Below are 57,671 nucleotides of genomic sequence, written 5' to 3'. Positions count from 1 at the left end.
TTAGATGAGGAAAAGACTGACGACAAGGTAGGCAGTATTTCTGGTTTATCTAAAAATAGAAAAAAATCGATATCAGGAGATTGTGCAATTACCCTGGAAAATAATTCTAATACATGCGTACGTGAGCCCTGAAATTTACCATCAAGGACATGAAAATCAATGCCAATTCGGGGTCTCATAAAGGTGACCCGCTCAAGACATGCGCGTTAATCTGGGCCGTGGGATTTACTTGCCGGCGAAACAGACCACGAACCATACCTGCAGTATAAAATTGCAAGTGAATAAATCCCACGCATGCTAAACCAAATGATTTTCTTTTAAACGTCAAACGTAAAAGGAGAACACTGTGCGCCGCTATTGTCAGGGCCAAAGGGAACCAAAAACTCGGAGAAATCGCAAGCGAAATAGTGAGTGCGATCCATCCAAAAAATATTACCCATAACTGCTTAAACTTCACTGCTACAGAAAAGAAGTTTGGCGTTTTCCATACCGTCCGCATCCACTCCCCAGGCCCATCGACGTGCTGCGTTTTCCAACGGCGAACCAACAAACGTAACGACTCGTCAGTTTTTCCAAAGTGCCTTATCGCCGGATCTGCAATCCGCTCTAAGGTATAACCTGCCTGCAATAGACGCTGGCCCAGTTCTTTTTCCTCATAAGAATGAAGGTTTCTGTTGGTCAGATAGCCAATTTTCTTAATCGCTTCTACCCGATAAAGCCCCCCCATATCGAGTGACTCCTGGCTACCAATTAGCCGACCATCTTGTTCCGCTTTACGGACGTCAAATTCGTAGTTTCCACCACCTAATTCCTCAACCATGCCGCTAACGCCCGCGAGACCAGAACTGTGTTCCAAAATATCAACGGCGCGCTTCAAAAAATCACTATTTAACTCCATGTCTCCATCCAAGATGTAGACATAATCAGCGTTCACGAATTGGTATCCCAACTGCGCTCCAATACCACAGCATCGTTCAGATATGTCCAAGAGCTGAACGATTTTTATAGGATAACGTTTCGCAATTTCGATCGTTGCATCAGCGGAGCCACTATCAGCAAGAATAACCTCACCAGAATAGGTGGAGATCGCTGCAATCGCGGACTCGATTGAGCGTGCAATATTTCGCTCCTCGTTCAACGCTTTTATAACAACGGCTACACGGATACCCATACTATTTCCTTTGATTTTCTATGCGACTGTCTGCCAAAACATCACTAGATTTCCAGCTTAAAATAACTGCGGCTATCATTCTTATGACGTGGACAATTGCTTCCGGGCGATAGCACTCAGGCAGGCGGCTTTGGGCAGTTTGATCGTGGTTATTTTCAAGAGCTTTTAAAATAGCGGAGGCGAAGATTGATGGCGAATCTGCCAGTTGAAATAAAGCCTTATGTGCAATTGGTAATCCTTTTACGCCCTGAGATGTAGAAATTACAGGTTTCCCTGTGTCCAGAAGTTCCAATGCCTTCATATTGACGCCACTACCCACGAGCACAGGATTCACCATCACAAGGGCGGCATCGTAAACATCCGAAACAACTTCCACATTCGACACAAGTTCCACATTAGGTGACTTCGCACAAGCCTGTATGATTTCGTCAGCCGGATTAGAACCCGCTACGCGCAGGGTAGCGCCTGCTGCCTTCTGCAGCACCAATGGCCACACAGATTCAAGCAACCAACGCACCCCCTGAACATTATTCGGCATAAAGAGGTTCCCAAGAAAAGCGACATCTCTCTTTTTAAACTGGCGAACACTCCTAGGCAAGGGATCACAAAATGGCGGCAACCAGACCAGGTTATCGAAATCTTGGAACTTCCAATATGTCATGTCCTCAATCGAAATATCAAAAACAAGAGCAGATTGGGCAATAATTCTTCGCTCAAACGATTCAATATTCCGACTCGCAAGCCAATGCACAATTTTCCCCCTAAGACTTTTTGCTACCTGACTCTGTTGTTGCAGGTACAAATGCTCAATATTATGGGAGCGATAAAACAGTGGAACACCGAGTCGTTTAGCAAGCGCGAGCGCCAACTGTCCGCCAAATAAGCCATCCAGAAAAACAGCATTCACATTGGCAATCTGTGCAGCTTTGAACAAACGATCTAACTGGCTCGCGGTTACTTCTCTGGTTACCACATAGAGCGAATTAAGCAGTAATCGCGGTAGTCGCTTTAACCTTGATAGCCAACCTCTTGATATCTCAAAGATCGTGAATTCATCCACAACAGTGCCAAGATTTTCTGATAGAGCCAGGTGTTGATTTGCTACATCAACATCCTTACCCCATGTGATCAATTGAGAAATCTTGACCCCTTGATTGTGAAATGCCCGTAACCGCCGCATCACATCTACGCGTCCTCCGTGAATTGGCGGATAAGGGGATTCGTTACAAATCACAGCTACGCGAATCATGGAGTTCTTTTGGTAAAAGAACAGGCGGTAATTAACGAGCAAAAAATAATTTTTGCAGCCTCAAAATCACACCTTTTTAAATATACCGCTGCTTCGTATCCAACTGAGCGCCATACACTCCAGTAATGTTCAGGAGTATGACGATGAGCAAAACGCAGACGATTCCGATAGAGATAGAACAATGAAGTAGTCGAAGGACGGGAACGATGACTAGAGCCAATCGTGCCACCCTCTTTATGCAAAACGACACTTTCCGGAGCCCACGCCAGAATAAATTTCCCCTTTGCCCGCATAGCCCAATCTATCTCCTCGAAATAGAGAAAATAATCTTCGCACATCAATCCTACGTCTTTGAGAAACGCGCGCGAAACCATCATCGAAGCACCAACCACATAGTCCAGCGATTGTTCGATCAACTTCTGATTACGAGGCACCGAGAGTTCTTCACCTAAGCCGAGATGAGCGCCTATACCACGCTTGAAATCAAAACGTGAACCGCCCAACGCCTGCACCGTATCTGGCGCATCGAAATACGCCAGAGTAGACCCACATATGCCAATTTTTGAATCAGCCAGCATGCGTGACAATAATGCGACGAGCGATGATGCATTGACGACCGTATCATTATTCAATAGCCAGATGAAGTCGTAATCGTGAGCCAAAGCGTATCGAATACCGACGTTATTACCTCCGGCAAAACCTAAATTCCCCCCCGTATTGATCAACACCAATGAAGGATCATCTGTGTTACCACCCTCTTCCGCCCGATCTCTGTCGTACTCAGCCCAACGTAGCGGGCGCACAGCATGCGTGGTAACAAAAGCGGGCTGCGTCAGATTCTTATCCGCACCATTGGCCCAATCACGAATATGGGCCATAGAATCATCTTGCGACCCGTTGTCGCACACTATGACACGCGACCCACTTGGCAACGTCGGAAAGAGACTGTCAAGACATGCGATGGTGTCGCGCCAGCCATTCCAATTTAGGAGAACGACAGCTACCTTAGAATGCGAAATAGCTTTCGTAAACATATTAAGAGAAAGGCTTACCATTTCCGTTGCCCTCTTCGGCTCGAATCTGACGAAGTTTCAAGCTTGTAACGCAATGGGATGCGAATCCGCAAGGCAATAGGAATTAAGACTGCAAGCGCTGCCATAGCAGAAGGCGAAAAAAGTTCGGGCTGTGTGAATGACAATAAAAGTACCGCTACCAACAAACCGATAGCAGCCAATCTCGGAGCGGTACCGGACTCTCGGAATTCACGACCTCGGGCAACGGAGCACACAAGTAATACATGATTGAAAAGTACGACTAAAAGACCGATTACCCCCATCTTCAATAAGATGTATAAGTATGCATTATGAATATATCTAGTCTGCTCAGTAAATAAAGCGTTAGGTATTAGGCGAGGCTTGTATTCACCACCAAAACCTATGCCCAATACTGGGTTTGCACTGATCTTGGCCCATGCAAACTGATTTTCAGTGAGTCGCCACCCAAAAGATGTATTGATTCCTCCTTCACTTCTAATACTTGTCACGCGATAAACAAGAGCGCTTAACACCTCAGGCTTAAGCACAGCCAAAACCGAAATCAAAAGTATCCCAGCGGATACGCAAACTAAAAAAAGTCGGATAGTAGAGCGCCATCCCATTAGCATAGCTACTATAAAACTTCCGACAAAAGTCACTGCCCACAAACCCCGTCCGAAATTAACAAATAAAGCAGACATGCTGATCAGCAGAACAAATACCCATAACCAAGTTCGCCCTTCGCGACGCAGAATAGCCACAAGAGCACAATAAAATGCAAACAAAATGATCAAAGTACCTGGAACGATGCTTCTGGCAAGACCTGTTATTCCGCCACTAGCTGCATCAAGGCCCTCAAGACGTGAGCCTTTTGAAAAATTGAGGTTAACCCCTAAAACACTCTGCGCAACAGCTAAAGCTGCGAATAGTACGGCGAGGCCTACGACTGCCCGAAATATTTCATTTGCTGAATCAATCCTTACTACCAGTAATGCTGTCGCAGGGAATAGCATCCAATACATAAGCACCATCGTCTCGTTGTAGACATAAGGCCTAAAATTTGCGTTATAAAAATATCCGTATATTGCAGAAAATAGTACACACACCACCAAAATCATCAGAGACAATAATTGTCTTTTGTGATCCCGAATCATTTGGCCAACATCACTCCAACGCCGCATAAATATAAAAATGCAATACATAAGAGTGGCGAGGTCAGTCAGCTTCTGATTTGGTGATGGAATAATTCCAAAAATCATCATTAATAAAAAGACTAGTCCGGCAGATGGCCAAACCCATACAACAACCGTCACAACAGGTACTAAACCCAATCCTACCGGTAGCCACCAAGGTAGAAATGGCAATAAAAGTCCAAGCACGCCCGCAGTCAGCGGAGCGCCAAGGATAATCAAATACTTGAAGAAAGTGAGTTGCTTCATCTAGCGATGCCTAACATGATGCGAAATATGTTCTTGATCCAAATCCCTGATCGAAAATCGTTTTGCCACCTCGGTCAATGACACTAATTTTGTAAAGCTGCATCAAAACGTGAAACCGCAACATCCCAAGTAAATTCGGCGATATAGCGCTGCGCCTTCTTGCTCTGCTCAATGCGAGCATTGCTATCGTTGAGCAAATGCAAAAGTGGTGGAACCAGTGAGTCAGGGGTACGTGCCCGACCAAACCGTGTCGTCTCCCCGTTAACGCCATATTCTCGATGTCCGCCAATATCGGTTAACACGGTGGCGGCACTACAAAGCATTGCTTCAGCGGGCGGTAAAGGCCACCCTTCTGCCCAGGATGGCGAGAGAAATATCGCGGCGCGGTTATATAGGCTGCGCAGTAAGTCCTGCGATGGCAACTGGTGATACTCAAACCATGGCTCCAGACCTGCTGGCTCCTGAGGGACGCCAAAAAGAATAACCTTCAGATCAGGTACGCTGACCTTGGCGGTACGCAAAGCGGTCAGACCATCGACAGATCCTTTCCAATCAAAGTTGTGATAAAGCATGATGACGGTATGGGGATCTCGGGATGCTGCCGGAATATCTGTACCGAAGGCAACAAAGTCAACGCCATTAGGAATGTAATGCGCGGTATGCCCCTCACCGATGGCTATTTGTCGCAACCAATCTGCTATCACTATCTTTTGTAACGGTAACCGCCAAGTGGCAAGAACGCGATCACGGTCACCGCTCCACTCCTCAAAGTGCTGAATGAAGTAGAATTTTTTTCCACAACTGACTGGCAGCTTTACGGCGATTTCGGCTGTTTCCCATGCTGTTGCGATGAGTGCATCAGCCTTGCCGAGTGAGGACGGAGTCATACTCAGGACCATGCGCATCTTCACACGAGGGTCAACCTTAAACCAATCAGTGGGAAGCCAGTCGCCTTTTAAGCGCGACTTGGCATAACGCGCCCATTGTCTAAGTGCTGTTGCATCAGGCACCATGATCATCTGGTGGGTCACAGTGACATCATGACCCCGCGCGACCAAGCCGTTCGCATACTCATAGACAACCTTATACCCACCAACAGGATGGTGTCCCGGTGTAGGAAGAAGAAAATTTATTTTCACGAAGCGAGCCCCTTTAGTTTTTCGATCAAGACTCTTGGAGTCAACAGCGCCCGATCGCGGATAGGTGGTACTGCCTTTTCCAAATGGGCTTTAATTTCTTTACGCGATGCAAAGACGCGCTCGACCATGGGTATCAAATTGCCTTCAATATCTTCGATATTCACGACGTTTTCATCTTGACCCAACATACTCATGATGCCGTTGGTCTTGCGTTCATAGGCAATCGCAACAATCGGCGTCCCAGTGCACATGGTCAGAATATTGGCGTGCATCCGAGTTCCAATAAGCATCTCAAATCGACTGTAGAGCACTTGCAAAGCAAGCGGAGAAAGATCTTCATCAAGAACGCATACGCGATTTATATTCCGCATTCTTTTTACTACCTCACGCGACACCTCAACATCCCTGCCACCAGAAAGAATGCATTGCGGGACGAAAAAAGCGGTACCGTTGGTAAGCTCTATCATTCGGTCTGTCGCTTGTGCGACCTCAACTAAATATTTTTCCATCCAAACTTCGGGATGGGCCTTGCTTGGAAAGTTATGTTCGCGCACCGATACGCCTACCCATGGTTGTGGGTACTGATTTAACGACTCCGCAACTGATGCAAATTCGCTGGTACCGCGCCCATCATCTGCTAATCCAAATGCTGCATCTGGCACCAATACGACTCGGTCCATTGCGACACCATATTCTTTCAGTCGCTTCAACGAAAATTCCTCGCGCACAGAAATAACATCCATTTTTTTTAGTATTTCTTCAGCCCACTTCCTATGCACTCCCTCAAATGGCCCAAGTGATTGTGCATAAATTACAACTGGCTTACCCGCAGCTTTTGCCATGCTGAGCGTTAACCAATGAAATAACCAGTAATCCTCACCCAAGGTCGTCGCTTGCAAATATCCCCCTGGAAGGGAAACAACCAAATCACATTCCAAAATTTCACGCGCTGTGGGCGCAATGCAACCAAGAAGACGATATCCAAATTGCTTTGGTAGGCAAATACGAATCAGGAGCCATGCCCGAAATACCAAAACTACCATTCCCAGCACCAATCGCAATAACGTTGGCGACCAGGTTCCCGACTTATGAATACATTTTGACACCCGCCCTGAAGGGTCTAATGGCATGGCAACGACGCGCTCTTTGTAGCGCTGTGCATCCAGAACGTGAGTGAACGATGTGAACGAAAGTTCAACATCAGGAACAAACTGACGCAGCGCCTGTGCCGTCGCAATTAATAATGCTGCATCGCCTTTGTTATTCCATGTGAAGCTACCAGCTACAAAAATTCGTTTCATTTTTACTCTGTAATGTTGAAAAATTATGTGACGGAAACAAATTTCTTCTTTAGGACGATGAAGACACCCTGAACATCTTTTTTATCGGGAAATATCTGTGGCATCGGTACTTGTAACCCTTTCGGAAACGCCAAAAGCGTTACCACCAATCTGACGAGCGCACCAGTGAGCATCGCCAATACCACACCCCACACACCAATACGGGGAACAAGAAAATATGCAACCATCACCATGCATAGCAGTCCAGAAATTTGCCGCGTCACGATCAAGTGAGGTTTACCCAATGAATTAAATGCTTGTGCCAATACCCAGGACGATGTTCCTAAAATGCATTCCAATACCAACAACGGAAACATCCATCCACTAGCAACAAAGTCTGGACCAAATATGAGGGGGAACAATGGGATAGCCAATAGTGAGGCCGGGATCGCAACCACCAATGTCGCCCAGAAAGTAAGCCGAAAAACTTTCGCGGTACTGGAGACGACCTCTTCTTTAGGTTTTCCTATATTGCGCGGAAATAAAATGGTCGCTGCTGAATTCTGGATATTTGCAACAACTCTGGACATGCCAAATGCTAAGCTGTACACGCCAAGCTCACGTAAAGAAAGCGCCCCGCTAATCCATATTTTGTCTATCTGTTGGGTGGCGACACCCAATACTTCGACCGCCCATACGCTCGCTCCATATCCACAGAGCATTAATATATGTATACGTGTTTGTTTCAAAGAAAAGCCCAAAATTTTGGTCGCTTCACGAGTAGACCAACTCAAAGCAAGCAACTGCGTCACAGCAGTGCCGATAGCCAGACGCTCCGGAGTAATCCCAATCGAGAGATATAACGAAATGATGGCGATCACCTGAAACGCTATTGGTACTATTTTTAGCGCATTGAAAAGCCGCAAATTCTCTATTAATTGCGCACAACCTCCGATATAAATTGAGGCCGATATAACTGGCAGCATGAAGGCTAGATAAATTTTTGCGAAGTGAAGTTGTGGTGCTGATAGAAATGGAAGTGCATGTGATAAAAGACGCCAACCAACAACGGCGGAAACGATCGATACTAGAAATGTTGCCCATAAACCGGCCGCAAAAAATTGTGCGCAGCGCGAACGATCTTGGCGCGCATAGTAAACGAACGCGGTCTGTAATCCAACGGTCATTGATCCTGCCAAGACTGTCGGCCAAAGCTGAATTGCAGCAAGTATTCCCCGACCATCGGCACCTAACAATCTTGCCGATAGCACAGAATAGACTATCGTCATCAATAACGCCGCAATGCTTGAGCCAATGGTGCGTATAAATAATGAGAAAAATGAATGTGAACTCACGCTTGTGAACCTCTACGAACTATATTCTGCAAAATGCCGATTCCAATATTTTTGACTCTGGAAGAAAGAAGGATTGCCATAACGACAAATACACCGCCTCCAGCGAGGATCGACGAAAAGTGCAGGATCAATGGATTAACATCGGCTCTCTCTCCAATAGCGAGGATGAGAAAGCTAACTCCTACCATTCCAGCTAATGCAAGGAACATTGGTGCGAGACTAAGTAGATAATCCCGCAATCGCATATCAAGCATATTTTTCAAAAAATACATCTGGATTGGTATGCCTATCGCAGACCGCATAGCCCAAAGAATTGCCGCAAAAATGACTCCGTATGCAGGCAATAAAAGTAGCGACCCCGACCACAACAATGCGCTAAATAGTGCGACCCCTAAATTGACCGATGTTCTCCCGGACGCAGCGAACGCGACTGTATGGATAAAAGTGAATGCCTGGACGACCCCCATACCAAAAATGATATGCACGTATGGACCAGCACCCACCCATTGCGGGCCAAACACTAATCCCAGCAGAGAGGAGGTATTAAGTGCAGCAAGCATAAAAATAGGGGGGGCCGTCAGGGAGACGATATGCAGCAGATCAAGAAAGTGCCGCCGAAATTCAACAGTTACTGCCTGATAACGTGCAAGGTATGGCAACATCACCGAAGCAACAGGCATGCATACGAGTTGAAATAAAATATCATAGAGTCTTACCGCTAGAGAGTACATTCCTAGCGCAGATGCGCCAAAGAAAGCACCGACGGCGATTTGGTCCAGCCGGCTCATTCCCGCTTCAAGTACTCTGGTTAAAAAAGTATTTGCAGCGATGCGGCTGACTGACTTCAAACTGGATTGTGAAAAGACCAAAGAGGGTCTCCATGCAGCGCTGTAGATTGCCACCAATGTTCCGGTAACGGCGTTAATAACGTGAAGCGCAAGCACAGCTAATAAAGCATATCCATTCCATGCCATATATATGCCAACCACACCACCTACAAATGTGGCCGACACATTACGTATGGCTATAGCTCGGTATTCAAGTCCCCGACGCAACCAGGAAATAGACGACAAACCAACAGCTGTTGCAAAACTGGCGATTGCGACAGCGCGCAACGCAAAAATGAGTCCCGGTTCGTGAAGTACCCGCGCCAACAGCGGCGCAAACATTGCGACAATGATCCCAACGATCCCTGCCACACTGACTTGCGCCCAGAACACGGTGCTAAAGAAACGTTGGTCTTTTGCATCCTGATGACGGACGAATTGATCACTCAGTCCCAAATCAATCACTGCATCAAGAAATACCCCGACCGCTAAAGCCAGTGCCATCACGCCCAGTGGACCAGGACCAAGCTTGCGCGTAAGAGGTATAAAAAATGCGAACGAAAGACCTCTAGTAGCGAAGGAGTTAATGAAAGACCAAAAAGATGCTGACTTTATAGAGTTATCCATCGCGTTACTCCTTCACCTGCCAATGAAGATACGATATGGTCATGTCGATTACGCAAAATCATACTTGCGGTCCTCCGATAAGAATGCGTCTACGAGAGGTGGAGACCGCCGCCATTACAGCATTCACGAATTTTTCCTGGTATTCGAAGGCCGTTACCGCATTATCATCAATACTAGACACGCGAAATAGCAGGCCGTCCGCTATACGTCCGCTGAGACCATACGCTGCACGGGCCAAGCCCTGTTCAATATTGCCACGTACGATCTTGTCGCCTATCCGCACCCAATAGGTCACCGGCTCAACCCGCGTTCCTAGACGGGTCTCCAATCGCATCGCAGGCACTTCATGGCCGTCAACTAGCAAACCAACTTTTTCTACACCACTGATACTAAAGCCCTGCGATGAATAACAGACTTCAGGGCGGTGTATTTGGAGATCACGTTTTTGATCACCACCATAAGCGATGGCAAGCATGATGCGATACCCATCGCTATTGATGTAAGTGCGCAAGAATGTTTGGTTATAAATTTTATCGATTATTTCTTTCTGAACGGCATCAACCACCAAAACAGTTGGTTGTGACTCTTCTCGCCAGTCACCGAATGCCTTAGGAATCATGGTCTGCAGATCGAAAGTCGGGGCCAAGGCAGCTAACTTATGCGTCGGACGTAAAAAAATTGAAAGCCCAAAAGCAGTCAGCATTAGTACAAGAAGAACCCAGGATCTGAATGAGGGCTTTATCACGTCGCACGCTCCGCAATATGAATACTTCTTCTACGACGGACTTTGTCGACAGCTTGAAGGGCGGAGTCAACACCCATTATCAATAGAAGTGCACTGGTAAACAACACCATTCCTGCAAAACCATGCAAAAATCCTTGTCCCGCACCGTCTCCAAAGTAGAAGGTAATGAGTGTCAACACCATCACTCTGATCACGTTGGAAATAAACGAAATCGGTATAATTAAGGCGGCGAGCGAAATATTCCGGAATAGAGACTCATTCCGTACTAAATTGAGATAGAGCAAACCCAACGATTCAAGCGCAAAGAGTGTGTGCAAACCAGCACAAGCATCTGCCACCAACAGTTGATATTGACCAATCTGCAGGATCACTCCACTGCGGGCGATTGGATAATTCATCCAATACAAAACATGCTCAACGACGTAGGAAACAGCCATTTTCATCGGCATGGTCATCACATCGACCACAGTGCCTGGCAATGGCATCATAAAGAGCATGAAAAAAAATGGAAACCATTGGACTTTCAGCGCTGAATAACCGCGTAAAAGGAGGACACTGGCTAATAAAATACAAATAAATGAACCGGTTTCAAGGATCGCAATTTCTTGCGAACGCCCTATGATGTAAATCAGCAAACCAAATAATAAAATCGGCCATCCTGCTTTCGAAGTCGGTTTTTTTCCACTGGCCTTTAACATTTTCGGCCACTGCCGATATATCAACCAAATAGAGAGAGCAAGGATAAGTGGACCGTGCGCCTGTTCTTCACTACTCCACAGTCCTGTTGCGAGACCGTAGAAAGTCGGAACAAACAAGACCGATAACCCAACCAAAACAGGCCACCAGTTGGCGAGTAGGCCTCGCCATTCTGCTGGCTGGATGGCGAAGTGATCAGCCAGGTTCGTTGACATTAATAATCGACCAATACAGAGCCAACTATTTCTGCCCCAACTCGTGTTAGTTGTTGGGCCATCGCGTTAATATCAGCAAGACGCGTCGTATTCTTACGTGCGATTAAAAGCACACCCGTCGCGCGCGCAGCAATTGCCAGTGCATCCGCACCAGCGGAAAAAGCCGATACGTCATAAATGACAATCTCAAATAACTTAGATATATTGAGCGTCAACGCGCTAAAGGATCTGCGGCTAATTAGTTCTTGTGGATTAGGTGGCAATGTCCCTGCTTGCAAAACAGACAGGTTATCGAAGTACTCTACTTCTGCGATCACATCTAAATCTGCGCGTCCGCCAAGAATGTCTGATAGCCCTTGCTTACCAGACAAATTAAATATCTCATGTTGCCGTGGATTACGGAGATTGGCATCGACTAGCAATGTTTGCTCACCAAGCTGCGAAAATACGACAGCCAGATTAGCGGCAAACAAACTGGCTCCCTCGCCGGGATTGACACTGACGATGGCCAGTGTCTTATGACCATTGGCGAACCAACGCAACATTAGCTGACTGCGAATTGTCCGTAATACTTCTGCCTGTTCACCGAAAGGTTCATAGACGGTAACCAGTTCCTGTGCGAAGTTGCCTAGACCTGGCTCTAAGTAAGAATAGTCAAACTGACGAGCGAGGACCTGTTGAATATCAGCCTCGGTAATCAATCCCAGACTTTGTGCGGCTTCACCAAACCGCATATCTTTTGCTTTTTGCTGGCGCAGGATCTCCTCAGCATCTTCGAGAGTAATCTTGCCCATGTCAACCAGCAGGCGTCCTATACTGGATTCACGCACTGGATTGAGGGGCAGCACGGAAGTAGTAGGGTTAAGTTGGTTCATCTGACGTTCCATGGCTCAATTCGCCTTCGTATTGAGTCGCAAAAATCGGTTAAAAAATCTGATACGCTCACGTGTAGGTGGTTTCCACTGCAACACACCAAGAACAGGTGCTTGAAGCACTTCGAGCATATCTTCAGTGGATCTGACGCGCCGATCCATCAACTCTGCCATTAAGCCAAAACCGAGGCCTAGCATAGTGCCTAAAAAGATAGCTACGAGCGTATTGAGAATGACTCGTGGATTAGAGGGCAAAATCGGGGCGATCGCCGGATTCAAGATGGCGATGTCGGTTTGATTCGACTGTCCTTCGATATTAGTCTGGCTATAACGAAGCGCGGCGCCTTCGTACGCCCGTTGTGCATTCTCCATCTCAGTAGTTAAGACCTTCAGCTCGTCGCGCGCGCTATTAAGTACCATTACTTTATTTGTTTGAACTGCCAAAGCAGAACGGATTTCGGCTTCGCGCTGCTGGAAAATATGCGCGTTTCCAGCGACGCCACTGGTAGCTAATTTAATTTGTTCATCCAGATTTGAGCGCAGCTTGTCAAGTTCAGACTTGGCTGACAAATATTGTGGATGGTTTTTTGCAACGTGCTGTGACGTATCAGCAAACTTTGCTTCTGCAATTGATAGACTAGCTTTCAGATTTTGGATCAGAGAGTTGGCCAGGACGTCCGGTGAAGCACCTGCACTACCTTGTGCCTGACGCTGACGAGAATTAGCTTCCATAGACAGACCTTGTGCCTGCACTAATTGAGTCGACAAATCATTGAGTCTTGCTGACTCGACGTCTAGGCGGTTATCGGCGTTTACGATACCGTGCGCTTGCTGGTACACAGACAATTTATTCTGGGTCTGTTCAAGTTTTTCCCGTAACTGTTTAAGTTGATTATTGAAGTATCCAGAGGCTTTTTGCGATGGTTCAATTTTAAGCTGAGTACTAACTTGCAAATAAGCCGAAGCGAAAGCGTTTGCTACAACCGCGGTAAATTGTGGATCCGCCCCCTTAAAACTAATGTCAATGACACTGCTTTCGCGGGAAGGTACTACGTCCATTTTTTTGAGTAAAAGATCAGCCAGCCAGTCTCGAATTGTGCCGTCACCTTCGGTGGCGGTGATGAATTGTGCCTTGACAACAGGACCTTCAGCCAATTTAAGATCATCGACTACTCTTAACGCGACACTGCGGCTACTAATAATATCCACCTGGGTAGCCATATATCCCGGCATGAGCACTGCTGGCAATACAATCCCAGTGACCGGATCAATACCCTTGTAATTAACGACTAAAGAAGTTGTCGCCTTGTAACTTTTTGGCAATATTAAACTCACTACCAGCGTAGTGACAACAGTGGCAAGAAGCGTGATTAAAATGATTTTGTAACGGGCGCGCAGGATAAGCAGAAACTGGGTGAAATTCATTTTTTACTCTCGAAACATGACTAGTGCGCTCAGGCGGATATAAGACTTACAGCAACATCGAAATGTTTGAAAAATGCGTGACTTCTGATCACCGCCAATAAGACTTGCAGTTAAAAACGATGGTGGATTTAATTAGATATTGTGTCGTTGAGCGAAAAGCCACCTCAAAACCTTCATGGAGACGGTTTCGCTATGACTACTTCTCGGAACAACTTAATTATAGGAAATAAAAATATCAGGAACTCTACCAAATCCTACATTTCCTGATATTTATGATCGACAGCGTCGATAAATTTTTACACGCTGTGATTGTTGGCACTCAGTCGTGGACGCTCCTCACATTGAGGTCCGTTTGAATGAGGATCGGTTTTGTGGCTCTGCTTAGATGTTGCAGAAAAAAAATCAAAACAGACTTTCCCGCACGTACAACACATCATCCGAGCTAACCAGGTCATCATGCTTGGCAACAATTTCTTGTAGGACACCTTTTTCGTCGCGACGCTTTAAACGTACGTTGCGCGCTGTTCCTCTTTGGCTCAAACCACCGCCGACTGACAAAGCCTGTAACACGGTCATATTACGTTCGAGGCGATAGGTCCCCGGGCGCTGAACTTCGCCATAAATATAAAAGCGCGGTGCACGCTCTACATAAATAACGTCTCCACCTATCAACCCCTGATTCTGTTTCATATCGCCGGTACGGACCATTTCAATCAGGTCGATGACCTCTTTTTCGGTCTTGCCATTACGGGTACGGATCAACGTAACGGTGTCACCCGCATCCGCATTGCCACCGCCCGCCAGCGCGAGGATATCGGTCAAGCTGCGTTGACCGTCAATCGGATAGCGCCCTGGACGATTGACCTGCCCTAGCACGGATACCTGCTGGCTTTGCATCAGCGTGACGATCACATTTACCTGCGCGTTGTGAATGAAGCTGCCAGCCTCTAACAAGCTGGCAATTTTCTTCTCAACGACCGATGACGAGACGCCACCGACCTGGACCTCACCAATCAATGGAAAGGAGATGCTGCCTGCTTCGCTGACGCGGGTTTCAAGCAACAGATCTGGATGATCGTAGACAGATATTCTGATCACATCACCAGCGCCGAGTTGCACGTCTGCGGCAAAGGCGGCACTCATTAATGGGTTACTGAAGGTGCCGCTTAATGCACCAATTACTAGCGCTAATATTACCAACCAATATTTTTTCATTTTGACCAATTCTATTTTTACTTTAAATACGTTAATGGCAAATTTTGTTCTGAATCGAGCAAAAATTTACTATCGATACCGCGCATTACCACGTAGAGAGTTTTACTTTAGTCCGGCGACACCGCGATCAATATGATTTGCGGCCTCTGTTTTGTCTTCTACCGGCTTGGCGACGGGATCTGACGCTGCAGCTTCCTTATTGACCAACCCATCATTGAGGTATTCGATCTTGGCTGTTGTGTGTAAGCGTGCAACTTCTGTGGCTTCTGCTTCTTTATTTTTTTGGATTATCAGGAATCGCTCAATTTGCGGTGATGCGGCCTGCGCATTGATCGAAGCTTCCTTCATATCCTGCATGGCAATCAAAAGAGTGCGAGGGCCCTCTTTAATGGTAAAGAGCTGTCCCTTGGACATGGTTTTCATGGCCTTTAAAATATCGGGCGATAGATCCACACTAGTACGTGTGACATGTGTTGGGAGGAATTCAATCTTTTTACCATCCAACCAGGTTGCCACCTCATCTAGCGATTTTGCGGAGTTCATCACCGCAACCAGTTCCGGACTAAGGTTTCTGGTATCAACGATCAATTCCTTCAACTCAAATTGTTTGCGTTGTAAAAATAAATCTGGATTTTTTTGATAAAAATTATCTATATCCGATGTAGAAGGTTTACTGATATTTATAATTTTTTTCTGCAAATATGCCTGGGCTAAAATCTGTACTTTAGAGCGCTCAATTGCCTGCATTATCAAAGGATCGCGATCAAGCTTGTCATCCTGCGCTGCTTTAACTAGTAGTTGTCGATCAATCAGTCCATCTAATATTTGTTTGTTGGTGAACTTCTGCTGATCGCCGGTCCGCTGCAATTCATCGTTCAATTGAAGCACCGTAATATCTTGTCCATTGACGCGCGCCAGGGATTGACCGGGCGCCTTTTCTTTGTCACCGCATGCTGACAACGTTGCAGCCAAAAACAAAAGTAATGCAGCACCGGCGATACGTCTGGTTGGCGTCATCGTCATGATTACGTGGCGTAATGAAATGGTGGCATTCATGGAAACTTCACTCCTTCAGCGATCTGCTTAAATGGGGGACTTACAAATATATCGACCACTTTATGGGTCACGTAGAGAGCAAAGATAAATTTCTTAGTACATGTTAAAACCAAAAATTTTTGTCTGATCATCGTGCAAATTTAAAACTCATAGTGCGCACTCACATGCGCGCCATTGGCCTTAAATCCCAATTGCGTGATCGTAGAACTCAAGGTTTCATGAAATATTGCTGCACTTACTTGCAGGTGTGAATAGGGAAGGTAAGTTACCGCTACCGATGCTCTGCGATCGCTATCGCTACGCGTGGACGGCGTGACTCCGCGTATAACAGCCACGCCGTTATAATCGCGCTGCTCCAGGTTGTAAGAGCTATCAATACGAACTTTGGATGCAACGTCCCAACCAGCAGTTAGATTTACACCACGGACCAAAGCGTAATTGGCAGTGAGATCGGCCACTGCACTAATCTCGCGCCAGACATTTAAGGTAAGGCCGATCTTGCCAGTTGCTGCCAGATTTCCGACAAACCGGGCGTTCGCACCATTAAAGTTTTCTGTTGAGAAAGTATCGTAGGTTCGCTGCACCCAACCACCGAGAAACTGTATCCGTGATTTTCCGGTCACCTGCCAATCTACTTTGCCTTTAAATTCATTTTGAATATAGTTGGCACCCAGAACCGACCCATGGCAATCGCTATCGGGGCAACCGCCACGAAGATGGCGTAATTGAACGCCGATGGTGCTGCTGCTAGGAGCCAGATAATCAAGGCCAAGTTCGGTGGTATTCTGCGTTTGATCGCTACCGCGCAATGCAGTAAGATCGTACGATAACTGGTAACGACTAACCGCCCCGCGCACTCGCCAGTCTGCACCGAGCCGCCATGCGGCATCCAGAGAATTAGTCCACTGCCGCCGCACGTTTCCCTGAAGCTGTACGTTGTTTTGACTAGTACGGAAACTGTCAAACGGGGTCAGCGACGCTGAATAGTTTGTGGAGGCATTTCCCTCAAGGTTGTTGCCCAAATGCCAGTTCCAGTTGGCGAGCAAATCCTCGCCAGTGTTATCAAACTGTCTGAAATGGTCAAAGCTGGAACGATTAAGGCTAATGTCGGCGGTAAAGTGTTGCAGACTTATTTGCTTGTCAAACCGAAATCCACCGGCGGCACGTCTCACTGTATCCGACATTTGATTAGAGCCTTGCGTGGCCTTAGCAGCCGCGCTATCGTAGAAACGCAACAGATTATCCTCATAAAACAAAGTGTAATTTGCATAAGGAGTCACAATATTGGGAATACTACCATCGCCCATAGCAGCAAATGCTGACACGGAGAAGAGTGCACTTGAAATGATTGATAACGCGCACAGGGAGCGCGCGGTGTAGCTGCGGTTTTTTTGAAGCGGATGCATATGAAATGTGTGTTTCAGTCAAACTGAAAATACCGCTATTCGACTTTTAGATTGGCTATTAATTTTCTGTAACTTAATTCTGCGATTTACCTCAATGAGGCGTTTTAGTGCTGCCGGCAAATTTTATCAACTGTTTAACCATGGACCATTTTTTAGCCTACCGAGAACCGGTAAGGCAGTTACTTTTTCTAACCGATAAGAACAATGGCGAATCGTCACACGATAGTCAATTATTTGTTCCCTTATGTAGCAGCCAACAGAGGTTTCCCAAAAAAATATAGCGACACCTCGTATTAGTGGCTCTCTTTAAATTTCTGTTTTGGCCAAAATAAACGTATTTTTTAAGCCAATATTTCAAAAAATTGAAATTAAACGCATCACTTATACATCTGTTTTTTTAGATGATTTACGGCGTGCTTTAAAAGTGATGAAACCAAGGCCTAAAAACATCATTGCGTAGCTTGATGGTTCTGGAACTGCCGATACAGGAAAAACGTGAGAGGTGACGAGCGGTGCTGGAGTAGTACTAAAAGTGCCCACACCATTTGCGCCAAAGTCTGCCAAATAGTCTGACGGTGAAGTCAATGCGGTGCTCAATGCACTAAACGACAGGCTCATACTTGAGTAAGCTGGATTGATGCTTGCAAAATTTAAGAAGTCAGATGTGTATGTAATATTTTGAGTATTACCGGAGGCGTTGATCGACGCGCTAAAGCCATTGTTAATACCCAAAAGCGTCGTAGGAAGCGTTTTTGTAGTGATGACCGCGGTTAACAAATTACTTAGCCCGATAATAGGAACATCGCGCGTGATCTTAATCGTCATCGTACTATCTAGCGGTTGTGCATCGTAACCTATCGCTACTATATTTTGCTCTGCAGTCGAAGTCGATGATGTCATCGTAAGATGAGCAGCTTGATTGCCTGTCAAACTCGCATTAAGTCCGCCAAGGCCAGCGTTACTAAAAAAGAAGTTTACAGGATCGTTGACTGCACCGAACGTAGCCGTATTGTTAGAGATGATATTTTTGAACGTAAAATAATCGTTATTCGTTGAGTCAGCAAAGGTAGCGAACGTTAAACCATTGTTAGGAGCAGTAACATTTGCGGCGGTTGCAGGCATTGGACTAGCGAAAGCCATGAATGCAGTCAGCATCAACGGCGCAGTTGCTGTCAAGAGTAAGATTTTTTTCAGCATCGGTTTCATAATTAATCTCTTTTTTTGTTAAGAATTTTTACCAGAATTGCTGGTTTTCCCCATCTGCGCCAAGACACTAATCCCGTTATCGTCGATTCATTCAAGAAATTTTTATGACTTCATAAAATTTATCTCAAATTACTAAACTATAAAACTCGTGTCGCCATTCAAATATTATATTGAACCTACATACAAGTATTCTTACCAAATTCGACAATTACTGACATTCAATCCAAATAACTCTTGGATTACTAACTCTCGCCTCTTTTAATCCTTGCAATCAGAATCCCTTTTGTACCTGAACCCATAATCTGGCCGAGGCCGTGGTGCCTACCAACTTTGGCGTCGCGCCAATCGGCGCTGCTAGTCCGGTGGTAACACTCCATCCTTGCAAACCAAACCAACTTAAACCAACACCAGCGCCGGAGATGGTTGCGGCATTGGGGCCACTGACAAACACTGTCTTCTCCACTTGTACCCGACCGCTATCGACAAAGGCAACTGCTTGCCATAATCCCTGAGTCGGCAAAGCCAGGTTATGACGTAACTCAAGCGTCACTAGAACCCCTTGTGCGCCTGCCATTGCGCTGACGTCATAAGCCCTTACGCTATTTGGTCCGCCAAGAATAAATTGCTCGGATGAATCCAGATTATTGTTAGCCATCTGGCCCGTAACAGCGACGTATAAGGCATTGGATGAGGATAACTGTTGCAATCGCGCAATAGAAAAATTGACTTTTAGATAGCCGCCCTGGGTACGCGCTCCAGCGACATCGCCAACCTGTGCTGCGGCGTTGTCAAAGGTGAGGTTGCCAAACGCGGTGCTCAGGTTGAAGTTGGTTATCCCACTGCTGTCTCTGTGATCCCCGGCAAGGATTGCCATCAACGCATTGGTGTGCCGATCGGTCTGCGTGTTATTTATATCGACGTGATCGCGCAACTGCTTGTGGTCGAACTCTAACTGGCCGTATAGGTTGCCGTTTACGCTTCGAATAAAAGGATGAGAAAGCTGTAACGTTTGAACCTCTGCAGTACCGTGCGCACCCAGATTAGAGAGTCCATTTGAAAGACGGTAATTTAAAGCCGAGACTGCCGCGCCTAATCGCGTGCCCTGTCCATCCAGCAAAAATTGGTATCCCAGACGCCCATAGTTCAATCCCTTGCCAGAGGTAAGACCGTTCAGGGTCAGCGAATCGCCCTGGTGAAATGGACTATTTACGTTGAGACCAGCGCTTAATCGAGCGCGACCGGTGTAGCGGCTACCAGTATTATCAAGGCCTAAGCTGCTGCTATAAGGCGCTCCGGGCGTAATGTCTACCAGCAAATCTGAGGTTCCCAATACTGCTCCTGGACGCAAGGTAGAGTTAACAATTACCCCAGGAATATCGGCAAGCAATAACAGACTACGATCCAGAGAATCCTGGGCAACCGGCGCGCCACTTTTCAGCGGGCTAAGCGTGGCCTTCAGTGGACTGTCTGAAACGCCACTGGTATTTTGAAGATTGATAGCGCCATATCTGGCTTCAAGCACGGCAATCTGTACAGTTCCGCTGTTAAGTGTCTGAGCCGGAATATAGGCTTGTGCCAACAGGTAACCGTGTGCGTGGTAGTACTGGGTAATACGGGCCGCTAACGCGTTCAGATCCCCTAGAGTGAGCGACTTACCTTCACCCGACACGACCAGAACATGTAAGTCTGCCGTTGGTAGCAAAGTATTGCCGATGATGTCGATACGACTAACCAGAAATGCCGCAGATGGCGGAACCTGACTAATTGCGGGCTGTTCAATAGTCAATTCTGGACGTAAGGTTGGTAGCGGTGCTGAAGGTGGTTGAACCTCTTGCAGGATCTGTCCTCCCCCAAACGGCGCCGCCGCGAGTGCGACACCAAATGGATAAACCAGCGCCAGGAACAGCGCCAAACTAAGTGCATGAGGAATGTGAACGCGGTCTGAGCGCGAGCGTGAGCGATGTGGCAAGGTCATGTGATCGATAGCATTAGATGTGGAAAACCTTTGGTGGCGTGAGGTCTGTTTCCGAAAATATTGGATGATCAAGGCGAGACGCCATTTGGCAAGCGCACGCCGGCGTCCTGCACATTGAGATCAAGACCCGGTTGGAAATCTGAAACACTTCCGCTAGCTTCAATCGGGTTGTAACGTGTTTTTTTGTGGTTGCCGGTAAAGTTTGCAATCGCGCTTGAAGAGGCAATACCGTAAGGAGTTGGGATAGCACTATCAGTATTGAGAAACGATTGAATGAAGGCCATCGACATGATCGGCTCTGATGCCGAAATAAGGTTGGCGCTATCAACTCCTCCGATTAAGGTGTAATTGCTCGCCAGACCCGTGCCATCGTTCAGCGCCAGGTTGCCGAGAGAAACGACCGGTTGAATGCCGATATTTTTGCTGGCAAGTGTGCCGCTACCTGTTAACGCCAGTGTTTCACCATTGGATCCGGAAACCGTACCGCTGGTACCGAAAATTCCGGCACTGGCATTAGTCGACCCATCAATCAAACGCGAGCCGTTGAGATTGACGATAGCCGGTGTGATGCTAGCGGTGGTCGCGGCAGCGCTGCTGAATACATAATTGCCTGCATCAATACCGCTGTCAGCGATACCTGTAACGCTTACGATTTTTTGCTGACCGACATTTTTGTCAGTGAAATTGGCAGCGGCATTGGTAAAGGCCACTTTATCTGTGCCCAATACACCGGCACTAGTCAATGTCACGGTATCAATCGCGTTGCCGTTATAGACCTTGTCGGTTCCAACAGCATTAACCGTGATAGCCAACGGTGTGATGTTGGCAGTCGTCGTTGCGACGGTGTTGATGCTGTAGTTACCGGCGTCAATACCGGTCTTGATGATGCCTGTGACGTTCACTGTTTTAGTTTGACCAACGTTCTTGTCGGTAAAGTTAGCGGCGCTATTGGCAAAGATCACCGTATCCAGATTTAATACGCCAGTGCTAGCTAATGTGACGGTATCGATAGTATTGGCGTTATACTTTTTGTCAGTGCCAGTGGCGTTGACGGTGATTGCTAGCTGCGTGATGTTTGCGGTCGCGGTTGCTGCGGTGTTGATACTGTAATTATCTGCATCGAGACCAGTCTTGGTAATACCGGTGACGTTCACCGTTTTACTCTGACCGACGTTCTTATCGGTAAAGTTAGCAGCGCTATTGGCAAAGGTCACCGCGTCCATACTCAGCACACCGGTGCTGGCTAATGTGACGGCATCCGTGGTATTCGCGTCATAGACTTTAGTATGGCCAGTAGCATTAACCGTGATGGCTAATGGTGTGATGGTGGCTGTGTCGATGCCGCCGACTAAAGTGTAATTGCTGGCCTGGCCCGTGCCACTGACAAGCTGCAATGAACCGAGTGATTGGACGCTACGCGATCCAACCGATTTATTACTCAAACTACCGCTACCAGATAGTGACAAACTCTCTCCACTCACGCCTGTTGCGATAGTGCCGAAAATATTCGCGTCGGCATCAATGAGGGCGTCATAAATTCGGGCGCCGGTCAGATTAATCACTTTAGCGCTAATGCTACCTGTTCCGTTGTCCCTTGATGGAAGCGTGTAATTGGATAGTAACGTGCCATTGGCGGCCGTCAGATTACCAGCCGTTAAAGCGCCGCCCGTAATGCTCAGGTTATTGCCCACGTCAGGCTGTGAGAAGTTGCCCGTCACGCCACTTTTAACAACCGCGCCCTGACCACTTATAAAACCGGTAAAGACGGTATGACTACCGCTCAGGTCAGCCATCGTGCTGCCGTCATATGCTCTTGTCGCTGTCGACGTTGCACTCAAGGTTGCCGGCGTAATTATTGCAGTCAAACCGGTAGGTTGCGTGATGGCGTAGTTAGTCCCACCCACTCCCGTCAATGTCATCGCAGTGGTCACTGTATCGTTACCGACATTACCGTTATTGCCAAGCGTGCCTGTCGTGGCATTACCCAACGTTGGCGTGTCCTGATTGTACAAAGTGCCAGCGAGGGTCGCACCGGTGAGGATGTCAACGGTTGTGCCATCGTAGACACGCGACGTGGTCGCGACACCTATCACCGTCAATGGCGCGGGCGTAATCCTCAGTGCGGTTGCGTTTCCTGCCGCTGCAACAAAAGTATAATTGCCGTTATTCGCGGTTAGGCCGCTGCCATCGATAGAATAGGCGCCGACATTGCTAGTACTTGTTGCAGTCCTATTATCGAATGCAAGAGTGCCCGTAGTAGCATTGGATAAAGTTTCGCCGTGCACAAAACCGGTGACGCTGCCGGCTTGAACGCTAGGTATATTAAGACCGTATTGATAGCTTACTGGCGTCGCCACGTAAGTCAATATTGCAGGCGTAATGTTACCGATGCCGTTATCACTTGCAGGCAATGTGTAGTTGGTCAGCAATGTGCCGTTATTGGCGGTCAGATCGCCGGTCGTTAGCGCGCCGCCTGTGATGGCTAGAGCGGAGCCAAAGTTGGGTTGCGAGAAAGTGCCGGTGACGCCGCTTTTAACACTTGCACCCTGACCGCTGACGAAACCACTGAAAGTGGTATGGGTTCCGCTCAGATTCGCCACATTGGTCCCGTCATAGGCTCTGCTGACTGCGGAGGTGGCGCTCAAGATTGCAGGACTAATCACTGCAGTCAATCCAGTCGGTTGCGTGACGATATAATTGCTGCTCCCAGGACCCGTCAACGTCATGGCTGTCGTCACCGTATCGGTACCAACATTTCCACTCGAGCTAAGTGTGCCTGTTGCAAAATTACCCAGTATCGGGGCATCGGGAAGGTAAACAGTGCCGCTGAGGGTAGCGCCGGTTAGTACATCAACCGTCGTGCCGTCGTAAACACGCGGCGTGGTTGAAACATGAAGCACCGACAGAGGTGCGGGCGTGATCGTCCCATTGCCTACTGCGGATACTGGAAATATGTAGTTATTGGAATTAGTTCCGGTTGCTGTCGAAAAATTATTTGCAGTCAAACTCGCTGATACTGATTCTGGCCCTGCATTCGCCGATCCATACGTGCCAACAGTCTGGTTGATTGCCGCACCCTGCGATCCGACAAATCCTGACAACATGAAATTTGTGTTGGTTAATGCCGCCGGTGTAGTGTTGTCATAGGTTTTAGTCGGATTACCGACAATTATGGCCGTGAGTTGGGCGGGCGTGATCGTACCAAGTCCAGCGGCAGTCGGCGGTAGCGCGTAATTGGACAATTGTGTGCCGGCGCTTGCAACAAAATCTGAAAGCACGAGCGTCGATGCCACGCTAACATTCGTTCCCGCATCAGGTGATGTGTAGTTAGCTGTAGCCGATTGCGGAACCGCAGCGCTTTGGCCTGCGACGAAACCGCTCAATGTATAGTTTGCCGCGGTCAGGGTTGTTGAGGAGGAACTGTCGTATGACTTGGTAGGATTACCAATAATCACCGCAGTGATAACAGCTGGCGTAATATCCGCTGTCAGACCGGTTGGTTGACTTAACACGTAGTTTCCGGCTTGCGCTCCAGCGAGCGCAAATCCGCTTGCTCCGACAGCCAACTGGTTGCCGATATTAACCGAACCGAACGTGCCGGTTGCTCCAGACGTTATCAATGTCACGCTGTCCTGTCCTGCTGATCCGGTCAAAATTCCGGACAAGTTAGCGCTTGCGTCATTCAACGTCGCCGCATTAGTCGCGTCGTAGGATTTATTACTTGCTGTAACGCCCAGTATGCTTAATGATGCCTGGGTGATATTAGCCGCCAATCCTGTGATGGGTTGTAAAACATAGTTGCCAATGGCACTACCGGAAAGCGAGAATCCAGTTGGCGATACAGCCAGATTATTGCCCGCACTGGCAGTCGAGAACGTTCCGGAAGCACTTCCATCGACAAGCGTAACGTTAGCAACATCGCTGGCAACCACGCCGCTCAACAATGCATTGGTTGTATTCAACACATCTGCCGTTGTAGTGTTGTAGACCTTATCAGTTGCCAATACCCCTCTGACATAAAGTGGTGCAGGCGTAATATGGCCCGTCCCTACAGCCGATGTCGGCAGCACATAGTTTGTAAGCACCGCACCGTTTGGCGTGAAATCAGACGACATCAGCGTGGCTGTAATGGCCTGTGCGCCAGCGTTTGGCGCGGCATAATTGATTAATGCAGATTGATTGATCTGTGCGCTTTCACTACCAATAAATCCAGAGATGACGTAATTTGAAGCACTCAATACGGTGGACGTCGCACCGTTATAAGTTTTGGTTGGATTATTGACGATCAAGACCGAAAGCGGAATCGGTGTAATCGTGCCAGTCCCGTAAGCGGTGGTCGGCAATGTGTAGTTAGTCAGAGTAGTGCCTGCATTGGCGACGAAGTCTTGCGTGGTCAGCGTGGCACTAACAGGCTGGGCGCCTGCATTGACGGACGAATAATGCCCAACCGTTTGATTAACTGAAGCACCGTCACCATGCACAAATCCTGATAGAGAATAGTTAGACGAATTCAATGTCGCCACCGAGGAGCCATCATAAGATTTTGACGGATTGTTGATGATGGAGGCTTGCACATTCATCAAAATAGCGAGAGGCGTGATCGTTCCGAAACCGGAAACGCTGGCAGGAAGAATATAGTTCGACAGCAATGTGCCTTGTCCAGCGGTATAGTCCGACGGAAGCACGCTGGTCGTAATGGCTTCGACCCCGACATTGGCAGAAGCATAAACACCGCTTGCATGACTAATGGTCGCACTTTGCCCTGGAACAAAGCCACTTAGCGCATAATTTCCACCACTTAGCGTGGCTGTTGTCGCGCCGTCGTAAACTTTAGTCGGGTTATTAGCAATAGCCACCGTCAATGGTGCTGGCGTGATAGTGCCGATACCAGTTACTGATGACGGGAAGCTATAGTTTGACAGCAAAGTGCCATTTGCTGCTGAAAAGTCAGGCCCAGATAAAGTAGAGGTAACGGCTTGCGTACCCGCATTTGGAGAACTATACGTCGCTGATGTAGTTTGTAAAACTGTTGCACTTTCCCCTGATATAAAACCTGAGACAGAAAAATTACCGGTTCCGAGCGCGGCGGTACTGCTGCCGTTATACACCTTGGTGGGATTGCCGATGAGTGAAATGGCAAGCGCCGCTGGTGTAATATCCGCCACGAGACCGGTGGGCTGAACGAGTTGATAATTTAAAGCTGCCGTGCCCGAAATGCCAAATCCTGATGAAGACACCGCTAATGCGCTACCAACGTTAGCTGACGCAAACGCGCCGGTCGCATTGGACGAAGAAAGTGAGACGTTGGATGCATCGCTATTCACCACCCCGGATAGCGCAGCACCGCTGATGTTCAGGGCGTCTGCACGCGTGGCATCATAAACTTTATTGGTTGCTGACAAACCGGTGATCGTGAGAGATTTTGGTGTGATATTGGCTACCAGATTCGATGGCTCAACTATTTGATAATTGGCTGCGCTATTACCCGACAAAGCAAAACCGCTAACACTTACTGCTAGATTGTTACCGACATTTGACGTCAAAAACTGACCGCTCGCACCGCTACTGACTAAGACAACGGCACCAGAATCGATTGGAATAACACCATAGATTCCTGCATTAGTAGTATTTAATGCGTCGGTGGCTGTTCCGTTATAAATTTTGTTGCTTGACAGAACACCTGTCACTTCGACTGCCGCTTTATTGATTACTCCGGCTCCGCTGGCCGATGTAGGTAAAGTGTAATTGAGTAAATTGGTACTGCCGCCGGCGACAAAATTCGAGGTAGAAAAGGTCGCGGAGACCGTTTGTGCGCCGGCATTGGCCGCACCGTATGACACGCTGGAAGGTTGATTCACGGTGGCGCTCTGACCGGCCGTGAATCCTGCAAGCGCGTAATTTGACGCAATTAAGGTTGCAGTCATCGTACCGTCATACACCTTGGCAGGCGTACCTATTATCGATGCAGTGAGCGCCGCTGGTGTAATAGTACCGATACCTGCAGTTACAGCCGGGCCGACAATCCCGTAACCATATACGTCAATACCGGCGGTATTTTTTGCCAATAAACCTGCAGATGCAAGCGAGGACGAAACAGCCATATTAGTACCAGCATTGGATGATCCAAAAATACCCGCCATGGATGCAAACGTATCGCTATTTATCAAGCCCGACACAGCAACATTTGAGGCTGATAGCGCTGCACTCGTGTTGCCATCGTAGGTTTTGCTTACCGCTCCTGACAGTCCTGTCACAGTCAATGTGGGCGCGATGCTATACAGAGAAGCGTTACCTGCGGCTAAGGCTGGCGTGGTTTGATAGGGGGCGTTGTATTGGATAAAATTGGGGATTAGTCCACCAAGCGTATCTAATGTTGGGCTCGTGGAATAGATGACCCATTTTGAGGCCGATGCTGACACCGCCGAGGCACCCGCGTTATTGACAAAATTTGCCCCGGTAGCCAGGGTGACCCCGGCATCACCACTTACTGAACCGGCAGAACCGATGGTTATATTTCCACCGGCTGCTTCCATGACTACGGAACCCGTACCATGAACGGCAGCGTTGACGTTAATGGCATGATAAGCGGAAAGCGTCAACTTTATACTGGGATTTACATTGGTCCAGTTGATCGCCGCATTGACATTAATGTCACCTGCACCAGCCGTTTGCGTACCCGATCCACTCGCACCGTTGGCAGTCGTCTGCTCGGTAACGCTGGTTCCGCCCGTCAACGTACTGGCGATCGTCGTTGCTGCGCTGGCGTCGATAGTTAAGTCAGTTGGATCAATTAACCATGTGCCCGCCTGCCCTTGCCTGGCGCTGGCAGTGATGATTGCGTTGTTCGCAACCCTTACTTGCGCTGCACTGGTTTCGATAGCACCACCATTGCCGCCATTGGGTGCGCTGGCATCCAGCGTGCCACCAACATTGACCTGGCCAGACTGCATGCCGCCTAACAAAGTGATGACACCGTTGTGATCGTTGACGGTACGCGCATAAATCACACCGGTATTGTTCACCACACTGGCCAATACTGTGTCTTTTGCACCGGCTGTCATAGTCACCTGACCGCCATCAGCCTGGATCAATTGCTTGTTTTCGGCAAGGTTATCCAACGTACTTTGATCAACTTGCAGATGGACTAGCTTGTCACCGCTAAACGTCAATGTCTCAGCGCTGCCGCCACCCAGCGCCACCGTTCCTAGCGTGGCAGAAATGACACCCTGATTCGAGACAGTATTACCGATCAGCGCGACATAGCCTCCGCTAGCCGCGGTGATCGTTCCTTTGTTAATTATGCTGCCGGTGCCAGAGCCGCTAAAGCTGACGCTGCTTGATCCAAGGGCGTTATCCGACACATTTAGAGTCGAAGCCACTAAACCACCGACATTAACCTGCGCGTTATGACCGAATAAAATCCCGTTCGGGTTAATCAACCACACTTGACCATTGGCATTCAGATGCCCGAGTATCTGACTTGCGGTTGAACTTTGAATCCGATTAACTGCGATTGAATTACTTCCCGGCTGAACAAAATTTACCGCCTCATTAGCAGCCACATTAAAGCCTTGCCAGTTCAGCGACAGATTTTGGCTCGATTGCTGAATCGTAGTGGTGGATGCTGCCTGATTTATAGTGCCGGTTCCCGCCGTTATCTGGCCGCCAAATGGTGCGGCCTGAACAATCCCTGCAAGGCCTAGCGAAATAGACAGTAAAGAAAGCATAGGAATGGCGCTACGCAGACTAGTGCCGGCACGACGCGTGCAGCTTGCACCGCGCTGCGTACTGCGGGCAAATTCGCAGGCTACCACCCATTGATTAATGGCGCGATTCCAGACCAGACGGTAAATATTGTTCATGTTATTTTTTTTAGAAGCGTGTTTTTGAATGGGGCGCACGTCCGCTTCTATTGAGAAGCCATTCCGCGCCTACTGATTGCACTGCAGTCTTGTTCCGGGGGAGCTTGAAACTGGTTGGAGTCGTAAAGTGATACCGAGACCAAATACACTAGGAGGAGGTGCGCGCGACATTGATGCGCTGGGCTTGTTCCGCGTTTGGTTGCAGTGCCGTAATATGAACGACGCAGACTGCCCTCGCGGATGCATCACGATGTGCTCCTGACCGCCGAATCGCTTCCGAGTACCATCTTTCATGAAATAATTATATTCAGGAAATAATGTCAGCAAACCGACCAATATCGATAGTTTCTGACATTGAGAATTGGGGATATGCATAATTCTTCTGATGCACTGCGAAGAAAATCTAGTGCACTAAAATGCAAAAATCCAATAAGGATCCTGATGTGTCCAGTTACAACAAAATACAACAAAAGCGGAGGGAAGCAGATGCATTTAGGCAATACGTATACTATATTTCGGCTTAACCGATGATGGCAGTCGATGCATTGACTAGTCATTGAACTACAACAGAATTAACCGTAACAGAAGACGTCGGCGTCCCCGATTGCCATTGGCGTGCGCGTCGGTTCAAGTTGAGTCGAGAATGTTCGTAACAACGTCTATCGCCTTTGTCGTATGCTGACAATTATCTGCAGCAGATCGTATGGGGTGTGCGGTAACCGACATTCGGCGATAGGCTTTGCAGTTTTTAAAAATGAATTATCAGAATTTTGGAAACTGCTAGTGAATGTAGTCACTCTGATTCGGAATCAATTTTAAGGAAAATCATATGTTTAAACTCATCAGCGCAACACCTAGTCCATACGCACGTAAGGTACGCATTGCATTGGCCGAAAAAAAGATACCTTTCGAACTGATCACCGAAATTCCATGGCATGACACAACCAGTACCCCGCGCTACAATCCATTGGAAAAGCTCCCGGTATTGATTCTTGAGGACGGATCTGGCGTCTATGAATCAAGCTATATTCTGGAATATCTGGAGTTGAAATATCCTCAAATACCGCTACTGCCACAGGATATCGATGAACGGCTTATTGCGCGAAAACTGGAGGTGCTATGCGATGGCATATGCGATGCGGTTGTGCTCACGCTGTTCGAGAAAACACGTGAAGGTGGCGGAAGCCCAGAATGGCTTGCGCGTCAGCGTCGAAAAATTGAGGGTGGTTTGGCTGAGATGGCTAAAATTGTTGGCTCACGGAATGTCGCAGTAGGTGAACATTTTGGACTTGGCGACATTGCTGTTGGTACGGCTGTCGGCTATCTCTCGGTACGCTTTCAGGAACTGCCGTGGCGCACGCTGTATCCAGAGCTTGCATTATTTAATGATCGGCTTGACTTGCGACCATCGTTTAAGGATTCGGTCCCTTATGCGCAAACCATTACGGCTAAAATTATGTAGGATGTCTTCTTGCAACACTCGCGCACTCATATAGAGTAAAAAATATTACTCAGCGACAAGCCTGATGTATACAAATAGTACAGCCATTAAAATAGCACCACTTTACGCTATTCAGCACGGTGCTATTCTATTCTTAGACTCTAGTTGTATACGATCACGCGTCGGCGATTATTTTTGATATGGATATCCGATAGCGCTACGTGGCCCTACTCTCCCGCATCCCGTATTTTATTGAGTGCGTCGTCAATCCGCTCGACACCGATCACGGTTAAACCTTCGATTTTATGTTTCGGTACATTCGATTTTGGAATGACCGCAATCGAAAATCCTAATTTTGCTGCTTCACGCAAGCGTTCCTGCCCCCGTGGCGCTGGCCGAATTTCACCGGCTAGTCCAACTTCACCAAAGACAACTAAACCACGCGGTAGCGGCTTATTGCGCATGGATGAATTAATCGCCAGCAATACCGCCAGATCAGCCGCCGGTTCAGTAATTTTTACACCACCGACCGCATTGATAAACACATCCTGATCAAATGCAGCGATCCCGGCGTGACGATGCAAAACTGCCAGTAACATGGCGAGTCTGTTTTGGTCAAGACCGACCGACAGACGACGTGCGTTGGGCGCATGCGATGCATCGACCAGCGCCTGAATTTCAACAAGCAAAGGGCGTGTTCCTTCCTGCGTGACCATCACACAGGAACCGGCCACAGCGACATCGTGTTGCGAGAGAAATAATGCGGAAGGATTAGACACGCCCTTCAGCCCTTTTTCGGTCATTGCAAAAACACCTAACTCATTGACCGCACCAAATCGATTTTTGACAGCGCGCACCAGACGGAAGCTGGAATGGGTATCGCCCTCGAAATACAGGACGGTATCGACGATATGCTCCAAAACGCGCGGTCCCGCTAATGCGCCCTCTTTTGTCACATGACCGACCATGATGATGGTGATGCCGGTCTGCTTGGCAACGCGGGTTAACTGCGCTGCGCATTCACGCACTTGCGCGACCGAACCGGGCGCAGAAGACAGAGCGTCGGAGTAGACGGTCTGAATCGAATCGATCACCACCACTTCTGGCTTGTGCTCAACCAAGGTGCTGAGAATTTTTTCTAACTGAATTTCTGCCTGTAATTTAAGGTCTTTGGCGTCTACCGCCAGCCGTTTGCCGCGCATGGCAATTTGCGCACCCGACTCTTCGCCGCTGACGTACAGCACTTTTTTGACACGAGAGAGATTTGCCAGCGCCTGCAATAGCAACGTCGACTTACCGATACCGGGATCGCCGCCGATTAATACTACGCCGCCAGCCACCAAACCGCCTCCCAGCACGCGATCAAACTCTTCGATTCCTGTGCCAAAACGTGGGATATCAATCGCATCGATATCCGACAAACTGACTACCGGCGCGGTCTGTGCCAAGCCTTGATGCTGAATTGAAAACCGATTGCTGCCGGATTCGACGATGGTTTCGACCAACGTGTTCCACTGTCCGCAGGCTGGACATTGCCCAGTCCATTTGTTAGCAACGCCGCCGCATTCGGTGCAGGTGTAATTGGTTTTTGCTTTGGCCATCAGGATCGGAATCGTTTCTATAAAAAAGGGACAAACCAGAGCGCGACCATGGCTAAGAAAGGCGACAATCTCAACTTGGTGCAACGCTTAATAATGTTCGGTAAGCGGAACGTTTAATAACAGTGGTCTCGTTGAGGCCACTCCAAAACATATTTAATATGGCTCGGAAAATATGAGGTGAAACGATGGAAATAAAGAACAAAACAGCTAAGTCACAAACTAAGTCACCAAAAGCCGATGCTGATTGAGGAATATTGCTGACACCACGGGCTGGTAAGCATACAAACTAAATTTAACATTAACACACGCTAAAACAAACCTTACTCAGGTGCATCAACAGTCATCCTCAATCCTTACATTGCTCCTTCAATCGCCCATCGCTTCAGATCTCGATAAATCGAACGCGCGGTGCAACAGCGCAGAGTAACTCATAACCGATAGTACCGGCCGCGTGTGCGACCTCATCAACGGATAGCGCACTTCCCCACAGCACCACTTCGCTACCCACATGCGCACCCGGTACGTTCGTGAGATCGACCGAGAACATGTCCATCGATACCCGTCCGACGGTGCTAGTCCGAACACCATCCACGATCACTGGCGTACCGGTTGGTGCATGACGCGGGTATCCGTCGGCATAACCGCAGGCAACGACACCTACAATCATCGGTTCGTCCGCAACAAAACGGCTGCCGTAGCCGATCGCTTCTCCGACGGCAACTTTCTGCATACCGATAATCCTGCTAGTCAACGTCATCGCAGCGCGCAGACCGAACGATTCTGCGGTTCCACCACCCGGCGTTGCGCCGTATAACATGACGCCGGGCCGAACCCAATCAGAGCGTAACTCGGGGTGCATCAAATCGGCGGCTGAATTGGCTACACTATGATCGCCCGGAAGGTCGGCAATTCCGCGCTCAAAACGGGCGAGCTGCTGTTCTAACGGCAGTCCGGGGTTAAAGGGATCGTCGGCATTAGCGAGATGGGTCATTAACGTGATGCTGCCAATTTCCGGCATTGCACGCAGACGTTGGTATGCCGCACGGAAAGCTTCGGGCGCAAAACCGAGACGGTTCATGCCGCTATTCATTTTAAGATGAATCGATAACTTGTAAGGCACTTGTTGCTTTGGCAATGCATGCTCCAGTAATGCAATTTGCTCATCACAATGGACGGTGGTTTCTAGTTTTGCGCTGATAACAAGATCGAGGTCATCCGCATCAAAGAATCCTTCCAATAATAATATCGGCTTTTTCCAGCCAAGTTCACGCAGCTGCACTGCATAATCCGGCTCAATTAAGGCTAGTCCGTCGGCTTCGGCAAAGGCGCGCACTCCCCGCTCCAGACCGTGACCGTAGGCATTTGCTTTAACGACTGCCCAGACTTTGGCGTGCGGCGCACGCGCTTTGGCGATGCGCAAATTATGTTGTAAGGCTGAAATATCAACGCTGGCAAGAATAGGCCTTGGCATAAGAATGGCTGTCTCATGAAAATGTGATTGACTGCCTATTTTACCGGATGCCAAGGCAACACGAATCCTCCATTTTTTATTCAAGGAAATAACTTAAAGTCAAACAATAGACGGGCAAATCGGTGCATTAATGTTGGCCCAACGTTGGACCAACGTTCTTTACAAGCAAATTGGAATACAAGCTTGCCTTAAACTTGGGCGAGCGATATTTTCATGGTATAAAGCATGCCGGGGACACTAAGAACAACATTTTTAAGATGCGAATGAATCGCGGTTTTTACACCATCATGGCGGCGCAGTTTTTTTCTTCGCTGGCTGACAACGCCCTGCTTATAGCGGCGATAGCATTATTGATTGAAATGTCGTCACCGACCTGGATGACGCCGTTACTCAAATTGTTTTTTGTCTTGTCTTACGTCGTTTTAGCGCCTTTTGTCGGCGCGTTCGCCGATTCACTGCCCAAAGGGCGCGTGATGTTCGTGACCAATTTAATCAAAATTTTCGGTTGCGTGATGATGTTTTTCAGCATCCATCCATTACTTTCCTATGCAATGGTGGGCTTCGGTGCCGCAGCATATTCCCCTGCTAAATACGGTATTCTGACCGAATTGTTACCGGCAGAAAAACTGGTAGCCGCAAATGGCTGGATTGAAGGTTTAACGGTCTCATCCATCATTCTTGGCACAGTAATGGGTGGCGCGCTGGTCAATCCGCATGTCTCGGCGGTACTTTTGACGCTGCATGTGCCGATCCTTAACTGGAGTCCGAATACACCAACTCAGGCGGCACTTAGCGTGATCGCTGGCCTTTACATTGTAGCCACCATCTTTAATCTGAAAATTCCGGATACAGGCGTGCGTTATCCGCATCAGGAGCGCAATCCAATCAAACTGGTCGCTGACTTTGCCCGCTGCAATGCCACGCTCTGGAAAGATAAACTGGGACAAATTTCTCTCGCTGTCACCACGTTGTTTTGGGGCGCGGGTGCCACGCTGCAATTCATCGTGCTGAAATGGGCGGAGAAGTCACTTCATATGCCCCTTGATAAAGCGGCAATTTTACAAGGCGTCGTTGCAGTAGGCGTTGCTATCGGGGCCGTGGCGGCCGCCCGCTTTGTCCCACTAAAGAAGTCGCTGTCCGTGATGCCGATGGGCATCGTCATGGGCTTGGTTGTCATGTCAATGACACTTGTTCACTCAATTTGGGTGGCCTATCCGTTATTAGTGCTGATTGGTGCGCTTTCTGGCTACTTTGTAGTGCCAATGAACGCCTTGCTCCAGCATCGTGGTCACGTCCTGATGAGCGCCGGCCACTCGATCGCAGTACAAAATTACAATGAGAACTTGTCAGTATTAACCATGTTGGTACTGTATGCAGTAATGGTAAAACTAGATTTGAACGTCAATCTGGTCATCATCATGTTTGGTGTCTTTGTATCCGGCACCATGTTTTTGGTGATGCGCAAACATTCTGCCAATCAACGAGAGCATGATTCGCTGGCTTTGATCGGTGAGCACAAACATTGAGGCGCTGATTGATTCTCTGAATATGATTCTCTGAATAGATTGAGTTGTACGGGAAGGGATTGAATTGTAGAAGTGGGACGTTTACCCATCTACTCCGGTTTTACAAATCGTTCATAACAGCTTGATGCCAACGGAGTCAGGACTTAAGTGCAACCTTCACCGTCGCCAGTCTTCGCGTCGTTGCAGCTCGCGTCGCCCAATCGTCTGGCACGATAAATCCCCTTCTGCTCTCTAATCCCTCGTTATCGCAGACCCGTAAAGTTGCCAGTAATACCGGTCCGCTGTCCTGATTAAAATGCAACAACAGGGCATTACTTAGCTCAGCAGCAGTTAACGTATCTGTAAGAGACGCCTTTGCAGGTGCCAACCAGCGTTGTTTCGGCAGAATCAGATAACGAAAGTTGTCATCAATCACAAGCTGCGACCACGCGCACCAATAACCACGGCAATGTCCAGCCGAAACACCTAGCCCAGTGGGAACAATGAATCCATCATGTTGATAAAACAGCCAACCTTTGATTAGGGCCAGAGCAGAAACTACTGGTTCGGTTAAATACGCTGTAGCCACTGGATTCTGCGACAACATCAATTGGCGACTAAGAATTTTCTGGATTTTTTGGCCTAACGAATCTGTGAGATTAGGGCCAATAAAATCATCGGCCACTAAATTACCGTCTACCGTTTCCAGCAGATAAAATTTGGTAGCAAATTCCCAATGGACTAAGCCGGATGGCTGCCGTAAAAGAAAGTCAAATTCACCGACGGTAGATCCTTTTTCGGTTCTGACCTGCAACCCATGGGCGACCAATATTTCTTGTTGCTGAAAATAAAATGCCATCAACTTTTCTGCATACAGTCCCAGCCGCGTGGATGAAAGAGTATCCATAAAAGCATGTAAAACCTGAAGCTTTTCGGGCTTGCTATCCAGCGCCTCAAGCCATGTCGCCCAGCGTTGATTTACTTTAAGATTGCCATCATCCGCGCGCCCGATGTGGGCAATCTTGCCCTGCCATTGCGATGCCTGGGTATTCAGTAAATCGGGAGAGTCAAGCAGCCAGGCAAGCGCTCTGACGTGGTGATCATTGAGGTGATTCCAGCGCTGATGAAACCGGCCCTGAAAGCCATCCCAATGGTCCGAGGACGCCTGCGGAAAGGATGTCGACGTGCTGCGGCTATTCGAGAACGGGCGCATGGCAGGTCATCGCGAGGCACAAATCACTCCATACTTTGGCTTTATCTGCTGGCTTACGCAATAAATAGGCGGGATGATAAGTCACCACCAACGGCAATCCAGCATAACGATGTATCGTCCCACGCAATGAGGCGACCAGCGTTGACGGATCTAATGCCAACAGTGCCAGCGCCGCTGTTTTACCTAAAGCGACCAAAACAGTGGGCTCGATAAGCGCAATCTGCCGCTGGAGATGCGGCAGACATGCGGCGATTTCTTCGGCTGACGGTGATCGGTCATGACCTTCATCATTGGTAGGGCGACATTTGACGATATTAGCGATGTAGGCATTCTCGCCGCGCTTGACACCTATCGCTAAAAGCATATTGTCGAGCAATTTGCCAGCCGGGCCGACAAATGGCTCGCCAACTTGATCTTCGGACTGACCCGGTCCCTCTCCAATGAATAGCCATTTGGCGCGTTCGTCACCGACACCAAATACCGTATGCGCACGACCGTGGCACAAACCGCAGCGGGTGCATTCACTCACTGCAGCCTTAAGTTGCCGCCAATCCATTCCAGCGATATCGGCTAGAACCGTGTCGGAGTCGGTCGCAATATTCTGCGGTATTTGCTGCAATGGATCGAATGTAGTCGGCGCTGTAGATATCGGCAACGATGTCTCTTCCCAGGCTGACATTAAATCGTCTGCTTCAGCTTGGGCACCAGGCGCTTGCGCTGCTGGCAGCGCAAGCGCTGGAGTTAATATTATAGCAACACTATCAACAAATTCCGCCTTTAGGATCGCAGGCGCCAGAGCAACTATTGTACCAACAGGAGCATTCGCAATCTCGGCTATCAAGACCTCTGGCTGGGTTACCAGTTGCACAATCTCAGCGTGACGTCGCACCCACAAAGGACCGACACCGCACTCGTCAAGAAAAATAGCACGCCGCGTCGAGGTATTCATAACGACAACCTCATGACGATGGCGTCTTCACGTTGATTACCAGCAGCGGGATAATACGATGGCCGCCGGCCAATCTCGATGAAACCAAAGCGCTGATAAATGACGATAGCGCGGGGATTGGATGGTCGCACTTCCAGAAGCACTGACGCCATAGCGTGTTCTCGTGCCAGCAGCGCGACCTTATCAAGTAACTGCATACCAATACCACGCCCCTGATAATTGGCGTGGACACTGATGTTTAATAAATGTGCTTCATCCACAACGTACATCATAAAAAAATAGCCAAGCAATTCTTGATTGGCATGGCGTAGTGTCCAGCATTGATAACCATGCGCGATGGAATCAACAAAATTACCATGCGTCCATGGATGCGAATACACCCGATTTTCGATTTCGACCACTTCCTCCAGGTCATCAATTGACATGGGCATGAAAGAAAATGGCGATAGTAAAGTATCGTTACTTTTATCGTTACTTTTATCGTTACTTATTGGTCCCAGGCTCGCACTCATACTGCCACCTTGGCAGCGCGTTCTGCTGTAGTAAAAGCCACTTTATTGCGAAGATAAAGCGGCTGTGCCTCAACCGCTGGCAGACCTAGACCTTGTTCAAATGCCTTTAAACCAAGCCGTGCGATTTGCCGCGCATGTGGCATGAGTCCAGGCTGTGCATTTGCGGCAAATGGGGCCGCAGCAAACAGTTCGGCGTAAGCCGACAATCCATTGCCACACGCCAGTAGTGCCGATGGCGTATTTAGCACCAACGTATCTAACGGTAATACGTGTGCGGGTGCGGAAAGCGTTGGCTCAACAACAATCTCCCATGCATCATTGGTATAGCGATACTGTGCCCAGTAAACCTCGCCCATGCGGGCATCCAGAATACTCAGCACTTCATTGGCACCAACTGCCTCCTGACAAGCTTGCGCCATGGCGGCCAAAGTGACTATCGGCAATACCGGCAGGGCAGCGCCAAACGCCAGCCCCTGAACAATACCGCAAGCAGTCCGAACCCCGGTAAACGAACCGGGGCCGATACCGAATGCCAGCGCATCACATTGCGCCAGGCTGATACCGGCTTCAGCCAGCAGGCTTTGTACCATGGGTAAAATGGTGTGGGAATGGGTTTGAACGCCGGCGGATTCACGGCTAAATACCTGACCATCGCGCAGTAGCGCAGCGGAGGCAAGTTCGGTTGAAGTTTCGATGGCTAGAATAATCGGCATAGCCACTATTTTACCGCGCCAGACCGATCCAGCGCAGTTTCAATCGATGGTTCTCATCGCGACATTGAATAAATTTTGCCTGTACACCACTCTTACGCCTCAGAAGCCGTTTTGAACACCCCAAGAAAAGTCTAGTCACGGTAAAATAGAGTAATGCCTGTCCTGATTATTGATAACGAAAATCGCCCCCAACTTGCTCAGATTCTGGCTGATGACGGCTGGGTGGTCGCTTGCCTTTGCGCTGCATGGTGTGGGAGTTGTCGTGAATATCAAATAAACTTTACGGCATTGGCGCACCGCCACCCTGATACGCGATTTGTTTGGATTGATATTGAGGATCAAGCCGATCTTATGGATGATCTTGACGTCGATGATTTTCCGACATTGCTGATTCAGCGTGGTCAAGTCGTCACATTTCTTGGTCCCGTCGAACTCGACCTGCGGTTAGCTGAACGTATATTCTTGGCGCAACATAAAAAATCACCAGCCGATCTGGCCGCTGAAGCTCACAGCACCGCCGAACGACGTCATTGGCAAAGCAATGGCAATTTGGTATTACGGCTTCAAAACGCTGTTGCAAAAAAAAACCTCTCCTAAGCTCGTTGCGGACTATCGCGTCAGCGCCTTAACTTAGGTTTCAGATGGTGTAAATATCAAAATATGCGGTTATGGCCCTCGAAACAGGAAATTTTTGAGTCCCGTTTAGCATCGAACCATTAAGCCTAATAAATCCTGCCGCTAATTTTGAGCGCGTCCTAAAACAATATTACCCCGCCAACCAGGGATCGCGATCTGGATACGGAAATTCAGCCATCATAAAGTCAACAAAACTGCGGACTTTGGCTGACAATAACCGTCTACTCGGATACACCAATTGCACCGAAACCTTGCTGATGGGATGATCCGCCAGGACCCGTACCAGACTCCCTGTTCGCAGATCATCGCCGAGCGAATACGAACTGCGCATCGCAATTCCCATTCCGGCAAGAGCGCAATGACGCAACAAGTCAGCATTATTCGACATCACCTTGCTCGTAATCGGTACAGTCGAGACCCCATCTGGCGAGTGGAAACTCCAATGATGGCGGAGATGCTCTAAAGAGAAATTGAGGCACGCATGGTGCTGAAGATCTTCGGGTAGTTGAGGACTACCGTGTTTGCGCAGATAATCGGGCGAAGCACATAACAATACTTCGGCAATCCCCAATTGGCGGGCTACCATGCTGACGTCGAACTTCTGAAATACCGTAAAAATACCAACATCGAAACCTTCTTCGACCAAATCGACCGTACGATCCGACATTGTGACGTCAAGCGCGACATCTGGGTATTGCATAGAATATTTGGGTAATAAGCGGGTTAATTGCAATTGCCCAAAGCTAATTTGAGAATAGATATTTAAGGTTCCTGCAGGCCTTTTGGATACTGCTGAAGCAACCGCATCAGCTTCGTCTATCTCGGCAAGTATGCTGCGTACGCGCTCCAAATAAGCTTGCCCGGTTTCGGTCAATGACATTCGACGTGTTGATCGATTCAATAAACGCGTGCCGAGATGGTTTTCCAAATCAGCAACGTGACGGGTAACGACCGCATTGGACAGCTCCATAACTTTGGCCGCGCCAACAAAACTACCCTGCTCCACCACTTTTGAAAATACCCGCATTGACTGTAGGCGATCCATATTTTTATGCATCCTTTATGAGATTTACTACATTTTAAGTCATCTAAATCTGGTGTTTACTCAATCTAACTATCTACCTGTGCGTGCATTTTTTTATCATCAGGTACGCCAAAAATGTTACCAATAGCAAATGGGGCTCCATGATCTGACTTTTAAGCAAAAACCAAATCATTCATTAAACGCTTAGCCGCAACGGCAAATCACGCAGACGCTTACCGGTTAACGCAAATACTGCATTCGCTACGGCAGGCGCGATGGGTGGCACTCCCGGCTCACCAACACCTTGCGGCGCTTCAAGGCTAGGCATAATCACCGTTTCAATTACTGGCACCTGATGTATTCGCAAGACCGCGTAATCATTGAAATTTTGCTGTACCACTTCGCCATTCTTTATTGTCACCTCGCCGAGTAGCGCCGCACTCAAACCAAAGACGACAGCCGACTCCATCTGCTGGACGATAATATTGGGATTCACCGCGAGACCACAATCGATTACGCACACTACTTTATGCACTTTAATATTTGGTATCTGATCATTCTCAATCGAAATTTCAGCCACCTGCGCCACGATACTCCCAAATGACTGATGTAACGCGATACCGTGAGCGCGACCAGTGCTCGGGTGTCCAGCCCGAGCCAACGCCAGTTCCAGGACCGCACGGTGACGTGGATGATTTTTTAATAGATTTAGTCGAAACTGTGCTGGATCAAGACCTGCTGCATACGCCAGCTCATCAATAAAACTCTCTTTAAAAAAAGCATTATGCGAGTGCCCGACCGAACGCCAATTTCCCAACGGGACGGCGCTGGGAACAATGACATGCGCGATCTCCTGATGCGGGATTTCATATTGCATGTCGAACTCACCTTCTGCCGCCGCCTTATCCGGTCCGATCAAAGGAAATCCTAAATTACGATGTACAAACTGCTGAGTGACAGAGCCGCTGGCAGATTTATTTTTATACCAGAGTATCCGGCCTGTGGCATCGAGTGCCGCCGAAAAATGGGCGACTGCGGCAGGCCGATAAACATCATGCGTCATGTCATCTTCACGAGTCCAGATCATTTGTACGGGCTTACCATCGGCCTGCTTAGCAATCGCGACCGCCTGCACAATCATGTCGATTTCCAGCCGCCGCCCAAAACCACCGCCCAAATACAGTTCGGTGATGGTCACATCCTCGATCTTGACACCTGCGAGTTTAGCGGCACTGGCGACCGCCATGCTCGGCACTTGGGTCGACACCCACAAATTGACTTTGCCATCTTTGACCTGCGCGGTGCAGTTGACTGGCTCCATTGTTGCGTGCGCAAGGAAGGGGGCAGAATACATCGCCTCCACCGTATGCAACGCCGCTCCCCTACTTACGTCAGAAATCAGGCCATCGGTACGGTGATAGATATGCCCTGATTCTGTGGCCAATTTTTCTCTTAGTTCCCGAAAAATGGCGGCAGTGGACAGAGACCGATTCTCAGCGTCGTCCCAGGTAAGCCGCAATTTTTCCGCACCCTGTTTTGCTTGCCAAAAAGTTTTTGCGATAACGGCAACACCGGCTGCGGCCCCAAAGTGAGGAAGAATTACTGATGAAAAATCGACCGTTTTAATCACGCCTGGTGTGCGCAACGTTTCCGACGCGTCAAATTGTCGCAGTCGCGCTCCGATCACGGGCGCCATCTTGACTGCTGCAAATAGCAAATCAGGTGGTCGAGCGTCAATCCCAAAAATCGCCTTTCCGTTGATCTTGCAAGCGGTATCGCGCCGCGCCTGAGGCTGCCCGATTAATGTAAAATCCTCCACACGCTTGAGCGATACATTGCCCGGCGTCATCGCAGCAGCCCTCGCTGCCAGACTGCCATAACTGGCACGCCGTCCATTAGCATGACTCACCACCCCGTCGGCGGTAGTGCACTCGGTGGATGCTACCTGCCATTCTTGTGCTGCCGCCTGTATCAACATGGCACGCGCAGTCGCACCAGCCTCGCGCATCGGTTGCCATGCATCCCGCACGCTGCTTGAGCCACCGGTCAAGACGATACCCATTTCACTACCAACTTTAGTCATCAGCCATTGCGCACTGAGTTTTAATAACCCATCATCATCTGGATGAAAAGGTAACATCTCGGAAAAAAGGGCGACGTTACCAAATATACGGTCCAACGGCGCTTGCTCTATACGGACCATGCTAAGTGGCACATCCAGCTCTTCTGCGATTAGCATTGGTAGCGCGGTATGGACTCCTTGGCCCATTTCACAGCGTGCTATTGCCACAGTAACCATTCCGTCCGGGGCGATCTTGAGCCAGCCGTTCAATGCTATCTCTCCACTCTTTGTCCGCATCGGAAGATGACTATTCAAGCGTTGTCGCGGCGGCATGACACCCCATCCGAGGATAAATGCCGCAGTCACACCAGCGCCAATACCTATCCCACTCAGCAGGAAGCGACGCCGCGATTTTTTATGGGCTTGCACTGATCGGTCTTCCTTGTGATTTCAAACGCAATTTCAGGTTTGATTTGAAGATTGCTACTTGGCAGATGCATATCGTCATATTCTGTCAAATTAGTTTGCTGCGACGTCGGAAAGCTATCTTGGCGAAGGCACGTTAATAGCGTAAAAGACCGTCAACGTAAAAAGACTATCGTCACCAGTCCGAGCGCTACCAATGTCAATGCCAGCGAGAGTGTGGCAATCCAATTGGCACGTCGCACCTGGTTGTGCGTTGTCGATAAAGTCTGTTCGAGCGCAGAAATGGATGATTGTAATTGTTCGGCAAGTGCCTTGGCGTTTTGAATATTCTGCAAGGAGGCATTTTGCAATTCAGCTACTTGCTGTTGCAAAATCTCTATCTGGCTACTTTCGCTCCCACCTTTACGTTTCGTAAAAGCTGGCTTGGCGGCTGTAATAATGTCACCAAGATAAGGAAGAATAGCCTTTGCTACGGGTAACCATGCCGCCATATTTTTCTCCTTATATTGTCAAATATTGATAACGATGCTCCTATTCTGGCATTAAAAAATATGGGCGTCACTAGGTGTAAAGTCGCCATGATGCAGTAAACGTCCCGCCGCAATCGTGATAGTTTGCCGACATTGCACCGCGATGGACGTGTCGTGCGTGACAAGCACCAGAGTCGAACCGCGCTCCTGATTGAGATCAAACATCAGTTGTATCACCGCGTCACCGGTAGCGGCATCGAGACTGCCAGTCGGTTCGTCAGCAAACAAAAGCGGTGGTTCTGTGACAAAAGCGCGGGCTAACGCCACTCGCTGCTGCTCGCCGCCGGACAAGTATTTTGGGTAATGACGCAAGCGACTTGCCAATCCAACGCGCCCGAGCATAATCTCAGCTTTTTCTTTAGCGCTGGGATCGCCATGCAGTTCTAATGGCAGCATGACATTTTCCAAGGCATTCAAATGCGTCAACAATTGAAAGGATTGAAACACGAAACCGAGCTTTTTCTTGCGTACTCCAGCACGACCATCCTCATCCAGCGCAAAAATATCTACGCCATCAATGAGGACTGTTCCACTTGATGGGGTATCAAGACCAGCCAACAATCCCAGCAAAGTTGACTTGCCGGAGCCGGAAGCGCCGACAATTGCCAGCGTCGTCCCAGCCTGAACGGTAAAATTGATGTCATTGAGAATCACAAGTTCTCCACTAGCGTCAGCTACCCGTTTGGTCAGGTTTTGCGCAACTATCGAAAAATCGGTGCTGGACATGGTAGCTTGTAGATCAGATGAATTAATCGAAGAGGATAGTGGCATGCGGATTATCAGTCAAAAATGTGGAAACGTTATTCGGGACGGGCGCGCGCAAGCATTATTAACGCCAGATCGACCGACAAAACTTAACGGCATCCGCGAAATCAGCGGTATAAGCAGTATCAACGGTATCAATAGCTTCAATGGCTTAGAGCAAGCATTAAAACATAAGCCAATAAAACAGTTAAAACTTAATGCCTGGCAATCCAATATCTTACGACGCAGCGTTTTAGCAATCATCACGCTCAGTGCATTTGCTTCAAGTGGAGGAAACATTGCTTCAGCAGCAACGAGCGACCATTCTGCATCAAAATCGGTTCTGGTGTTGGGTGACAGTCTATCAGCTGAATATGGCTTGGCCCGCGGCACCGGTTGGGTGGCACTTCTACAAAAACGCCTTAAGACTGAAAACATCCCTATCGACGTGATCAATGCCAGTATCAGCGGCGATACCACAAGCGGTGGCAACGCCCGCTTACCAGCACTGCTGAAGCAGCGCCCCAATATCGTGATCATTGAACTTGGTGCAAATGATGCATTACGCGGCCTTCAATTAAAGGCGACAGAATCAAACTTACTCGCAATGATAGCAGCGGCACAAAAAGTGAATGCAAAAATCCTGCTAATCGGAATGCGCATACCACCCAACTATGGGCCCGACTATACAAACAAATTTTTCGCACTATATTCAACCTTAGCCAAGCAGACTAAAGTCCCTTTAGTGCCATTTTTGCTGGAAGGCGTTGCCAATAAACCGGAGTGGTTTCAAGCGGACCGCATGCACCCGACAGCGGAAGCACACCTAACCATCCTGAACAACGTTTGGCCGAAATTACAACCCTTAATGAAAGCAACGCTCTCCTCAGCAAAATAATCGATGCTGATTTCCTGGAATCGCCGGCGATGGAGATTTGTTTTTAAAGGCATCTTCCCAAGATAAGATCACTGGCTGACAACTTCTCTTCGGAGCGGGAAGAGAACTGGTTTTAAGACGGGTAACGCAAAATAAAAAAGCCACTCGAAAGTGGCTTTTTAAATATTATTAGTCTACTAAACGAAGTGTTATTTCGACGCCAAATTATCATCAACAGGCGCGCTGGCGACGATAGGTTTGAGTATCTTTGCCTTAGCCTTTTTCTTCAGCACTTCAACGTAAGCACTCATTTCCTGCTGAGCTAATGCGGACGAAATTTGTTTTTGCTCTGACTGTCGACGTGCCTGGTCTATCGTCGCTGGCTGCGCTACTTTGCCAATACGATAGATGGCATAGCCTTGGCCGGGTAATGAAACACCAACGAAAGCAGGCAACTTACTTACGTCCGCTTTCATTACTGCATCAAATACGTTGGGAGCAACACCTTGCTGATTCGCGCGCGAAACCGTCTTAGCCACTGCAAATCCGGCCGTATCGTCTTTTACCTTCAGAGCCGCAAATTTGGCAGCGCCGGCCTTTTCAGCAAGTTCGACTTCGGCAGCCTGGATGACCTTAGTGCGAACCAATTCCTTAACGTCTTCAAACGCTTGTTTTGTGACTGGCTTATAGCTGATCACATGTCCAGCGATCAGCGTGCTTGGCGCAACTTCAATCGCAGCAGTATTACGCTTATTTTTTACAGAACCGTCTGCAAACAAGGCTGTGAGAAATTTCTCATTGTTGTACAGCACTGTTGGTGCAAGTGCCGGATTCGGATGACGGCCCACATTCGACACAGTCTGGATCGACAATTTTAATTTATCAGCAGCAGGCTGCAAGCTATTTGCCTGCTCATAGACAGTGTCATTAAACGCATCTGCCATCTCTGCAAATTTCTTGGTTGCCAGTTGTTTTTTAATTTCAGCGGATATCTCGTCCTTGACTTGCGCCAACGGTTTCACTTCGGCTGGCTTAATGCCCGTCAACTGAATGATGTGATAGCCAAAATCAGACTCAACAACATTACTAATCTCACCTTGTTTGAGTTTCAACGCAGCATCTGAAAATGGCTTGACCATCATACCGTCACCGAAATAACCCAAATCTCCACCATGTTCCGCAGAAGCAGTATCTTGAGAATTTTCTTTTGCCAGCTTAGCGAATTCTGCAGGATCCTTACGCAATTGGGCCAGCAGGCTTTCAGCTTTTGTTTTAGCAACCGCTTTATCCGCAGCAGAAGCGTCTTTGTTAGTTGTAATCAAAATATGACTCGCACGACGCTGCTCTTGCGTCGAATAGCGCGCCAGATTTTGCTCGTAATACGATTTTACATCTGCGTCATTAACTGTCACTTGCGCCGCTACGGCAGCGCTATCCAGGACAATATATTCCGCTTTCACTTGTTCAGGAATTTCAAACTGTTGACCATTCTTGTCGTAATAAGCCTTCAGCATCTCATCGGTTACTTTGACCTGCGAGGCATAATCTGCAGTCTTAAATAACAACTCTTGCGTGTCACGCTCTTGATCGCTTATATTGGAGAACCGTAACGCCAGCGACTTTGGAGCGAATGCAGTGGACTCAATTGCGCCAGCCAACTGTTGCAACGCCAAATCCTGACGAAGCCCCGCTTCATACATTTTCGGCACCGTCCCTTGCGCAGCCAACAGCGAGCGATATTTCTCGTTGTCAAACTTGCCGTCAGCACCGTGCAATTCTGGAATGCCCAGTAGTGTTTGTTGCAGCGTCAGGTCGGACACCATCAGGTGCTCCCGGGCTACCGCAGCCAACTGTGCACGTTGCGCAATCAGATTCTCCAAAACACCTTGCTTGGCTTGTGGCGTATCAAACATTTTGGCATCGAATTGCGCGCCGAACATTTGTCGCATGCGATCCATTTGCTGCCGTTGGGCCGCATCAAGCTCTTGCTGCGTAATTGATTGGCCAGCCACTTTTGCCACGGCATTAGCACTGTCGCCAAAGCTTGTATAGCTCTGCAGACCAACAAGCGCGAAGGAAGGAATAATCAACAGCAGAAGCAGGAACTGCATCAGGCGTTGATGGGAGCGAATAAACTCAAACATAGTCAGCCAATCAAAGACAAGTTGCTAAAATGACTAGCAGATACGAAAAAAGGCGAACTCTCGTTCGCCTTTTTAATTCTGGCGGAGTGGACGGGACTCGAACCCGCGACCCCCGGCGTGACAGGCCGGTATTCTAACCAGCTGAACTACCACTCCTAAAACTACCTGTTGGAAAAAATTCTCCAAAGTTGAATACAACTATTTTTGTCTGACTATATTGGTGGGTGCTGAGAGGCTCGAACTCCCGACCTACGCCTTGTAAGGGCGCCGCTCTACCAACTGAGCTAAGCACCCTACGCTTCATATTCAAACCACTTGTGATTTAAAACTGAGGGCCAAGCTAGTCAAACATTTGACGTATGTCACCACGCCAAAGAACATTAGTTTACAGCATCTTTCAACGCTTTGCCAGGCTTAAATTTAGGAACTTTGGCAGCCTTAATTTTAATCGCCTCTCCGGTACGCGGATTTCGCCCGCTCCGTGCCGCACGTTTGCCAACTGAAAAAGTACCAAATCCGACTAACGTAACAGTGCCATTCTTTTTGAGAGTCGCTTTAACTGCGCCGATCAATGCATCCACAGCGCGTGACGATGCGGCTTTTGAAATTTCTGCCGATGTAGCAATATGCTCGATTAGATCAGTTTTGTTCAATTAAGTCCCCCTCAAAAGGTTTAAATTCGGAATGAGATTTTTTAGTCGAAGCTTTTGCCAGGACCAAATATCGTCTTATAAATGAAGACACCACCCTGCATATTAAACAAGCGTGCAAGCGGCATGTCAAGCAGTTTGCCCAACCTTACCGCTTAACGCACAAAGCTTAACACTTCCCATAAGAGTCACTGACAACCTAAAAAAGGTTACAATTTTTGGCAAAAAAAAACGCTCTGATGAGCGTTTTTTTCTGACCATTAATCACTTTACCAATCACCCAAAAGACCAGCAACGAAAGCTTAACTACCACTCATTCTCCACTTTCGTTATCTGGCTTTTGACGAGACTAATTGCAAATTAATGTTTAACTACTGTCGTATCGGTCTTTTCACCAGCTTTGGCGACGGCAGCATCAACTACTGACTCGTCCTCAGCGAGTGGCACCGGTTGACGCTCCAGAGCGACTTCCAGTACTTTATCAAACCAGCGCACCGGTACTATTTCCAACTTATTTTTTATATTGTCAGGGATTTCTGCAAGATCCTTAACGTTTTGCTCTGGAATCAATACCGTCTTGATGCCGCCACGATGCGCTGCCAACAACTTTTCTTTCAAACCACCGATTGGCAATACCTCACCACGCAACGTAATCTCACCAGTCATTGCAACATCAGCCCGCACCGGAATTCCGGTAAAGATCGATACCAGAGCGGTAGCCATCCCAATACCTGCGGAAGGTCCGTCTTTCGGTGTTGCACCTTCAGGCACGTGAATATGAATATCGGTTTTCTCGAACGCCTCGTTCTTGATACCGAGCTTCTTGGCCCGACTGCGCACGACCGTACGAGCGGCCTCAATGGACTCTTTCATTACGTCACCGAGTGTGCCGGTGCGGATGATCGCGCCCTTGCCTTGCATCGCCACCGCTTCAATCGTCAGCAATTCACCACCGACTTCAGTCCATGCCAATCCAACAACTTGACCAACCTGATTTTCTTTTTCCGCAACACCAAAATCGTAGCGACGAACTCCGAGGAATTTGTCGATATTTTTTGATGTGATGGCAACTTTTTTCTCCTGCTTTTTCAGCAGCAGAAGTTTCACTACCTTACGGCAAATCTTGGAGATTTCACGTTCCAGAGAGCGGACGCCTGCCTCTCTTGTGTAATAACGGATGATGTCGCGAATAGCGCTTTCAGCGACGCTAATTTCATCGATCTTCAAGCCATTATTCTTGATTTGTTTAGGCAGCAAGTAGCGCAATGCAATGTTAGCTTTTTCATCCTCGGTATATCCCGACAGACGAATCACCTCCATCCTATCCAGCAATGCCGGTGGAATGTTGAATGAGTTTGATGTCGCGACAAACATCACATCCGACAAATCAAAATCGACTTCGATGTAGTGATCCGAAAACGTATGATTCTGTTCAGGATCCAGTACTTCAAGCAATGCCGACGATGGATCGCCGCGGAAGTCCATACCAAGCTTGTCAATTTCATCAAGCAAGAATAAAGGATTACGCACGCCAACCTTTGCCAGACTTTGCAAAATCTTGCCAGGCATCGAACCAATATAAGTCCGGCGATGACCGCGAATTTCAGCCTCGTCACGCACACCGCCCAGCGCCATACGCACAAATTTACGATTAGTCGCACGAGCGATTGATTGACCCAACGAAGTTTTACCAACGCCAGGAGGACCTACAAAACATAAAATAGGGGCTTTTAGTTTGTCAACGCGTTGCTGCACGGCGAGGTATTCCAGAATACGTTCTTTGACCTTATCCAGGCCATAGTGATCGCCTTCCAGTACTTTTTCGGCATTACCCAACTCGTTGTTGACCTTGGATTTTTTCTTCCAAGGCAAACCAACCAGCGTATCAATATAGTTACGCACGACTGTTGCTTCGGCCGACATTGGCGACATTAGCTTCAATTTTTTCAGTTCGCTCTGGGCTTTTTCCAGTGCTTCTTTCGGCATCTTGGCAGAAACTATTTTCTTTTCCAGTTCCTCCAGATCAGCACCTTCTTCGCCTTCACCAAGTTCTTTTTGAATAGCTTTTACTTGCTCATTCAAATAGTACTCACGTTGCGATTTTTCCATCTGACGTTTCACACGTCCACGAATCCGCTTTTCAACCTGAAGGATATCCAATTCACCTTCGAGCTGTCCTAACAAATGTTCGTAGCGTTTACCGACATTGAAAATTTCCAGAATGACTTGCTTTTGTTCAAGCTTAAGCGGCAAGTGCGCGGCGATAGTATCTGCCAAACGACCGGCATCATCTATTCCTGCCAGTGAAGTCAAAATTTCTGGCGGGATTTTTTTATTCAGTTTTACGTACTGATCGAACTGCTGGACGATGGCGCGGCGCATCGCCTCGACCTCAGCTTCATCGCCCGACTCCGATTCAACTGGCGTCAGATCCGCAACGAAATGGGTATCGAGTTCACTAATGCGATGAATGCGTGCGCGTTGCGCACCTTCCACTAACACCTTGACGGTGCCATCGGGAAGTTTCAACATCTGCAAAATATTGGCGACGCAACCAATTTCATAAATATCGTCAGCCGACGGTTCATCTTTTGCGGCAGCCTTTTGAGCTGCCAACATGATGCTCTTGCCCTGTTCCATTGCGGCCTCAAGCGCCTTTATGGATTTTGGGCGACCGACAAACAGAGGAATCACCATATGCGGGAATACCACTACATCCCGTAAGGGCAATAGCGGCAACCGGGTTTGTTCAGTAACTGTAGAAGTTGTCATGGCGAGCCCTATCAAAGAAACTTATTATTGATGTTGGCACGAGTAGCCTAAACACAAGCCCTAGTTGAAACAAAAAATCTTCATACTATTTGCGTGAGGCAATAAAAAAGCCACACGCGAAGTTACCTTCGGGTGGCTTTACGATTGAAGCCAAATATTTTCTATGTAGAAATTGTACTTCTTTTGGTAAAAAAACGGGGTTTTTTGCCCGTTTTTTACTTAGATTTACAAATTTATGACTTTGCGCCAGAAACCTTCGGCTGATCATGGTAAATCATCAACGGTTTGGCGCCGTGTGTGATGCTATTTTCATCTATCACGACTTTTGACACATTCTTATGACTTGGCAAGTCATACATCACATCAAGCAGCGCGTGCTCCAGAATCGACCGTAAGCCTCGAGCACCAGTTTTGCGTGCCAAAGCCTTCTTAGCTATCGCTTGAAGTGCAGCTGGCCGGATATCCAGTTCGGCACCCTCCATTTGCAACAGCTTCGCATATTGCTTGATCAATGCATTCTTCGGCTCAACCAAAATCTGAATTAAGGCCGCCTCATTAAGCTCCGTCAAAGTCGCGATAACTGGCAAACGACCAACAAGTTCAGGAATAAGTCCGAAACGTGTCAAGTCTTCTGGCTCAGCGTCGAGTAATACTTCGCTCGACGTGCGCTGAGTCTGACTCTTTACATTTGCCGAAAAACCAATGCCGCTCTTTTCAGAGCGTTCTGAAATAATTTTGGTCAGGCCGTCAAAAGCCCCACCGCAAATAAACAGAATATTTGTTGTATCAACTTGAACAAAGTCTTGATTTGGATGCTTGCGTCCGCCCTGCGGAGGGACCGAAGCCATCGTACCTTCAATCAGCTTCAACAAGGCTTGTTGGACGCCCTCGCCGGAGACGTCACGCGTAATTGATGGGTTATCCGACTTACGGGTAATCTTATCGATTTCATCGATATAGACGATACCCTTTTGCGCTTTTTCAACCTCATAATTGCAATTTTGCAGCAATTTTTGAATGATATTTTCAACATCTTCGCCGACATAACCAGCTTCGGTTAGCGTCGTTGCGTCAGCAATCACAAACGGTACATTTAATGTACGCGCCAATGTTTGTGCCAGCAAAGTCTTTCCGGAACCAGTCGGTCCCACTAGCAAAATATTACTTTTTGCCAGCTCGATATCGTCTTTTTTGCCCAGATGCTTAAGGCGTTTGTAATGGTTGTACACCGCGACCGCCAGAATCCGCTTGGCGGTTTCCTGACCGATCACGTATTGGTCGAGCAAATCGCAGATTTCTTGAGGAATCGGCAGTTCTGACTTCTGACCATCCAACGTTTCGACGCTTGATGCCTCGTCACGAATAATGTCATTACATAGGTCAATACACTCGTCGCACACGAAGACCGATGGTCCCGCAATGAGTTTTTTTACCTCGTGCTGGCTTTTCCCGCAGAAGGAACAATAAAGCAGTTTTTCGCCGCTGGAAGTTTTTTTATCAGACATAGGGCAATGTTTAAGCGATCATCAGTAAAGGTTGTCCGCGAGGTAATAGCGGTGTCAGACTACGACTAAATTAGCTATAAATAGGCTATAGCTCAGCTATAACTCGGCGTCCACGTGACATTAAATTGATATTACCTGCGAAACACCGCCTCGTCACGGCACAGACCAATTTAAATGACAGTCACGCCATTTTTTCTTAAAGGGATAAATCACATCAGAAAGAAAAAAACGCCCGACCCAATGGGGTTCGGGCGCTTTGTATCACGCCCAACTATCAGGCGCGCGTCGTAAGAACTTTATCAATCAGACCATATTCTACTGCGGCATCTGACGACATAAAATTGTCACGATCAGTATCTTTACCAATTTGCTCAATGGTTCTGCCGGTTTTTTCAGCCAGAATACCGTTTAGACGTTCGCGTAAATACAGAATTTCCCGCGCCTGAATTTCGATATCTGATGCTTGCCCCTGAGCGCCACCCAAAGGTTGATGAATCATAATACGGGAATTAGGCAACGAAAAACGCTTGCCTTTGGCACCAGCGGCCAGCAAAAAGGCACCCATCGATGCAGCCATACCAGTGCATAACGTCGAGACGTCAGGCTTGATAAATTGCATCGTATCGAAAATCGCCATACCAGCCGACACCGATCCACCAGGCGAATTGATGTAAAGAGAAATATCCTTTTCTGGATTTTCGCTCTCGAGGAAAAGTAATTGTGCAACGATAAGATTGGCCGTCTGATCATTGACCGGTCCAACCAGAAATATCACACGCTCACGCAGCAGGCGTGAATAAATATCGTATGAACGCTCGCCACGACCGCTTTGCTCAACCACGATAGGCACCATGCCGAGCATGTCAGTGTCTAGCGCTGAATTACGATGAAAGCCTGTCATATTCTTCCTTATTGAAACGCAATCAGAGCCTGCTCAGATTACACCACCCTATTTTCGCAGAATTTTGAATAGCGCGTTATTTCTGCTCAGGCCCATAAAAGCCCACTAGGCTTAGCAAGGCTTGATTATGCTTGTTGTCCGTTGTTACCCATCAGTTCATCGAACGGGACCGATTTTTCAGTCACTTTCGATTTACTTAAGACGTAATTGACGACGTTTTCTTCTAATACAAGTGCTTCGACTTCGGCCAGACGGCTACGATCGCTGAAATAATATTTCAGGACTTCTTTTGGATCTTCGTAGCTTTGAGCGAAATCTTCAACTTGCGCTTTAACTTGCTCAGCGCTTGCTTGCAATTGGTTTTCTTTCACTACGTCGGCCAGAATCAAGCCCAGACGCACGCGACGCTCAGCCTGGGCCGCGAACAGCTCAGGAGGAAACGGCATGTTCTTAGTGTCCATACCGCGTTGCGACATGTCTTGACGGGTCATTTCAACCAATCGTTGAACGTCTTGATCGATCAATGACTTCGGTACGTCCAGTTCACTGACTTTGATCAACGCGTCCATCACGCTGTCTTTATTCTTCGCTTTAACGCGAGCACCAACTTCACGCTCCAGGTTGAGCTTGATATCTGCACGCATTTTTGTCAGATCGCCATCTTCCATGCCCAGCGATTTAGCGAAATCTGTATCGACTTCCGGTAGGTGCGCCCATTCCAGTTTCTTCAGCGTGATAGTGAATTCTGCAGTTTTTCCAGCAACGTCTTTACCGTGATAATCGGCAGGAAAAGCCAATTCAAAAGTCTTTGCTTCGCCAACTTTAAGGCCGATAGTAGCGGCTTCAAATTCTGGCAACATTCGACCTTCGCCTAACACAAATGCGTAGTCATCCGCTTTTCCACCGGCAAACTCAACGCCGTCGATCTTACCGACGAAATCGACTGTTACGCGATTTTCGTTTTGCGCTGCCAGATCACTGCCACCATCGCCGTGCTCGCCTTGCTCACCTTTAACGTGGTAATGCACGCGCTGCTTACGCAAGATATTGATAGTCTTGTCGATTTCGGCGTCGCTGACTTCAGCTTTAGTCTTTTCGACTTCAACACCGCTCAAATCACCGATTTTGACTTCGGGATAGACTTCAAAAGTTGCCTCAAAAGCGATAACGCCTTCAGGTACACCTTCGCTGTTCTTAGGCTCGATGTTTGGGAAGCCGGCAACGCGCAAATTATTTTCAGTTGCAGCGTCGTTAAAAGCGCGGCCGACTTTGTCGTTCAGCACTTCATTTTCGACCTGAAAACCATATTGCGCGGCAACCATTTTCATCGGCACTTTACCAGGACGAAAACCCGGTGCCTTGGCGGTGCGTGCACGCACTTTAAGACGCTTTTCAACTTCGGTTTGAACTTCGACCATAGGAATAGTTATGGTGAGACGACGTTCAAGTTTGTTTAGAGTTTCGACTGCAATTGCCATGTGAATCGTCCAAAAATTAGAAATTCTTTGTTTTATATGTGTGACCTGAGTTAACCAAATGACCAAAAACATCTAAAAACAATGCTTTCCATCACTTAAACGGCTAAATGTTGCCATTTATACGTGGTTCTCGGCACGCTAAAGTCCGATATTCTATACGTAAAACGGTTCCTTGCGCCAAAACCGGTCACTACCCGGTCATTGTTCTGTCATTACACTAGCATCCTACGCGGCAACTCTCTTCACAGCCTATCGCATAGCCTATAGCTAAACACCGCCCACTACTTTACCGGTATCGGCATGGCCGATGGGACCGGCACGGCGGTAACACCATTTTGAGGACTGCCATCCACTAATTTATCCGAGTATGTCAAATAGATCAATGTATTGCGCTTCGGATCGACCATTCGTACGATATGCAGGCGCTTAAACAAAATCGACATCCGTTCCGTAAATACATCCTCTTGCAGCGGTAACTTGCCAACAAAGCGCACGCTTGTTGCTACCTGGCGGCAGGCGATTGATGCTTCAGCACGGTCTTCGGCCAAGCCAACTGTGCCTTTCACGCCACCAGTTCGTGCGCGTGACACATAGCATGTGACGCCTTCTACTTTAGGGTCATCGTAAGCCTCAACTACCACTCGATCGTTATGTCCAAGCCAACGAAAAGCAGTGCTGACCTCACCCACCTGTTCGGCTTCTGCATGTGAAGTATTTGCTAAACCGAGACCGAGCGCCGCAATTGCTAACGCGGCAATCAAGGATTTTGAGGATTTAGTAGGCATATCCATCCGTTAAAAGAAGTGAATACAAAAAATCCAATTTAAACTTCAAAGTAAAATTTCCACCAAAAATCGGGTGTGAAGGATCGTAATTTATCTGCGAAACGGTTTTACAAGCCAATATTCGGAAAACGTTCGCACGATGTCTATCGGAACATAACCCGCCATTTTTGCCGCCCTATCATTATCGCGCAAAAAGGCCAGCAAAAAAACCCGACAAATTCAGATAAGAAGTCAAAAAACAAAAGAAAAAGAATAAAAATAACCTGTCATAAATAATATAAACAGGCACAAAAAAGCCCTCATAAGAGGGCCATTCTGACATCGTACAACTTAATTAATTACTTATAACCGAGGGTTACAACTATTAATCGAGGTCGCTACGATTATTTTTAATGCTGCTTTTGGTGCGGATAGAGGGACTTGAACCCCCACGTCTTACAACGCTAGAACCTAAATCTAGTGCGTCTACCAATTTCGCCATATCCGCTTCAAGAGGCCGCATTCTAACAAAGACCAGCCATAAGCGCTACTCAATTATAGAACCATCGCTATATTTTGTCGCGCAGCGCGATTTCTTTGAGATTAAGTCGCCTTAGACGACCAATTCAGTATGCTCACCGGATTAAGTTACATCTCGCTGAAACAAGAATTGACGAGATCAGCCATGAATTTGTTCGAGATGGCAGGTTTTTACTTTACTATTCGAAACTGAAAAATGTTTGCCCTAAGCAGCAAAAGAAGTCGCGCCGCAGTACTTTTGCTTTCGACAAGAAAACGCTTGGCGCTGAATGGCTTTCTTATTATCAATCTTGTCAAACTGATGTTACTTACACGCCAACATCGCCCTTGACTAGCTGGCTTTTCAAATCTTTCCATACGCATCAATATGACCGCTCTTTTGACCGCTTATGACCGCTAATCATTATGAAAACTTTCCCGTGGCATCTTTTTTACTGCCTGCGCGGTTACGGCCGGCAGTACAAGCCATTTATGCGTTCGCTCGCAGCGCCGACGATATTGCTGATGAAGGTGATGCCAGCGCGGAGGAAAGACTATCCGCATTAAACGATTATGAAGCAGCACTGGATCGGATCGAACAAAGAAAGCCAGCCGAAAGCGCTTTATTTGCGTCATTGCACATAATAATCAAAGAATACGCGCTACCGATAGCGCCCTTCCGCGCATTATTATCAGCATTTAAACAAGACGTCGTGACCTCGCGATATGCCAATTTTGAAGATTTAAGCGATTATTGCCGACGCTCCGCCAATCCGGTCGGATGTCTGATGTTGCATCTATACGGCGCTGCGACGGCACAAAACATGCGCGACTCGGATGCGATTTGCTCGGCTTTGCAACTGATTAACTTTTGGCAAGACGTCGCCATTGACTGGGATAAGCAGCGCATTTATTTACCGCTAGAAGATTTACGCCGCTTCGGCGTTAGCGAGGCTCAGATTGACACAGCCAGCGACAACCAGGCTTGGCGAGATTTGATGCAATTCGAAGTCTTCCGGGTAAGGAAAATGATGCTGGACGCCGCACCACTCGCCTTGCGACTTCCAGGGCGAATCGGCTGGGAACTGCGCCTTGTCGTCCAGGGAGGACTGCGAATTCTGGAGCTGTTGGAAAAAGTTGACTACGATGTTTTTCGGCGTCGCCCAAAGTTGGGCAAGTTCGATTGGTGTATTTTGGCGGTGCGGGCGATTCGTATGCGCTAAATTGCTAACACTTATCGCCATCATTTTTACCAGTGTAGTCACATAGACTTCGCTTTATAGTATTTATTTATAGATAGATATTTGTTTATATATCTTTCTTTATAGCGTTAGCCTTAACAATTTTTCGTTATAGAAAATTCTTGAAGGCGATTAACGGTTTTAAATAACAGTTTTTTGAGCGCATTCCGTTTGTCCTGCTCTGCACACTCGGATAGCATAGCGAATTTGCACACCACATTTTACATTCTGCTTTAAATAAGACTACATAACTACGACAACTTCGGTTGCCCTGAAACAAGAATACAAAAGATCCTTCATGTCTCCTGACGACTACTGCCAGCAAAAAGCCGCCCAGAGCGGATCAAGTTTTTATTACAGCTTTCTATTTTTACCCGCTGAACGGCGTCGTGCAATTACTGCTCTCTATGCATTTTGCCGGGAGGTTGACGACACCGTCGATGACTGCACCGACGAAGCGGTGGCACGCACAAAACTGATGTGGTGGCGCAAAGAGATTGCTTCAATGCTTGCCGGTAACCCGTCGCATCCTGTTACGCGTGCCCTGCAACCCCATCTGCTGAGCTACAAACTGGATGGTCAACACTTGCAGGCGATCATCGACGGTATGGAAATGGATTTGAATCAAACTCGTTACCTGGACTATCCCGGTCTCAAGCAATACTGCTGGCACGTCGCAAGCGTGGTGGGTATTTTATCGGCGAGTATCTTTGGCGTTACGCAGCCGCAGACACTGCAATTCGCTGAAAAACTCGGACTCGCCTTTCAGCTCACGAATATCATTCGCGATGTGGGCGAAGATGGTCGCAAAGGGCGCATCTATTTGCCGGTCAACGAATTGCAACAATTTCACGTCACCGCCGCCGATATACTGAATGCGCGGCATAGCGAAAACTTTGAAAATCTTATGCGTTTTCAAGTGGCACGCGCGCAACAAATGTACGACGAAGCGTTTGCCTTACTGCCGAAAGAAGATCATCGCGCGCAACGACCCGGATTGATGATGGCAGCCATCTACCGCGCATTGTTAAACGAAATTGAGCGCGATGGTTATCACGTGTTAAATCAGCGTATTTCACTCACGCCAATTCGCAAATTATGGCTGGCGTGGAAGACTTATATCCGTGGCTGATATGTCCGTTCAATCATCATCGCGCTTTTTGAATCAGCTTCAACTGCCATGAGCACAGTCAAACAAA

The 57,671-nt window shown here is 48.0% G+C and carries 43 protein-coding genes and 3 tRNA genes (2 of these 46 running past the window's edge); 7 read left to right on the top strand and 39 right to left on the bottom strand.

Features of this window, described 5'->3' with window-relative positions; all coding sequences use genetic code 11:
* The 19 genes from ACXX82_RS20465 to ACXX82_RS20375 form a co-directional block, all read right to left on the bottom strand.
* Positions 1-179, bottom strand: the beginning of a protein-coding gene (locus ACXX82_RS20465) for a glycosyltransferase family 4 protein (protein ID WP_458563602.1). 964 nt of this gene lie to the left of the window's left edge; the window shows 179 of its 1,143 coding nt (coding positions 1-179); the start codon lies at positions 177-179; its stop codon lies beyond the left edge, outside the window.
* Positions 176-1,171: a glycosyltransferase family 2 protein gene (locus ACXX82_RS20460; protein ID WP_458563601.1), complete on the bottom strand. Its 996-nt coding sequence runs from the start codon at positions 1,169-1,171 to the stop codon at positions 176-178. The genes ACXX82_RS20465 and ACXX82_RS20460 overlap by 4 nt, the downstream gene beginning before the upstream one ends.
* 1 nt (position 1,172) lies before the next feature.
* Positions 1,173-2,420, bottom strand: coding sequence for a glycosyltransferase (locus ACXX82_RS20455; protein ID WP_458563600.1), 1,248 nt, complete (start codon positions 2,418-2,420; stop codon positions 1,173-1,175).
* Positions 2,417-3,298, bottom strand: coding sequence for a glycosyltransferase (locus ACXX82_RS20450; RefSeq protein WP_458563599.1), 882 nt, complete (start codon positions 3,296-3,298; stop codon positions 2,417-2,419). Before ACXX82_RS20450 ends, ACXX82_RS20455 begins: the two co-directional genes overlap by 4 nt.
* Positions 3,299-3,468: 170 nt before the next feature.
* Positions 3,469-4,893: an O-antigen ligase family protein gene (locus ACXX82_RS20445; RefSeq protein WP_458563598.1), complete on the bottom strand. Its 1,425-nt coding sequence runs from the start codon at positions 4,891-4,893 to the stop codon at positions 3,469-3,471.
* 83 nt (positions 4,894-4,976) lie between these two features.
* Positions 4,977-6,032: a glycosyltransferase family 4 protein gene (locus ACXX82_RS20440; protein WP_458563597.1), complete on the bottom strand. Its 1,056-nt coding sequence runs from the start codon at positions 6,030-6,032 to the stop codon at positions 4,977-4,979.
* Positions 6,029-7,333 carry a polysaccharide pyruvyl transferase family protein gene (locus ACXX82_RS20435; protein WP_458563596.1) on the bottom strand — a complete coding sequence of 435 codons (1,305 nt, stop codon included), beginning with the start codon at positions 7,331-7,333 and terminating at the stop codon, positions 6,029-6,031. The genes ACXX82_RS20440 and ACXX82_RS20435 overlap by 4 nt, the downstream gene beginning before the upstream one ends.
* Before the next feature lie 23 nt (positions 7,334-7,356).
* Positions 7,357-8,601, bottom strand: coding sequence for a lipopolysaccharide biosynthesis protein (locus ACXX82_RS20430; RefSeq protein ID WP_458563595.1), 1,245 nt, complete (start codon positions 8,599-8,601; stop codon positions 7,357-7,359).
* 62 nt (positions 8,602-8,663) lie between these two features.
* Positions 8,664-10,121: an oligosaccharide flippase family protein gene (locus ACXX82_RS20425; protein ID WP_323506369.1), complete on the bottom strand. Its 1,458-nt coding sequence runs from the start codon at positions 10,119-10,121 to the stop codon at positions 8,664-8,666.
* 58 nt (positions 10,122-10,179) lie between these two features.
* Positions 10,180-10,866 carry an exosortase-associated protein EpsI, B-type gene (gene epsI / locus ACXX82_RS20420; protein ID WP_323506370.1) on the bottom strand — a complete coding sequence of 229 codons (687 nt, stop codon included), beginning with the start codon at positions 10,864-10,866 and terminating at the stop codon, positions 10,180-10,182.
* Positions 10,863-11,777, bottom strand: coding sequence for an exosortase B (xrtB, locus tag ACXX82_RS20415; RefSeq protein ID WP_458563594.1), 915 nt, complete (start codon positions 11,775-11,777; stop codon positions 10,863-10,865). Before xrtB ends, epsI begins: the two co-directional genes overlap by 4 nt.
* Positions 11,777-12,652, bottom strand: coding sequence for a chain length determinant protein tyrosine kinase EpsG (epsG, locus tag ACXX82_RS20410; protein ID WP_323506372.1), 876 nt, complete (start codon positions 12,650-12,652; stop codon positions 11,777-11,779). Before epsG ends, xrtB begins: the two co-directional genes overlap by 1 nt.
* A gap of 15 nt (positions 12,653-12,667) precedes the next feature.
* Positions 12,668-14,074 (bottom strand): chain length determinant protein EpsF, encoded by a 1,407-nt coding sequence (epsF, locus tag ACXX82_RS20405; RefSeq protein ID WP_458563593.1) that lies wholly within the window; start codon positions 14,072-14,074, stop codon positions 12,668-12,670.
* Positions 14,075-14,476: 402 nt separating this feature from the next.
* On the bottom strand, positions 14,477-15,289 hold the full coding sequence (epsE, locus tag ACXX82_RS20400) for a polysaccharide export protein EpsE (RefSeq protein WP_458563592.1): 813 nt from the start codon (positions 15,287-15,289) through the stop codon (positions 14,477-14,479).
* Between the two features lie 102 nt (positions 15,290-15,391).
* Positions 15,392-16,345 (bottom strand): EpsD family peptidyl-prolyl cis-trans isomerase, encoded by a 954-nt coding sequence (locus ACXX82_RS20395; RefSeq protein ID WP_458563591.1) that lies wholly within the window; start codon positions 16,343-16,345, stop codon positions 15,392-15,394.
* 140 nt (positions 16,346-16,485) lie between these two features.
* A complete protein-coding gene (epsL, locus tag ACXX82_RS20390) occupies positions 16,486-17,670 on the bottom strand; it encodes an XrtB/PEP-CTERM-associated polysaccharide biosynthesis outer membrane protein EpsL (RefSeq protein WP_458563590.1) in 1,185 nt (394 codons plus the stop codon).
* A gap of 462 nt (positions 17,671-18,132) precedes the next feature.
* Positions 18,133-18,957 carry a PEP-CTERM sorting domain-containing protein gene (locus ACXX82_RS20385; RefSeq protein ID WP_323506376.1) on the bottom strand — a complete coding sequence of 275 codons (825 nt, stop codon included), beginning with the start codon at positions 18,955-18,957 and terminating at the stop codon, positions 18,133-18,135.
* A 271-nt stretch (positions 18,958-19,228) separates the two neighbouring features.
* Positions 19,229-20,932: a ShlB/FhaC/HecB family hemolysin secretion/activation protein gene (locus tag ACXX82_RS20380; protein WP_458563589.1), complete on the bottom strand. Its 1,704-nt coding sequence runs from the start codon at positions 20,930-20,932 to the stop codon at positions 19,229-19,231.
* Between the two features lie 68 nt (positions 20,933-21,000).
* The gene (locus ACXX82_RS20375) at positions 21,001-28,794 is read right to left on the bottom strand and encodes a YDG domain-containing protein (protein ID WP_458563588.1); all 7,794 of its coding nucleotides are present in this window, start codon (positions 28,792-28,794) and stop codon (positions 21,001-21,003) included.
* Between the two features lie 829 nt (positions 28,795-29,623).
* Between ACXX82_RS20375 and ACXX82_RS20370 the strand changes: the two genes are divergently transcribed.
* Positions 29,624-30,256: a glutathione S-transferase family protein gene (locus ACXX82_RS20370; RefSeq protein ID WP_322237882.1), complete on the top strand. Its 633-nt coding sequence runs from the start codon at positions 29,624-29,626 to the stop codon at positions 30,254-30,256.
* A 206-nt stretch (positions 30,257-30,462) separates the two neighbouring features.
* Here ACXX82_RS20370 and radA read toward each other — a convergent pair whose 3' ends face one another.
* Together radA and alr are read right to left on the bottom strand one after the other, a co-directional pair.
* On the bottom strand, positions 30,463-31,836 hold the full coding sequence (gene radA / locus ACXX82_RS20365) for a DNA repair protein RadA (RefSeq protein ID WP_323506379.1): 1,374 nt from the start codon (positions 31,834-31,836) through the stop codon (positions 30,463-30,465).
* A 382-nt stretch (positions 31,837-32,218) separates the two neighbouring features.
* Positions 32,219-33,307, bottom strand: coding sequence for an alanine racemase (alr, locus tag ACXX82_RS20360; protein ID WP_322237878.1), 1,089 nt, complete (start codon positions 33,305-33,307; stop codon positions 32,219-32,221).
* 263 nt (positions 33,308-33,570) lie between these two features.
* Between alr and lplT the strand changes: the two genes are divergently transcribed.
* Entirely contained in the window at positions 33,571-34,833 is a 1,263-nt protein-coding gene (gene lplT, locus ACXX82_RS20355; RefSeq protein ID WP_322237876.1) for a lysophospholipid transporter LplT, read from the top strand.
* 136 nt (positions 34,834-34,969) lie between these two features.
* Here lplT and ACXX82_RS20350 read toward each other — a convergent pair whose 3' ends face one another.
* From ACXX82_RS20350 to tsaB, 4 genes are read right to left on the bottom strand one after another with little or no spacing between them, the layout of a single operon-like run.
* Positions 34,970-36,025, bottom strand: coding sequence for a DUF1853 family protein (locus tag ACXX82_RS20350; protein ID WP_458563587.1), 1,056 nt, complete (start codon positions 36,023-36,025; stop codon positions 34,970-34,972).
* Positions 36,006-36,974, bottom strand: coding sequence for a uracil-DNA glycosylase (locus ACXX82_RS20345; protein WP_323506381.1), 969 nt, complete (start codon positions 36,972-36,974; stop codon positions 36,006-36,008). The genes ACXX82_RS20350 and ACXX82_RS20345 overlap by 20 nt, the downstream gene beginning before the upstream one ends.
* Positions 36,971-37,486, bottom strand: a complete 516-nt coding sequence (gene rimI, locus ACXX82_RS20340; protein WP_323506382.1) for a ribosomal protein S18-alanine N-acetyltransferase — start codon at positions 37,484-37,486, stop codon at positions 36,971-36,973. The genes ACXX82_RS20345 and rimI overlap by 4 nt, the downstream gene beginning before the upstream one ends.
* A complete protein-coding gene (tsaB, locus tag ACXX82_RS20335) occupies positions 37,483-38,199 on the bottom strand; it encodes a tRNA (adenosine(37)-N6)-threonylcarbamoyltransferase complex dimerization subunit type 1 TsaB (protein ID WP_322237871.1) in 717 nt (238 codons plus the stop codon). The genes rimI and tsaB overlap by 4 nt, the downstream gene beginning before the upstream one ends.
* 153 nt (positions 38,200-38,352) lie before the next feature.
* On the opposite strand from tsaB, the gene ACXX82_RS20330 reads away from it, so the two are divergent.
* Positions 38,353-38,796, top strand: a complete 444-nt coding sequence (locus ACXX82_RS20330) for a thioredoxin domain-containing protein (protein WP_322237869.1) — start codon at positions 38,353-38,355, stop codon at positions 38,794-38,796.
* A gap of 169 nt (positions 38,797-38,965) precedes the next feature.
* Here ACXX82_RS20330 and ACXX82_RS20325 read toward each other — a convergent pair whose 3' ends face one another.
* The 4 genes from ACXX82_RS20325 to ACXX82_RS20310 all read right to left on the bottom strand — a co-directional run bounded on the left by ACXX82_RS20325 (position 38,966) and on the right by ACXX82_RS20310 (position 43,603).
* Positions 38,966-39,880 (bottom strand): LysR family transcriptional regulator, encoded by a 915-nt coding sequence (locus ACXX82_RS20325; protein ID WP_322237867.1) that lies wholly within the window; start codon positions 39,878-39,880, stop codon positions 38,966-38,968.
* 175 nt (positions 39,881-40,055) lie between these two features.
* Entirely contained in the window at positions 40,056-42,254 is a 2,199-nt protein-coding gene (locus tag ACXX82_RS20320) for a xanthine dehydrogenase family protein molybdopterin-binding subunit (RefSeq protein WP_458564033.1), read from the bottom strand.
* A 248-nt stretch (positions 42,255-42,502) separates the two neighbouring features.
* Positions 42,503-42,838 (bottom strand): hypothetical protein, encoded by a 336-nt coding sequence (locus ACXX82_RS20315; protein WP_458563586.1) that lies wholly within the window; start codon positions 42,836-42,838, stop codon positions 42,503-42,505.
* Positions 42,839-42,889: 51 nt separating this feature from the next.
* Positions 42,890-43,603 carry an ABC transporter ATP-binding protein gene (locus ACXX82_RS20310; protein WP_322240603.1) on the bottom strand — a complete coding sequence of 238 codons (714 nt, stop codon included), beginning with the start codon at positions 43,601-43,603 and terminating at the stop codon, positions 42,890-42,892.
* Between the two features lie 280 nt (positions 43,604-43,883).
* On the opposite strand from ACXX82_RS20310, the gene ACXX82_RS20305 reads away from it, so the two are divergent.
* Entirely contained in the window at positions 43,884-44,519 is a 636-nt protein-coding gene (locus tag ACXX82_RS20305; RefSeq protein WP_416186878.1) for an arylesterase, read from the top strand.
* Between the two features lie 188 nt (positions 44,520-44,707).
* On the opposite strand, the gene ACXX82_RS20300 is transcribed toward ACXX82_RS20305, so the two are convergent.
* The 10 genes from ACXX82_RS20300 to ACXX82_RS20255 form a co-directional block, all read right to left on the bottom strand.
* The gene (locus ACXX82_RS20300; protein ID WP_323506383.1) at positions 44,708-46,642 is read right to left on the bottom strand and encodes a SurA N-terminal domain-containing protein; all 1,935 of its coding nucleotides are present in this window, start codon (positions 46,640-46,642) and stop codon (positions 44,708-44,710) included.
* Positions 46,643-46,721: 79 nt separating this feature from the next.
* Positions 46,722-46,798 (bottom strand) — tRNA-Asp (locus ACXX82_RS20295).
* Positions 46,799-46,860: 62 nt separating this feature from the next.
* A tRNA-Val gene (locus tag ACXX82_RS20290) sits at positions 46,861-46,936 on the bottom strand.
* An 86-nt stretch (positions 46,937-47,022) separates the two neighbouring features.
* The gene (locus ACXX82_RS20285) at positions 47,023-47,295 is read right to left on the bottom strand and encodes an HU family DNA-binding protein (protein WP_322237861.1); all 273 of its coding nucleotides are present in this window, start codon (positions 47,293-47,295) and stop codon (positions 47,023-47,025) included.
* 357 nt (positions 47,296-47,652) lie between these two features.
* Complete coding sequence (gene lon, locus ACXX82_RS20280; protein ID WP_322237860.1) at positions 47,653-50,064, bottom strand: endopeptidase La; 2,412 nt, start codon at positions 50,062-50,064, stop codon at positions 47,653-47,655.
* Between the two features lie 233 nt (positions 50,065-50,297).
* Positions 50,298-51,569: an ATP-dependent Clp protease ATP-binding subunit ClpX gene (gene clpX / locus ACXX82_RS20275; RefSeq protein ID WP_322237858.1), complete on the bottom strand. Its 1,272-nt coding sequence runs from the start codon at positions 51,567-51,569 to the stop codon at positions 50,298-50,300.
* A gap of 274 nt (positions 51,570-51,843) precedes the next feature.
* Complete coding sequence (clpP, locus tag ACXX82_RS20270) at positions 51,844-52,470, bottom strand: ATP-dependent Clp endopeptidase proteolytic subunit ClpP (RefSeq protein ID WP_322237855.1); 627 nt, start codon at positions 52,468-52,470, stop codon at positions 51,844-51,846.
* 125 nt (positions 52,471-52,595) lie between these two features.
* Entirely contained in the window at positions 52,596-53,948 is a 1,353-nt protein-coding gene (tig, locus tag ACXX82_RS20265; RefSeq protein ID WP_322237853.1) for a trigger factor, read from the bottom strand.
* A 281-nt stretch (positions 53,949-54,229) separates the two neighbouring features.
* On the bottom strand, positions 54,230-54,733 hold the full coding sequence (locus ACXX82_RS20260; RefSeq protein ID WP_322237851.1) for a CreA family protein: 504 nt from the start codon (positions 54,731-54,733) through the stop codon (positions 54,230-54,232).
* Between the two features lie 402 nt (positions 54,734-55,135).
* A tRNA-Leu gene (locus ACXX82_RS20255) sits at positions 55,136-55,220 on the bottom strand.
* A 421-nt stretch (positions 55,221-55,641) separates the two neighbouring features.
* On the opposite strand from ACXX82_RS20255, the gene hpnC reads away from it, so the two are divergent.
* From hpnC to hpnE, 3 genes are all read left to right on the top strand, one after another.
* Entirely contained in the window at positions 55,642-56,454 is an 813-nt protein-coding gene (gene hpnC, locus ACXX82_RS20250) for a squalene synthase HpnC (protein WP_323506384.1), read from the top strand.
* A 316-nt stretch (positions 56,455-56,770) separates the two neighbouring features.
* The gene (gene hpnD / locus ACXX82_RS20245) at positions 56,771-57,604 is read left to right on the top strand and encodes a presqualene diphosphate synthase HpnD (protein ID WP_322237845.1); all 834 of its coding nucleotides are present in this window, start codon (positions 56,771-56,773) and stop codon (positions 57,602-57,604) included.
* Between the two features lie 48 nt (positions 57,605-57,652).
* Positions 57,653-57,671 carry the start of a hydroxysqualene dehydroxylase HpnE gene (gene hpnE / locus ACXX82_RS20240; RefSeq protein ID WP_323506385.1) on the top strand. The gene runs 1,352 nt beyond the window's last position, so 19 of the gene's 1,371 nt are visible here — the first part of the coding sequence; the start codon lies at positions 57,653-57,655; its stop codon lies off the right edge, out of view.

It is taken from the genome of Glaciimonas sp. GNP009, from assembly GCF_054343755.1.
The sequence above is the reverse complement of the archived record's forward strand: the minus strand, read 5'-3'. Positions and strand labels throughout refer to the sequence as shown.

Excerpts from the sequence above, each read along its gene's own strand:
- ACXX82_RS20460 (WP_458563601.1), bottom strand. The coding sequence starts at position 1,171 with ATGGGTATCCGTGTAGCCGTTGTTATAAAAGCGTTGAACGAGGAGCGA.
- ACXX82_RS20455 (WP_458563600.1), bottom strand. The coding sequence starts at position 2,420 with ATGATTCGCGTAGCTGTGATTTGTAACGAATCCCCTTATCCGCCAATT.
- ACXX82_RS20450 (WP_458563599.1), bottom strand. The coding sequence starts at position 3,298 with ATGGCCCATATTCGTGATTGGGCCAATGGTGCGGATAAGAATCTGACG.
- ACXX82_RS20445 (WP_458563598.1), bottom strand. The coding sequence starts at position 4,893 with ATGAAGCAACTCACTTTCTTCAAGTATTTGATTATCCTTGGCGCTCCG.
- ACXX82_RS20435 (WP_458563596.1), bottom strand. The coding sequence starts at position 7,333 with ATGAAACGAATTTTTGTAGCTGGTAGCTTCACATGGAATAACAAAGGC.
- ACXX82_RS20430 (WP_458563595.1), bottom strand. The coding sequence starts at position 8,601 with ATGACGATAGTCTATTCTGTGCTATCGGCAAGATTGTTAGGTGCCGAT.
- ACXX82_RS20425 (WP_323506369.1), bottom strand. The coding sequence starts at position 10,121 with ATGGATAACTCTATAAAGTCAGCATCTTTTTGGTCTTTCATTAACTCC.
- xrtB (WP_458563594.1), bottom strand. The coding sequence starts at position 11,777 with ATGTCAACGAACCTGGCTGATCACTTCGCCATCCAGCCAGCAGAATGG.
- epsG (WP_323506372.1), bottom strand. The coding sequence starts at position 12,652 with ATGAACCAACTTAACCCTACTACTTCCGTGCTGCCCCTCAATCCAGTG.
- epsF (WP_458563593.1), bottom strand. The coding sequence starts at position 14,074 with ATGAATTTCACCCAGTTTCTGCTTATCCTGCGCGCCCGTTACAAAATC.
- epsE (WP_458563592.1), bottom strand. The coding sequence starts at position 15,289 with ATGAAAAAATATTGGTTGGTAATATTAGCGCTAGTAATTGGTGCATTA.
- ACXX82_RS20395 (WP_458563591.1), bottom strand. The coding sequence starts at position 16,345 with ATGAATGCCACCATTTCATTACGCCACGTAATCATGACGATGACGCCA.
- ACXX82_RS20385 (WP_323506376.1), bottom strand. The coding sequence starts at position 18,957 with ATGAAACCGATGCTGAAAAAAATCTTACTCTTGACAGCAACTGCGCCG.
- ACXX82_RS20380 (WP_458563589.1), bottom strand. The coding sequence starts at position 20,932 with ATGACCTTGCCACATCGCTCACGCTCGCGCTCAGACCGCGTTCACATT.
- ACXX82_RS20375 (WP_458563588.1), bottom strand. The coding sequence starts at position 28,794 with ATGAACAATATTTACCGTCTGGTCTGGAATCGCGCCATTAATCAATGG.
- ACXX82_RS20370 (WP_322237882.1), top strand. The coding sequence starts at position 29,624 with ATGTTTAAACTCATCAGCGCAACACCTAGTCCATACGCACGTAAGGTA.
- radA (WP_323506379.1), bottom strand. The coding sequence starts at position 31,836 with ATGGCCAAAGCAAAAACCAATTACACCTGCACCGAATGCGGCGGCGTT.
- alr (WP_322237878.1), bottom strand. The coding sequence starts at position 33,307 with ATGCCAAGGCCTATTCTTGCCAGCGTTGATATTTCAGCCTTACAACAT.
- lplT (WP_322237876.1), top strand. The coding sequence starts at position 33,571 with ATGAATCGCGGTTTTTACACCATCATGGCGGCGCAGTTTTTTTCTTCG.
- ACXX82_RS20350 (WP_458563587.1), bottom strand. The coding sequence starts at position 36,025 with ATGCGCCCGTTCTCGAATAGCCGCAGCACGTCGACATCCTTTCCGCAG.
- ACXX82_RS20345 (WP_323506381.1), bottom strand. The coding sequence starts at position 36,974 with ATGAATACCTCGACGCGGCGTGCTATTTTTCTTGACGAGTGCGGTGTC.
- rimI (WP_323506382.1), bottom strand. The coding sequence starts at position 37,486 with ATGAGTGCGAGCCTGGGACCAATAAGTAACGATAAAAGTAACGATAAA.
- tsaB (WP_322237871.1), bottom strand. The coding sequence starts at position 38,199 with ATGCCGATTATTCTAGCCATCGAAACTTCAACCGAACTTGCCTCCGCT.
- ACXX82_RS20330 (WP_322237869.1), top strand. The coding sequence starts at position 38,353 with ATGCCTGTCCTGATTATTGATAACGAAAATCGCCCCCAACTTGCTCAG.
- ACXX82_RS20325 (WP_322237867.1), bottom strand. The coding sequence starts at position 39,880 with ATGGATCGCCTACAGTCAATGCGGGTATTTTCAAAAGTGGTGGAGCAG.
- ACXX82_RS20320 (WP_458564033.1), bottom strand. The coding sequence starts at position 42,254 with ATGCCGCCGCGACAACGCTTGAATAGTCATCTTCCGATGCGGACAAAG.
- ACXX82_RS20315 (WP_458563586.1), bottom strand. The coding sequence starts at position 42,838 with ATGGCGGCATGGTTACCCGTAGCAAAGGCTATTCTTCCTTATCTTGGT.
- ACXX82_RS20310 (WP_322240603.1), bottom strand. The coding sequence starts at position 43,603 with ATGTCCAGCACCGATTTTTCGATAGTTGCGCAAAACCTGACCAAACGG.
- ACXX82_RS20300 (WP_323506383.1), bottom strand. The coding sequence starts at position 46,642 with ATGTTTGAGTTTATTCGCTCCCATCAACGCCTGATGCAGTTCCTGCTT.
- lon (WP_322237860.1), bottom strand. The coding sequence starts at position 50,064 with ATGACAACTTCTACAGTTACTGAACAAACCCGGTTGCCGCTATTGCCC.
- clpX (WP_322237858.1), bottom strand. The coding sequence starts at position 51,569 with ATGTCTGATAAAAAAACTTCCAGCGGCGAAAAACTGCTTTATTGTTCC.
- clpP (WP_322237855.1), bottom strand. The coding sequence starts at position 52,470 with ATGACAGGCTTTCATCGTAATTCAGCGCTAGACACTGACATGCTCGGC.
- tig (WP_322237853.1), bottom strand. The coding sequence starts at position 53,948 with ATGGCAATTGCAGTCGAAACTCTAAACAAACTTGAACGTCGTCTCACC.
- ACXX82_RS20260 (WP_322237851.1), bottom strand. The coding sequence starts at position 54,733 with ATGCCTACTAAATCCTCAAAATCCTTGATTGCCGCGTTAGCAATTGCG.
- hpnC (WP_323506384.1), top strand. The coding sequence starts at position 55,642 with ATGACCGCTAATCATTATGAAAACTTTCCCGTGGCATCTTTTTTACTG.
- hpnD (WP_322237845.1), top strand. The coding sequence starts at position 56,771 with ATGTCTCCTGACGACTACTGCCAGCAAAAAGCCGCCCAGAGCGGATCA.